This window comes from Burkholderiales bacterium (assembly GCA_015075645.1).
In the GTDB taxonomy this organism is placed as follows: Bacteria; Pseudomonadota; Gammaproteobacteria; order Burkholderiales; family Casimicrobiaceae; genus VBCG01.
In genome coordinates this window covers 169,576-225,477 of record JABTUF010000003.1, presented here as the reverse complement: position 1 = coordinate 225,477, position 55,902 = coordinate 169,576, and the positions used below count along the sequence as shown (strand labels likewise).

Annotated in this window: 57 protein-coding genes (2 of these 57 cut by a window edge); 25 read left to right on the top strand and 32 right to left on the bottom strand. The window is 70.0% G+C overall.

What is annotated here, in order from left to right:
• The 6 genes in view from HS109_07960 to HS109_07935 are tightly spaced (at most 6 nt apart) and all read left to right on the top strand, a layout consistent with a single transcriptional unit that may run on beyond the window.
• Positions 1–542 carry the 3' end of an iron ABC transporter permease gene (locus HS109_07960; protein MBE7522306.1) on the top strand. Its footprint begins 1,165 nt before the window's first position, so the window shows 542 of its 1,707 coding nt (coding positions 1,166–1,707); the start codon falls outside the window, past its left edge; the stop codon is at positions 540–542.
• A complete protein-coding gene (locus tag HS109_07955) occupies positions 530–1,597 on the top strand; it encodes an ABC transporter ATP-binding protein (GenBank protein MBE7522305.1) in 1,068 nt (355 codons plus the stop codon). The genes HS109_07960 and HS109_07955 overlap by 13 nt, the downstream gene beginning before the upstream one ends.
• Positions 1,598–1,600: 3 nt before the next feature.
• Positions 1,601–2,755, top strand: coding sequence for an MBL fold metallo-hydrolase (locus HS109_07950; GenBank protein MBE7522304.1), 1,155 nt, complete (start codon positions 1,601–1,603; stop codon positions 2,753–2,755).
• A complete protein-coding gene (locus HS109_07945) occupies positions 2,755–3,549 on the top strand; it encodes a 5'/3'-nucleotidase SurE (GenBank protein MBE7522303.1) in 795 nt (264 codons plus the stop codon). Before HS109_07950 ends, HS109_07945 begins: the two co-directional genes overlap by 1 nt.
• A 1-nt stretch (position 3,550) precedes the next feature.
• A complete protein-coding gene (gene ispG, locus HS109_07940) occupies positions 3,551–4,954 on the top strand; it encodes a flavodoxin-dependent (E)-4-hydroxy-3-methylbut-2-enyl-diphosphate synthase (protein ID MBE7522302.1) in 1,404 nt (467 codons plus the stop codon).
• Between the two features lie 6 nt (positions 4,955–4,960).
• Positions 4,961–5,659, top strand: a complete 699-nt coding sequence (locus HS109_07935; protein ID MBE7522301.1) for a 2-C-methyl-D-erythritol 4-phosphate cytidylyltransferase — start codon at positions 4,961–4,963, stop codon at positions 5,657–5,659.
• A gap of 21 nt (positions 5,660–5,680) precedes the next feature.
• Here HS109_07935 and HS109_07930 read toward each other — a convergent pair whose 3' ends face one another.
• Positions 5,681–6,406 carry a 16S rRNA (uracil(1498)-N(3))-methyltransferase gene (locus HS109_07930; GenBank protein ID MBE7522300.1) on the bottom strand — a complete coding sequence of 242 codons (726 nt, stop codon included), beginning with the start codon at positions 6,404–6,406 and terminating at the stop codon, positions 5,681–5,683.
• A 96-nt stretch (positions 6,407–6,502) separates the two neighbouring features.
• On the opposite strand from HS109_07930, the gene HS109_07925 reads away from it, so the two are divergent.
• Positions 6,503–7,054, top strand: a complete 552-nt coding sequence (locus HS109_07925) for a thioredoxin family protein (protein MBE7522299.1) — start codon at positions 6,503–6,505, stop codon at positions 7,052–7,054.
• Positions 7,055–7,058: 4 nt separating this feature from the next.
• Here the strand turns inward: HS109_07925 and HS109_07920 are convergent, their stop codons facing one another.
• The 4 genes from HS109_07920 to HS109_07905 are packed head-to-tail and all read right to left on the bottom strand — an operon-like array spanning position 7,059 to position 11,002.
• Positions 7,059–7,841, bottom strand: a complete 783-nt coding sequence (locus tag HS109_07920) for a DUF2189 domain-containing protein (protein MBE7522298.1) — start codon at positions 7,839–7,841, stop codon at positions 7,059–7,061.
• Complete coding sequence (locus tag HS109_07915) at positions 7,838–8,626, bottom strand: alpha/beta hydrolase (GenBank protein ID MBE7522297.1); 789 nt, start codon at positions 8,624–8,626, stop codon at positions 7,838–7,840. Before HS109_07915 ends, HS109_07920 begins: the two co-directional genes overlap by 4 nt.
• Positions 8,623–9,669 carry a 2-hydroxyacid dehydrogenase gene (locus HS109_07910; GenBank protein MBE7522296.1) on the bottom strand — a complete coding sequence of 349 codons (1,047 nt, stop codon included), beginning with the start codon at positions 9,667–9,669 and terminating at the stop codon, positions 8,623–8,625. The genes HS109_07915 and HS109_07910 overlap by 4 nt, the downstream gene beginning before the upstream one ends.
• A 10-nt stretch (positions 9,670–9,679) precedes the next feature.
• On the bottom strand, positions 9,680–11,002 hold the full coding sequence (locus HS109_07905; protein MBE7522295.1) for an O-acetylhomoserine aminocarboxypropyltransferase: 1,323 nt from the start codon (positions 11,000–11,002) through the stop codon (positions 9,680–9,682).
• Between the two features lie 207 nt (positions 11,003–11,209).
• Here HS109_07905 and HS109_07900 point away from each other — a divergent pair, with 207 nt between their 5' ends.
• Positions 11,210–12,328 carry a PA0069 family radical SAM protein gene (locus HS109_07900; protein MBE7522294.1) on the top strand — a complete coding sequence of 373 codons (1,119 nt, stop codon included), beginning with the start codon at positions 11,210–11,212 and terminating at the stop codon, positions 12,326–12,328.
• 166 nt (positions 12,329–12,494) lie between these two features.
• Here the strand turns inward: HS109_07900 and HS109_07895 are convergent, their stop codons facing one another.
• From HS109_07895 to HS109_07855, 9 genes are all read right to left on the bottom strand, one after another.
• Positions 12,495–14,222 (bottom strand): acetolactate synthase catalytic subunit, encoded by a 1,728-nt coding sequence (locus HS109_07895; protein MBE7522293.1) that lies wholly within the window; start codon positions 14,220–14,222, stop codon positions 12,495–12,497.
• 88 nt (positions 14,223–14,310) lie between these two features.
• Positions 14,311–15,087, bottom strand: a complete 777-nt coding sequence (locus HS109_07890; protein ID MBE7522292.1) for an enoyl-CoA hydratase/isomerase family protein — start codon at positions 15,085–15,087, stop codon at positions 14,311–14,313.
• 199 nt (positions 15,088–15,286) lie between these two features.
• On the bottom strand, positions 15,287–16,063 hold the full coding sequence (locus HS109_07885; protein MBE7522291.1) for an enoyl-CoA hydratase/isomerase family protein: 777 nt from the start codon (positions 16,061–16,063) through the stop codon (positions 15,287–15,289).
• Positions 16,064–16,131: 68 nt separating this feature from the next.
• Positions 16,132–16,920, bottom strand: a complete 789-nt coding sequence (locus tag HS109_07880; protein MBE7522290.1) for a 3-hydroxybutyrate dehydrogenase — start codon at positions 16,918–16,920, stop codon at positions 16,132–16,134.
• A gap of 352 nt (positions 16,921–17,272) precedes the next feature.
• Entirely contained in the window at positions 17,273–18,187 is a 915-nt protein-coding gene (locus HS109_07875; GenBank protein MBE7522289.1) for a LysR family transcriptional regulator, read from the bottom strand.
• Positions 18,188–18,616: 429 nt separating this feature from the next.
• Entirely contained in the window at positions 18,617–19,705 is a 1,089-nt protein-coding gene (locus HS109_07870) for a substrate-binding domain-containing protein (GenBank protein ID MBE7522288.1), read from the bottom strand.
• Between the two features lie 37 nt (positions 19,706–19,742).
• Complete coding sequence (locus HS109_07865) at positions 19,743–20,879, bottom strand: ABC transporter ATP-binding protein (GenBank protein MBE7522287.1); 1,137 nt, start codon at positions 20,877–20,879, stop codon at positions 19,743–19,745.
• Positions 20,880–20,883: 4 nt separating this feature from the next.
• The gene (locus HS109_07860; protein MBE7522286.1) at positions 20,884–22,581 is read right to left on the bottom strand and encodes an iron ABC transporter permease; all 1,698 of its coding nucleotides are present in this window, start codon (positions 22,579–22,581) and stop codon (positions 20,884–20,886) included.
• Positions 22,582–22,821: 240 nt separating this feature from the next.
• Positions 22,822–22,959: a hypothetical protein gene (locus HS109_07855; GenBank protein MBE7522285.1), complete on the bottom strand. Its 138-nt coding sequence runs from the start codon at positions 22,957–22,959 to the stop codon at positions 22,822–22,824.
• 190 nt (positions 22,960–23,149) lie between these two features.
• On the opposite strand from HS109_07855, the gene HS109_07850 reads away from it, so the two are divergent.
• From HS109_07850 to HS109_07840, 3 genes are all read left to right on the top strand, one after another.
• Positions 23,150–24,139 (top strand): Fic family protein, encoded by a 990-nt coding sequence (locus HS109_07850; protein MBE7522284.1) that lies wholly within the window; start codon positions 23,150–23,152, stop codon positions 24,137–24,139.
• Between the two features lie 264 nt (positions 24,140–24,403).
• Positions 24,404–25,081, top strand: coding sequence for an MBL fold metallo-hydrolase (locus HS109_07845; GenBank protein ID MBE7522283.1), 678 nt, complete (start codon positions 24,404–24,406; stop codon positions 25,079–25,081).
• 41 nt (positions 25,082–25,122) lie between these two features.
• Complete coding sequence (locus HS109_07840; GenBank protein MBE7522282.1) at positions 25,123–25,602, top strand: GNAT family N-acetyltransferase; 480 nt, start codon at positions 25,123–25,125, stop codon at positions 25,600–25,602.
• Between the two features lie 14 nt (positions 25,603–25,616).
• Here the strand turns inward: HS109_07840 and HS109_07835 are convergent, their stop codons facing one another.
• From HS109_07835 to HS109_07785, 11 genes are all read right to left on the bottom strand, one after another.
• Positions 25,617–26,960 (bottom strand): tetratricopeptide repeat protein, encoded by a 1,344-nt coding sequence (locus HS109_07835; protein MBE7522281.1) that lies wholly within the window; start codon positions 26,958–26,960, stop codon positions 25,617–25,619.
• A 325-nt stretch (positions 26,961–27,285) separates the two neighbouring features.
• On the bottom strand, positions 27,286–27,495 hold the full coding sequence (locus tag HS109_07830; protein MBE7522280.1) for a DUF2788 domain-containing protein: 210 nt from the start codon (positions 27,493–27,495) through the stop codon (positions 27,286–27,288).
• A gap of 9 nt (positions 27,496–27,504) precedes the next feature.
• Positions 27,505–28,302: a DUF2189 domain-containing protein gene (locus HS109_07825; protein ID MBE7522279.1), complete on the bottom strand. Its 798-nt coding sequence runs from the start codon at positions 28,300–28,302 to the stop codon at positions 27,505–27,507.
• Positions 28,303–28,432: 130 nt separating this feature from the next.
• Positions 28,433–30,166, bottom strand: coding sequence for a dihydroxy-acid dehydratase (locus HS109_07820; GenBank protein ID MBE7522278.1), 1,734 nt, complete (start codon positions 30,164–30,166; stop codon positions 28,433–28,435).
• Positions 30,167–30,246: 80 nt separating this feature from the next.
• The gene (locus tag HS109_07815) at positions 30,247–31,782 is read right to left on the bottom strand and encodes an altronate dehydratase (GenBank protein ID MBE7522277.1); all 1,536 of its coding nucleotides are present in this window, start codon (positions 31,780–31,782) and stop codon (positions 30,247–30,249) included.
• 11 nt (positions 31,783–31,793) lie between these two features.
• Entirely contained in the window at positions 31,794–32,900 is a 1,107-nt protein-coding gene (locus HS109_07810; GenBank protein ID MBE7522276.1) for a mandelate racemase/muconate lactonizing enzyme family protein, read from the bottom strand.
• 9 nt (positions 32,901–32,909) lie between these two features.
• Entirely contained in the window at positions 32,910–34,310 is a 1,401-nt protein-coding gene (locus HS109_07805; protein ID MBE7522275.1) for a TRAP transporter large permease, read from the bottom strand.
• 109 nt (positions 34,311–34,419) lie between these two features.
• Positions 34,420–35,004, bottom strand: coding sequence for a TRAP transporter small permease (locus HS109_07800; protein MBE7522274.1), 585 nt, complete (start codon positions 35,002–35,004; stop codon positions 34,420–34,422).
• Positions 35,005–35,079: 75 nt separating this feature from the next.
• Positions 35,080–36,057 (bottom strand): sialic acid TRAP transporter substrate-binding protein SiaP, encoded by a 978-nt coding sequence (locus HS109_07795; GenBank protein ID MBE7522273.1) that lies wholly within the window; start codon positions 36,055–36,057, stop codon positions 35,080–35,082.
• A 74-nt stretch (positions 36,058–36,131) separates the two neighbouring features.
• Complete coding sequence (locus tag HS109_07790) at positions 36,132–37,157, bottom strand: L-idonate 5-dehydrogenase (GenBank protein ID MBE7522272.1); 1,026 nt, start codon at positions 37,155–37,157, stop codon at positions 36,132–36,134.
• A 34-nt stretch (positions 37,158–37,191) separates the two neighbouring features.
• Positions 37,192–37,896, bottom strand: a complete 705-nt coding sequence (locus HS109_07785) for a FadR family transcriptional regulator (GenBank protein ID MBE7522271.1) — start codon at positions 37,894–37,896, stop codon at positions 37,192–37,194.
• Positions 37,897–38,055: 159 nt separating this feature from the next.
• Between HS109_07785 and HS109_07780 the strand changes: the two genes are divergently transcribed.
• The 7 genes from HS109_07780 (at position 38,056) to dacB (ending at position 45,342) form a co-directional block, all read left to right on the top strand.
• Positions 38,056–39,309, top strand: coding sequence for a mandelate racemase (locus HS109_07780; GenBank protein MBE7522270.1), 1,254 nt, complete (start codon positions 38,056–38,058; stop codon positions 39,307–39,309).
• A 32-nt stretch (positions 39,310–39,341) separates the two neighbouring features.
• Positions 39,342–40,097: an SDR family oxidoreductase gene (locus HS109_07775; protein MBE7522269.1), complete on the top strand. Its 756-nt coding sequence runs from the start codon at positions 39,342–39,344 to the stop codon at positions 40,095–40,097.
• Between the two features lie 58 nt (positions 40,098–40,155).
• Positions 40,156–41,013: a fumarylacetoacetate hydrolase family protein gene (locus HS109_07770; GenBank protein ID MBE7522268.1), complete on the top strand. Its 858-nt coding sequence runs from the start codon at positions 40,156–40,158 to the stop codon at positions 41,011–41,013.
• A gap of 135 nt (positions 41,014–41,148) precedes the next feature.
• A complete protein-coding gene (locus HS109_07765; GenBank protein ID MBE7522267.1) occupies positions 41,149–41,553 on the top strand; it encodes a carboxymuconolactone decarboxylase family protein in 405 nt (134 codons plus the stop codon).
• 18 nt (positions 41,554–41,571) lie between these two features.
• Positions 41,572–42,558: a prolyl aminopeptidase gene (pip, locus tag HS109_07760; protein MBE7522266.1), complete on the top strand. Its 987-nt coding sequence runs from the start codon at positions 41,572–41,574 to the stop codon at positions 42,556–42,558.
• Positions 42,473–43,909: an adenosylmethionine--8-amino-7-oxononanoate transaminase gene (locus HS109_07755; protein MBE7522265.1), complete on the top strand. Its 1,437-nt coding sequence runs from the start codon at positions 42,473–42,475 to the stop codon at positions 43,907–43,909. Before pip ends, HS109_07755 begins: the two co-directional genes overlap by 86 nt.
• Positions 43,906–45,342, top strand: a complete 1,437-nt coding sequence (dacB, locus tag HS109_07750; protein ID MBE7522264.1) for a D-alanyl-D-alanine carboxypeptidase/D-alanyl-D-alanine-endopeptidase — start codon at positions 43,906–43,908, stop codon at positions 45,340–45,342. Before HS109_07755 ends, dacB begins: the two co-directional genes overlap by 4 nt.
• A gap of 109 nt (positions 45,343–45,451) precedes the next feature.
• On the opposite strand, the gene HS109_07745 is transcribed toward dacB, so the two are convergent.
• Positions 45,452–45,865 (bottom strand): hypothetical protein, encoded by a 414-nt coding sequence (locus tag HS109_07745; protein ID MBE7522263.1) that lies wholly within the window; start codon positions 45,863–45,865, stop codon positions 45,452–45,454.
• Between the two features lie 93 nt (positions 45,866–45,958).
• A complete protein-coding gene (locus tag HS109_07740) occupies positions 45,959–46,438 on the bottom strand; it encodes a cupin domain-containing protein (GenBank protein ID MBE7522262.1) in 480 nt (159 codons plus the stop codon).
• Between the two features lie 116 nt (positions 46,439–46,554).
• Here HS109_07740 and HS109_07735 point away from each other — a divergent pair, with 116 nt between their 5' ends.
• From HS109_07735 to HS109_07710, 6 genes are read left to right on the top strand one after another with little or no spacing between them, the layout of a single operon-like run.
• Positions 46,555–46,860, top strand: a complete 306-nt coding sequence (locus HS109_07735; protein MBE7522261.1) for a DUF883 domain-containing protein — start codon at positions 46,555–46,557, stop codon at positions 46,858–46,860.
• Positions 46,861–46,874: 14 nt separating this feature from the next.
• Positions 46,875–47,282: a phage holin family protein gene (locus tag HS109_07730; protein MBE7522260.1), complete on the top strand. Its 408-nt coding sequence runs from the start codon at positions 46,875–46,877 to the stop codon at positions 47,280–47,282.
• On the top strand, positions 47,279–47,548 hold the full coding sequence (locus HS109_07725; GenBank protein MBE7522259.1) for a hypothetical protein: 270 nt from the start codon (positions 47,279–47,281) through the stop codon (positions 47,546–47,548). The genes HS109_07730 and HS109_07725 overlap by 4 nt, the downstream gene beginning before the upstream one ends.
• An 11-nt stretch (positions 47,549–47,559) precedes the next feature.
• The gene (locus tag HS109_07720) at positions 47,560–48,507 is read left to right on the top strand and encodes a glycosyltransferase family 2 protein (protein MBE7522258.1); all 948 of its coding nucleotides are present in this window, start codon (positions 47,560–47,562) and stop codon (positions 48,505–48,507) included.
• A 38-nt stretch (positions 48,508–48,545) separates the two neighbouring features.
• On the top strand, positions 48,546–49,523 hold the full coding sequence (locus tag HS109_07715) for a glycosyltransferase family 2 protein (GenBank protein ID MBE7522257.1): 978 nt from the start codon (positions 48,546–48,548) through the stop codon (positions 49,521–49,523).
• Positions 49,520–50,500, top strand: coding sequence for a glycosyltransferase family 2 protein (locus tag HS109_07710; GenBank protein MBE7522256.1), 981 nt, complete (start codon positions 49,520–49,522; stop codon positions 50,498–50,500). The genes HS109_07715 and HS109_07710 overlap by 4 nt, the downstream gene beginning before the upstream one ends.
• A gap of 15 nt (positions 50,501–50,515) precedes the next feature.
• Here HS109_07710 and ubiD read toward each other — a convergent pair whose 3' ends face one another.
• Positions 50,516–52,033 carry a 4-hydroxy-3-polyprenylbenzoate decarboxylase gene (gene ubiD / locus HS109_07705; GenBank protein MBE7522255.1) on the bottom strand — a complete coding sequence of 506 codons (1,518 nt, stop codon included), beginning with the start codon at positions 52,031–52,033 and terminating at the stop codon, positions 50,516–50,518.
• Between the two features lie 163 nt (positions 52,034–52,196).
• Between ubiD and HS109_07700 the strand changes: the two genes are divergently transcribed.
• Entirely contained in the window at positions 52,197–53,483 is a 1,287-nt protein-coding gene (locus HS109_07700; protein MBE7522254.1) for an MFS transporter, read from the top strand.
• On the opposite strand, the gene HS109_07695 is transcribed toward HS109_07700, so the two are convergent.
• The 4 genes in view from HS109_07695 to HS109_07680 are tightly spaced (at most 32 nt apart) and all read right to left on the bottom strand, a layout consistent with a single transcriptional unit that may run on beyond the window.
• Positions 53,434–54,219 carry an SDR family oxidoreductase gene (locus HS109_07695; GenBank protein ID MBE7522253.1) on the bottom strand — a complete coding sequence of 262 codons (786 nt, stop codon included), beginning with the start codon at positions 54,217–54,219 and terminating at the stop codon, positions 53,434–53,436. The genes HS109_07700 and HS109_07695 overlap by 50 nt on opposite strands.
• Position 54,220: 1 nt before the next feature.
• Positions 54,221–54,766, bottom strand: coding sequence for a DNA-deoxyinosine glycosylase (locus HS109_07690; protein MBE7522252.1), 546 nt, complete (start codon positions 54,764–54,766; stop codon positions 54,221–54,223).
• A 32-nt stretch (positions 54,767–54,798) separates the two neighbouring features.
• Positions 54,799–55,716: a 4-hydroxybenzoate octaprenyltransferase gene (gene ubiA, locus HS109_07685; GenBank protein ID MBE7522251.1), complete on the bottom strand. Its 918-nt coding sequence runs from the start codon at positions 55,714–55,716 to the stop codon at positions 54,799–54,801.
• Positions 55,717–55,726: 10 nt separating this feature from the next.
• Positions 55,727–55,902 carry the 3' end of an SDR family oxidoreductase gene (locus HS109_07680; GenBank protein ID MBE7522250.1) on the bottom strand. The gene runs 727 nt beyond the window's last position, so the window shows 176 of its 903 coding nt (coding positions 728–903); the start codon falls outside the window, past its right edge; it ends in the stop codon at positions 55,727–55,729.

The window sequence follows — 55,902 nt, the reverse complement described above, 5'->3', positions numbered from 1 at the left end:
CGGCGCTGCGGGTGCTCGGATTCCTCACCGAGATTCCCTACGCGCTGCCCGGCGTCGTGCTGGCGATCGCCGCGATCCTCGTGTTCCTGAAGCCGCTGCCGATCGTCGGCCTCTCGCTCTACAACACGATCTGGATCATCTTCTTCTGCTACCTCGGCCGCTTCCTCGCGCTGGGCCTGCGGCCGGTGGCGAGCGGCTACCACCACCTCGACCGCACGCTCGAGGAGGCGGCGCAGATCACCGGCGCGCGCTTCCTCCGGCGACTGCGGACGGTCATCGCGCCGCTCGTCGCGCCGACCGCCGCCGCGGGAGCACTGCTCATCTTCCTCACCGCGTTCAACGAACTCACCGTCTCCGCGCTCCTGTGGTCGACCGGCGCGGAGACGCTCGGCGTCGTGTTCTTCTCGTTCCAGCAGGGCGGAGACTCGACCTACGCGTCCGCGCTCGGGACGCTCACGATCCTCCTGAGCTTCACGCTCATGCTCTCGACGCTCCTCTTCGCGCGCAGGCTGCCGCGCGGCGTGCTGCCATGGCAAGACTGACCGTCGAACGGCTGACCAAGTCGTTCGGAACCACGCGCGTCCTCGACGACGTGACGCTCGCGGTGAACGACGGCGAACTCGTCGCGATCCTCGGTCCGTCGGGCTGCGGCAAGACGACGCTGCTGCGCCAGGTCGCGGGCTTCGACAAGCCCGATGCCGGCCGCATCCTGATCGGCGAGGCGGAGGTCTCCGGCCCCGGCGGCCACCTGCCGCCCGAGCGCCGGCGCATCGGCATCGTGTTCCAGTCCTACGCGCTGTGGCCGCACATGAGCGTCGCCGGGAACGTCGCCTACGGCCTCGCGGTCGCCGGCGTCCGCGAGCCGGAGCGGACGCGCCGCGTGAAGGCCGCGCTCGCGCTGGTCGGCCTCGAAGGCTTCGACGATCGCCCTCCCGCGATGCTGTCGGGCGGCCAGCGCCAGCGCGTCGCGCTCGCGCGCTGCCTCGTCACCGAGCCCTCGCTCGTGCTCCTCGACGAGCCGCTCGCGAACCTCGACGTCCACCTCCGCGCGACGATGGAGCGCGAGTTCGCGCGCTTCCACGAGCGGACCGGCACCACGATGCTCTACATCACGCACGACCAGGCGGAGGCGATGGCGCTCGCGAACCGGATCGCGGTGATGGATCGCGGCCGCGTGCTCCAGTTCGCGACGCCCTCCGAGCTCTACCGTTCTCCCTGCGACGAAACGGTCGCGCGCTTCGTCGGCGAGGGCATGGTCGTTCCGGTCGAGGTACGCGAGGCCGCGGCGGGCGCCTGCGCGGCGACCCTCTACGGCACGACTCTGCGCCTTCGTTGCGCCCCGACGCAACGCGCGGGCGCGGCGAAGGCGTGCCTGCGTGCCGAGAGCCTGCGCGTCACGACCGATCCCGCGCGGGGCTTCCCTGCGCTCGTGCGGACGGTCACCTACGAAGGCGGGCGCTTCCGCGTGGAGGCCGAAGTCCAGGGCGCGGGCGAGATGCTCCACTTCCACGCGATCGAGCCGTGCGCGCTCGCCCCGGGCGCGTCCATCCGTCTCGAGGCGGACGACGGCTGGGTCATCGCGGCGCGTGACGGCTGACCGATGCGGCTCGCGCTGCACGGCGGGTTCGGCGAGAAGGGACGCACGTCGCTCGGCGTCGACGCGCGCGGCGGTCGCGTGCTGCTCGACGCCGGCGTCATGACCAGCGCGCGCGGCACGCCGGACTACTGGCCCGCGATCCCGCCCGAGGCCTTGCGCGCGCTCGACGCGATCGTCGTCACGCATGCGCACGAGGACCACGCGGGCGCGCTCGGCTGGTGCCTCGCCAACGGCTTCGCGGGCCGCATCCTGATGAGCGGGGCGGCGCGCGCCGGGTGCGAGGACATCGTCGCCGCCTACGACAGCCCGGACGCCGCGCGGAAACTGCGCGCGGCGAGGATCGAGGAGCTCCCGGTCGGAGCCGACGCCGCGGAGGTCGGCGCGCTGCGTCTGTCGACCGGACGCTCGGGCCACATCAGCGGCGGCCTCTGGTGCCTCGTCGACGACGGGAGCACGCGGCTCCTCTATTGCGGCGACGTGGTCCCGGCGAGCCCGGTCTTCGCGATGGATCCGCTGCCCGACGGCGATGCGCTGATCCTCGACGCCTCCTACGGCGACGACGCGACGAGCGCGCCCGCGCGGGCCGCGGAGATCGCGGGATGGGTGCGCGCGCATCCGCAGGGATCGATCCTCCCGACGCCGCTCTTCGGCCGCTCGCTCGAGCTCTTCGCGCTGCTGCGCGAGCACCTGGCGCTCGCTCCCGGGATGCGCGAGGCGCTCGCCGCGCAGATCGACGCGGCCGAGTGGCTCGCCCGGGGAGTCGCCGACCGGCTGCGGAGCGCGCTTGCACGGACGCCGTCGTGCGGCACGAACGAACCGCTGCCGCGTGCCGCGATACTCTGCGACGATGGCATGGGCATGAGCGGTCCTTCGCGCGAACTGCTCGAGGTCGCGGCGCGCAACGGCCACCCGGTGCTCCTCACCGGCCACGTGCCCGACGCGAGCCCCGCGCATCGATTGCTCGAATCGGGAGCGGCGCAGTGGATCCGCCTGCCCACCCACCCGACGCTCGCGCAGAACCTCGCGATCGCCGCGGCGTCGCGCGCGCGCCTCGTGCTCGGCCACTCGTGCGAGCGCGACGCGCTCGCGCGTCTCGCGCGCCATCTCCCGCGCCTCGACGCCGATGCGATGACCGGCGCCGTGCTCGAGCTCGACTGATGCGCGTCCTCGTCTGCAACGACGATGGCGTCGACGCTCCGGGGATCGCGCGCGCCGCGGCCGCGGCGCGCACGCTGGCCGACGACGTCTGGATCGTCGCGCCGGAGGTGAAGTGGACCGCGGCGAGCCATCGCGTTTCGTTCGACCGCGACCTCGTGCTGACGCGCCGCGCGCCGCGGACCTGGTCGTGCTCGGGAACGCCCGCGGATTGCGTCGTCGCGGCGATGTCCGCGATCGAAGGCGGCCTCGCCCCCGACCTCGTGGTCGCCGGCATCAACGACAAGCGCAACGTCGGCGAGGATCTCGCCTATTCGGGCACGCTCGCGATCGCGCGCGAGGCGACGATGCGCGGCGTGCCGGCGATCGCGCTGTCGCGCGACGATTGGCCCGCCGACGCGAGCGCCGACGAAGCAGAGGTCGGGACACTTCTCCGCCTCCTGTGGTCGGAACGTGCCACCTGGCTCGCTCCGGGCGCGTGGCTCTCGGTCAACCTGCCCGCGCGGCTTCCCGCCCCCCTCCGGCAGGCGACGCTCGCCCGCGACAAGATCGCCTCCGCCGCGGACGTCACCGAGCGCACGCACGAGCGGATCGTGTTCCGCCTGCGCCGCGGGCGGCCGGGCGGTGCCCGCGAAGGGGACGAGAACGCGCTCCTCGCGCTCGGCGCCGTCGTCGTGGTACGCCACCGATGGGACGCGGCGGCGCCGCTGCCGGAGGCGCTCGTCGGAGCGTGGTCCGCGACGTTCGCGTCGGGTGCGGCTCCCCCGGGTTTGGAAGCCCCGGGCGAATCGACGTAGAATGACGGGTTCCCGTCGGCTGGACCCGGGTTTCCCCGGGTCCCGGTGTCGGCGCCCCACGCTCCCGTTATCCGAACGCGCTCCGCCGCCACCCGTTCCGAGGTCAAGCCAATTGACGGGCCCCATCAGCCGCTCCCCGATCGCCCGACGTCGCACCCGGATCGCCCGCGTGGGAGGCATTCCCATCGGCGGCGGCCATCCGATCGTCGTGCAGTCGATGACCAACACCGAGACGACGAACGTCGCGGTGACGGTCGCGCAGGTGAAGGCGCTGGCGGAGGCGGGCTCCGAGCTGGTGCGCATCGCCGTGAACACGCCGGAGGCCGCGGCCGCGGTGCCGGCGATCTACGAGCGGCTCGAGGCGCAGGGCTGCCACGTCCCGCTGATCGGCGACTTCCACTTCAACGGCCACAAGCTCCTGTCGAACTATCCGGAATGCGCCCAGGCGCTCGCGAAGTACCGGATCAATCCGGGCAACGTCGGCAAAGGCAGCCGGCACGACCCGCAGTTCGCGGTGATGGTCGAGCGCGCGATCGACTACGGGAAGCCGGTGCGCATCGGCGTCAACTGGGGCAGCCTCGACCAGGACCTGCTGGCGAGCCTGATGGACGAGAACGCGCGCTCGCCGACGCCCCTCGACGCCGCGCACGTGCTGCGCGAGGCGCTCGTGGTCTCGGCGCTGCGCAGCGCGCAGTTCGCGGAAGCGCTGGGACTCCCCGGCGATCGCATCGTGCTCGCCTGCAAGGTGTCGAACGTGCAGGACCTGATCGCCGTCTACACCGAACTCGCCGCGCGCTGCGACTATCCGCTGCACCTCGGCCTCACCGAGGCAGGCATGGGCAGCAAGGGCATCGTCGCCTCGACGGCGGCGCTCGCCGTGCTGCTGCAGCAAGGCATCGGCGACACGATCCGCATCTCGCTCACCCCGGAGGTCGACGGCGTCCGCACGCGCGAGGTGATCGTCGCGCAGGAGATCCTGCAGACGATGGGCCTGCGCTCGTTCACGCCGATGGTGAGCGCGTGCCCCGGCTGCGGGCGCACGTCGAGCCACTATTTCCAGACGCTGGCCGACCGGATCCAGCGCTGGCTGCGTGAACAGATGCCGGTCTGGAAGACCCAGTACCCGGGCGTCGAGAAGATGTCGGTCGCGGTGATGGGCTGCGTGGTCAACGGCCCGGGCGAATCGAAGATGGCCAACATCGGCATCAGCCTGCCGGGCAGCGGCGAGTCGCCGGTCGCCCCGGTGTTCGTCGACGGGCACAAGACGGTGACGCTCAAGGGCGAGCGCATCGCCGAGGAGTTCGCCGAGGTCATCCTCGACTACGTGCGGGCGACCTACGGCGGGCAGACGCCCGCGGCGCACCTCCTGCCCAGGAAGAAGACGATCCCGATCCGCTCGGAGTAGGCAGCGGTGGTCCGGATCTTCGCGCTCGTCCCCGCGGCGGGCAACGGAGCGCGCTTCGGAGGCGGCAAGCCCAAGCAGTACGCGACGATCGAGGACAAGCCGATCCTCCAGCACGCGATCGAGCGCCTCGCCGCCGCGCTGCCGATCGCGCGCACCTACGTCGCGCTCTCGCCCCACGATGCCTGGTTCGCCCAGGACGTGACCGTCGGCGCCGGCGTCGTCGCGCTGCGCTGCGGCGGCGCCACGCGCGCGGAGAGCGTCGCGCACGCGCTCGAGCGCATCGAGGACATCCGCAACGACGACTGGGTCCTCGTGCACGACGCGGTGCGGCCGTGCATCGACGCCGAATCGCTGCAGCGCCTGGTGCGCGAGATCGGAGAGGACGAGGTCGGCGGGCTCCTCGCCGTGCCTTCCGCCGCGACGCTCAAGCGCGCCGACGGCGAAGGGCGTTGCCTGCGCACCGAGTCGCGCGAGGGCATCTGGCACGCGCAGACGCCGCAGATGTTCCGCTACGCGGTGCTGCGCGAGGCGCTGTCGCGGCCGGACGCCTCGAAGGTCACCGACGAGGCGCAGGCGGTCGAGGCCCTGGGCTTGCGCCCGCGCCTCGTCGAGGGCAGCCGCACCAACGTGAAGGTCACGTTCGCCGACGACCTCGTGCTCGCGAAGGCGATCTTCATCGCGCAGCGCGAGCGCGGTTCCGCCTGACGCCTGGGGACCCGCGCACGCTCAGCGCAGGTCGCCACTGCCCGCCTGCAGCACCGAGAGCGCCGCGACGCATGCCGTCTCGGCCTTGAGGACGCGCGGTCCGAGCGCGGCCGCGCGCAGGCCCGAGCGGAGCGCGGCGTCGACCTCGCGCGCATCGAATCCTCCTTCGGGCCCCACGAGGAGATCGAGAACGCCTGCGGGGGCGATCGTAGCGAGCGAAACGTTCGCCTCCGGCACGAGGACGACGCCCGGCGTCGCGCGACCCCGCGCGGCCAGCCAGTCGTCGAGCGGCCGCGGCGCCTCGATCGGCGGTATCCGGTTGCGGCCGCACTGTTCGCAGGCGGCGAGGACGATGCGCCGCCAGTGCTCGCCGCGGTTCGAGCGCGAGGCTCCCTGCGAGCGCGCGGCGACGACCGGCTCGATCGCCGCGGCGCCGAGTTCGACCGCCTTGCGCACCGCGTAGTCCATCGCGTCGGTCGCGAGCACGGCGAGCGCGAGCCGGATCGCGAGCGGCGACTCGCGCTCGATCGCGCGGTGCTCCGCCACGCGCACGCTCGCTTCCCGCCGAAGCGCCGATGCGATCGCGGCGCGCCACTCGCCGCCGGTTCCGTCGAACAGCGTGACCGCGTCGCCCGCGCGGAGCCGCAGCACGCGCAGGGCGTGGTGCGCCGCGCCCGCCGGGAGGACGATCTCCGCGCCTTCCGAGAGCGCGCCGAGGGCGGGATCGAGGTAAAGTCTCGGGGTCACGATCGTGCCGGTCGCGCGGATCGGGAAGCACCCGATGGATCGGCGTCGCGGCCGACGCGCGGATTGTGCCACGTGGGTCGACCCAAGGAGCACGGCATGGCAACCCTCGAAAGCCCCGCGAGCGCGCTCGGTTCCATCGCACCGCCATTCGATCTTCCCGGCGTCGACGGAGGGCGGCACACGCTCGAGAGCGTGCGCGGCCCCAACGGCCTCGTCGTGCTGTTCCTCTGCAACCACTGCCCCTACGTCAAGGCGGTGATCGACAAGATCCCGCGCGATCTCCGCGAGCTTGCCGAACTGGGTGTCGGGGGCGTCGCGATCATGAGCAACGACGTCACGGCGTTTCCCGAGGACTCGTTCGAGAACATGCGCGCGGTCGCCGCGCGCCACGGCTTCGGCTTCCCCTACCTCTACGACGAGTCGCAGGACGTCGCCCGCGCCTACGGCGCCGTGTGCACGCCGGACCTCTTCGGCTACGACCGCGACCTCCGGCTCGTCTACCGCGGGCGGCTCGACGACTCGGGGCGCCATCCGCGCGAGGGCAACCGGCGCGACCTGGTCGAAGCGATGAAGGCCGTGGTCCGGGGCGAAGGCGCCCCCGCCCTCCAGCCGGTCGCGATCGGATGCTCGATCAAGTGGCGCGACTGAAGGGTCAGCCGACGAGGTCCCGGTACGCGTGCCAGGTCGCGTGGCCGATCAGCGGCGCGGCGACGACGAGCCCGACGAACACGAGCGCGAAGCCCGCGGCGATCACCACGACGATGATCGCGCCCCAAAGCGCCATCGCCGGCAGATTCGCGCCGAACGCGCGCAGGCTGGTGAGTACGGCGACGACGCCGTCGATGTCGCGGTCGAGCATCATCGGCACCGACACCACGCTTATCGCGAACACCAGCGTCGCGAAGAACCCGCCGACGCAGGCGTAGGCGAGCAGGAACTCGAGGTTGTCGACGCCCGCGAGCTGCCCGAGGAAGCCCTCGACCGTCGGCATGCCGCTCGTGTAGAACAGCGCGAACACGACGAGCGAGGCGCGCGCCCACACGAGCAGGATCACGGCGAGCACGAGCGCGAACACGCCGATGGCGCCCACGTTCGGCCGCCACGCGTCGAGCGTCGGGGCGAGCCACGGAGGCTCGCCGCGTTCGCGCCGGCGCGACAGCGCGTACAGGCCGGTCGCGAGGAACGGCCCGGCCAGGAAGAAGCCGGTCACGAGCGCCGAGAGGTACGCGGTCGCGTACTCGAAGGTCTCGTAGACGAGCCAGCCCATCAGCGCGAAGCAGGCGCCGTAGAACGCGCTCGGCAGCGGATGCGCGCGGAAGTCGGCGGCGCCGCGCGCGAGCCAGCGGAACGGCGCGGTCGCGGCGACCGTGCGCACCGTCACGGCGGTCTTCGACCCCCGGTCGGGCTCCGCGCCGGGCGAGGGCTCGTCGCTCACAGGAACGCGCGCAGCCGGTCGAGCACGGCGTCGGGCTCTTCGGCCATCATCGAGTGGCCGGTCTCCGGCAGCGTCACCGTGCGCACGTCGGACAGCGTGTCGATCAGCGCCTTCGCGGTGCGCGGCGGGGCCATCAGGTCGCGCGCGCCGAGGATCACCAGCGCGGGGCAGCGCACCGCGGCGGCGGCCTCGAGCCCGCCGGTCCAGGCGTGGCATGCGGCGAGGTCGGCGTGGAACACGCCCGGCGGCGTGCGCTCGAGGAGCCGCATCGAGAGTCCGAGCAGCCACTGCCCGGGCACCGTGTTGCCGCCGATCTGCTTGCCGGGACTCGTCGACCAGCCGTTCACGAGTTCGTAGGCGACGTGGTCGTTCGCCTTCGCGGCGTCGAGCAGCGCGTCGCTCACCGCCATCGGCACGGCGGGACCGAGCAGCGCGATCTTCGCGACCCGCGACGGATGGCGCGCCGCACACGCGAGCGCGGCGAGCGAACCGAGCGAGTGCCCGACGATCGACGCCGTCGCGATTGCCGCGGCGTCGAGTACGGCGACGAGCCAGTCGGCGATGGCCTCGACCGAGGCGAGCGCGGGCCCCGCACTGCGACCGTGTCCGGGCAGGTCGAGCGCGAGCACGTTCATCCCGTGGTGCGCGAAGTAGCGCGATTGCAGGACCCACACCGAATGGTCGTTGCCCGCGCCGTGCACGAACAGCACCGACGGCCGCGAGGCGTCGAACGGCCGCGTGCCGGTATAGACGTAGGCCTCCCGCCCGCCGACGGTGAGCTTCACGCGGCCACCTCTGCGGGCATCCCCGGAACCGGCGAGGGCAGCGGCCGGCCGGCGAGGAACGCGTCGAGGTTCGCGACCACCGCGTCGTGCATCGCGCGCTGCGCCTCGTCGGTGTTGCCGCCGATGTGCGGCGTCATCACCACGTTCGGCAGCGCGCGCAGCGCCGCAGGCACCTGCGGTTCGCGCTCGAAGACGTCGAGTCCGGCGCCGGCGATCGTGCCGTTCGCGAGCGCGGCGACGAGCGCCGTCTCGTCGACCACCGAGCCGCGCGTGATGTTGACGACGTGTCCGTCGCGGCCGAGCGCGGCGAGCACCTGCGCGTCGACCGCGTGGTGCGTTTCCGGCCCGGCGCGCACGGCGATCATCAGCACGTCGGCCCAGTCCGCGAGCGCGAGGAGCGTCGCGTGGAACCGATGGCGGACGCCGGGGCGCGGCGCGCGTCCGTGGTAGGCGACTTCCATCTCGAAGGCCTCGCAGCGCGACGCGATCTTCGCGCCGATCGCGCCCAGGCCGTAAATGCCCGCGCGGCGCCCGGTGAGACCGCGCACCTGCACGTCGCGCCGCGACTCGAGCCCGTTCCAGTCGCCGCGGCGCACGTAGGCGTCGCGCTCCGCGATCCGCCGGACGCTCGCGATCAGGAGCCCCATCGCCATGTCGGCGACCGAGGCAGCGTTGGCGCCGGGACTGTGCGTGACCGAGGCGCCGCGCGCACGTGCCGCGTCGAGGTCGATGCCGTCGTAGCCGCTGCCGATGGACAGGATGAGCCGCAGCGACGGCAGCCCGGCGATGGCCGCGGCCGACACGTCCATGCCGCCGTACACCAGCGCGACCTGCACGCGTTCCGCATCGCTTCGAGACAGACGCTTCACCGCTGCGGGAAAGGCGACGTCGTACGGACCGATCGCGTCGAGCCGCGTCGCGAGGCGGTCGCGGAACTCGTCCGCGATTCGCGCGCCGATCAGGATGGCGGGTGGCGCGCTCACCGCCGGCTCCCGCGCACGGCGCGCCCGCCCCGCGCTCGCGCGGGCCGCGCGCGTAGCCATGCGGTGACGTTCACGCCTTGCCCGCCGCGTAGAGCGCGCGCGACAGATCCTCGACGAGGTCGTCGGGATCCTCGAGGCCGATCGACAGCCGAATCGTGCCTTCGCCGACGCCCGCGCGCGCGAGGTCCTCCGCCGACATCCGGAAGTGCGTCGTCGACGCCGGGTGGATGACGAGCGACTTCGCGTCGCCGACGTTCGCGAGGTGCGAGAAGAGCCGCAGCGCCTCGATGAACCGGCGCCCCTGGTCGCGCGTCGCCTTGAGGCCGACCGCGAAGATCGCGCCGCAGCCGCGCGGGAGCAGGCGCTTCGCGAGTTCGTGGTCCGGGTGGCCCGGCAGTTCCGGGTAGGCGATCGACTCGACCATCGGATGCTCGCGCAGGAACGCGACGATGCGCCGCGCGTTGTCGACGTGCTTCGCCATGCGCACCGGCAGCGTCTCGATCCCCTGCAGGATCTGCCACGCGGTCATCGGCGCCATGCACGCGCCGAAATCGCGGATGCCTTCGCGCCGCGCGCGCAGCAGGAACGCCGCCGTCGTCGACTCCTCGCTGAACGTCATGTCGTGGAAGCCGGCGTAGGGCTCGGTCAGTGTCGGAAATTTGTCCTTCGCTTTCGGCATCGCACCGCGGCCCTCCCAATCGAAGGTGCCGGCGTCGACGAGGAGGCCGCCGACGACCACGCCGTGCCCCGACAGGAACTTGGTCGCCGAGTGGTAGACGAGGTCGGCGCCGTGGTCGAACGGACGCATCAGCCACGGCGTCGTGAAAGTCGAGTCGACGAGGAGCGGCAGACCGTGGTCGTGCGCGAGCGCGGCCACGCGCGGCACGTCGAGCACGTCGAGGTTCGGGTTGCCGAGCGTCTCGCCGAACAGGAGCCGCGTCTGCGGCCGGATCGCCGCGCGCCAGGCGTCGAGGTCGCGCGGATCGACGAAGGTCGTCGTGATCCCGAAGCGCGGCAGCGTGTAGTCGAGCAGGTTGTGCGAGCCGCCGTAGAGCGCGCGCGAGGCGACGATGTGCGCACCCGCGCCCATCAGCGTCGCGATCGCGAGGTGCAAGGCGGCCTGCCCGCTCGCCGTCGCGATCGCGCCGACGCCGCCTTCGAGCGCGGCGATCCGTTCCTCCAGAACCGCGCAGGTCGGATTGCTGATGCGCGAGTAGACGTGCCCCGCGCGCTCCATGTTGAAGAGCGCCGCGGCGTGGTCGCTGTCGGGAAAGACGAACGACGTCGACTGGTAGATCGGCGTCGCGCGTGCGCCGGTCGCCGGGTCCGGGCGCGCGCCGGCGTGCAGCGACAGCGTGTCGAAGCCGTGGGTCCTGGGTTTGGGCGTGGACATGGAGAGGCGAAGGTGCCGCCGCGCGCGCGGCGCCGCCATCTTAGCCGATGGCTCCCTGGCCGGCGGCGCGCAGGCAAGGGTCAGTGACCGCCCACACTGGAGCCCGAGCCTCCGGCTCCGCAGGATGACTCGGAGCCTCCGCCGCAGGCGATGGATACCCGACAACGGCGACACGCGGGGCCCGACAGGTGAGCGTACAATCGTTCGATGGACCGCGCTCCCTCGTCGCCCTCGAGCCCGGGCAACCCCAGGCACGGTCGCGGCGCGACCTTCGATCCGGCGAACCGGTTCCACGACGCCACCCGCGAGTCGGTGGACGACGGCTGGGCGCCGCCGCCACCCGATCCCGCGGACGAGACGCCTTCGCGCCAGGTCCGCACGACCGTGACGATCCAGTTGGCGCGCTCGATCGTCACGCGCAACGACTCGCCCGACATCCCGTTCGACCGGTCGATCAATCCCTACCAGGGCTGCGAGCACGGCTGCATCTACTGCTATGCGCGCCCGTCGCACGCGTACCTCGACCACTCCCCGGGCATCGACTTCGAGACGAAGCTCTACGCGAAGCCCGACGCCGCGCGGCTCCTGCGCGAGGAACTCTCACGTCCGGGCTACGACGTCGCGCCGATCGCGCTCGGCACGAATACCGACCCCTACCAGCCGGTCGAGCGCGAGTGGAAGATCACGCGTTCGCTCCTCGAGGTGTTCGCGCAGGCGAAGCATCCGTTCACGATCGTCACCAAGAACGCGCTGGTCGAGCGCGACCTCGACCTGATCGCGCCGATGGCCGCGCAGGGGCTCGCGCGCGTCTACCTGTCGATCACCACGCTCGACGCCGGCCTCGCGCGCAAGCTCGAACCGCGCGCGAGCGCGCCGGCCCGACGGGTCGCGGCGCTGCGCGCGCTCTCCGCCGCGGGCGTGCCCTCCGGCGTGATGGTCGCGCCGGTGATCCCGCAACTCACCGACCGCGACCTCGAGGCGATCCTCGAGGCGGCGGCGGACGCCGGGGCGACGAGCGCCGGCTGGATCATGCTGCGCCTGCCGCGCGAAGTCGCGCCGCTCTTCCGCGACTGGCTCGCGACGCACTTCCCCGATCGCGCCGCGCACGTGATGAGCCTCGTGCAGGACATCCGCGGCGGCCGCGACTACGATGCGCGCTTCGGTGCGCGCATGAAGGGCAGCGGCGCGTTCGCCGATCTCATCGCAACACGCTTCCGCCTCGCCTGTCGCCGGCTCGGCCTCGACACCGGGCGCGACCGGTCGCCGCTCGACTGCACGAAGTTCGTGGCGCCTGCGCGTGACGAGCGGCAGCGGAGCCTGCTCTAGTGTACCGGGCCGGAAGTTCGCTTGACCGCGCGCTGGCCGGCGCGCAACGATCCGGCGAATAGTCCCCTCGCGTGGCCCCGCGCCATTGTTTGAATGCGATTCGACCCCTGGTCGTGGCCGACGGGCGGCGCCGTCGTCGAGACCATGGTCGCGCTCTGTTTGCGGATCAGGTCGATTCGACCGAGAACGACGTAATCGGCGGAAAGGCGGCTTCGTCGCAAAGCACGTCGATCACCGTGGTAACGTCGGAATTGCTCGCTTCGCGCAGCGCGGCGGCAATGTCCGCTGGACGTTCGACGCGAATTCCCGCGCAGCCCGTAGCGCGAGCGATCATCGCGTGGTCGACCGGGGAGAAATGCACCGCACTCGTATGGGCTCCGAACTTCAGGTTCTCCGCATGCTTCTGATAACCGAGGATGCCGTTGTTGAGCACCACGAGCACCACCTTGATGCGCATCCGTCGCGCGGTTTCGAGTTCGCTCCACACGTGAGCGAAGCCACCGTCACCAACGACGCAGTAGACGGCGGCATCGGGCTGGGCGACTTTCGCCCCGATGGCCATGGGAAATCCCCAACCCAACCCGGCGAGCCCCCTCGGTGTCAGGAAGCGAGCACCGGCTCTGCGCGATCGGAGGTAGTTGGCGGTCCAGATCGACGCATAGCTCGCGTCGGATACGACGATCGTGCGCTCGTCCATCGACCGATCAAGCTCGGCCATGACACGTTCGGGTCGAATCGGCAAATCGTCGCAAGCGCGCAGCGGAGCCGACTCCCGCCATGACCGCTCCTTGCCGTCCGCGATTCGGCGCTCCAGCGCTGCGCGCGCCCCGCGTCGACGCGAAAGGTCCCGGCCGCGAAGGGCCGCGACGAGCGCGAGAATGGTTTCCCTCGCGTCACCGACCAGTCGCAGCGCCTCGTAGTTGCGTCCGATCTCGCTGCCGTCCACGTCGATGTGGACGTACTTGGCGTTGCGGGGATAGAGCTGCCACGAATCGGTCGCGTTCTGGTTGGTTCTCGTGCCGACGAGGATCACCAGGCTCGCGTCCTCGACGACGTCGCGCAAATACCGCGTCGCGCTGTTCCGGCCCATGAAATAGCCCACGACTCCGACCGAGAGCGGATGACGCTCGTCGACCGCGCCCTTGCCCATCACCGTGGTGGCAACCGGGACATGAGCGGTCTCCTGCAACTCCGCGAGCGCCTGCTGTGCGCGCGACGAATGCACGCCGCCACCCGCGATGATGACCGGTCGTTCGGCCGCCGCTATCGAGTCGGCCGCCTCCGCGATGCGATCCGCGGCCGCAACGCTTCGGTCGAGCGGGTAGGCCCCCAGATTCAGCTGCCGCGTCGGTGGTGGCCCGGGCTGCAACAGCACATCGGCAGGCAGGAGCAAAGCCACCGGTCCCGGCCTGCCCCCGCATGCGTTCGCGAACGCCTGGTCGACGTAATCGTCGACACGCGACCCCGCGACCACACGCCTCGTCCACTTGGTGCACGACGCGAAGAGTGCGACGTGGTCGAGTTCCTGAAAGGCGTTGCGGTCGGCCTGGTCACGATTCACGTCCTGGACCAGCGCGACCAGCGGGATCGACGCCTTCAGCGCTTCGGCCAGAGGAGGAACCAGCAGCGTTGCCGCCGGTCCGTTCTGGGCCGTCACGACTCCAACGCGCCCGGAAACGCGCGCGTATCCGTCCGCCATGCAACCGCCCGCATTCTCGGTCCGATACGCGACCTGTACGATCCCGAGCTCCTCGCATGCCAGGTGCAGCATGCTGGGCAGACTCTGGCCGAACACGTGGCTCACGCCGTGTCGCAGCAGGCTTCTCGCGATCGAATGCGCAACGGTGTCCCTGAACTTCAAACCCGGTGCGCCAAGTGGGGATGGAGCCGACATGTCGCCTGCCTCTCGCTGCATTCAGTGAAGTTCCGTTCCGCCGCGGCGCGTCGGACCGATCACGCGCCGTCTCGAGCGCGGATTCGACTCAGCCCGCACCGACCAGGGCCAGGCCTTCGAGCGCGAGTCCATACGGAAGCAGGTCGCGCATCTGGCGACGCAACAACTCCGTCAGCAGAACCCTTGCGTATCGACGGTTCAGCTCAGGCTGGCGCGCAAGCTGACGAGCGAGCTCCCAGGCGCGCGGCAACAGCTTTTCCCGGGGGAGGATCTCGTTGACGAGCCCTGCCTCCTTCGCCTCCACGGCATTCAGTATCTGGCCGGTGAGCAGAAAATACCGGGCCCGGTTGTATCCCATGGCGAGCTGGAATGCGACGTGCACGCCATCGCCCGGTACCAGTCCTCCAGCGTAGTGACCCGAGTCCTGAAACGTCGCCTCCTCCGCCGCCAGCACGATGTCGCACATGATCGGCAGTTCGGCATGCCGCACCGCCGGACCGTTGACGGCGCTGATCATCGGCACGTCGATCGCCAGCATGTTCATCAGGAAGTTGACCGACTCCCAACCCTGCTCGCCCCACTCGTCCGGCGTCATGCGATGGTGCCGTCTGTGGATCGCGGGAACCGCCGTCGGTCCGGAGAACTCGCTTCCCGTCCCCGTCACGATCACGATCTTGTTCTCGCGATCACGGGCGATGTTGAGAAAGGCGTCCTCGATCTCGGCGTGCGGGTCGAAGCCCCAGCGCAGCGGGCCCCCTTGCGTGTGAAAGGCGACCTCCAGGATCCCCTCCTCTCGCCGCATCTTGATGTGGCCGTACTTGGTGCGATAGTCGTCGAACTGCGCCCTCAGATGCTTGAGATCCATCTTTTCCATGTTGACCCCCATCGACACCGCAAGGCGGGAGCGAGTTCGATGACATCGCGCCTCCTTGCTGCGAACGGCGACCGCCACTTGACTTGAAGACAAGCGATGAGCTCGCGCCAGTCCAGCCGACCGTCCTTCCGCCAACTCCGCCCCGCGGCAGTGCCGGGCGCGATCGGTCCGCGCGCGGATCGAATTGCTCTCACTTGCCACCGACCGCCGCCAGGCCCTCCAACGCGAGACCATAGGGAACCAGATCGTTGATCTGGCGACGCATCAACTCAGTCAGCAGCGTCCGCGCATAGCGGCGGTTCAGTTCAGGCTGTCGGACCAGCTGGCGTGCAATCTCCCACGCCCGGGGCATCAGCTGTTCTCTGGGAAGGACCTCGTTCACCAGTCCCACCTCTCTTGCCTCGCGGGCTCCGATGATCTGCCCGGTCAGCAGGAAGTACCGCGCCCGGTTGTATCCCATGATCAGTTGATAGACCACGTGCACGCCGTCACCCGGCACGAGACCGCCCACATAGTGGGCCGAGTCCTGGAACGCCGCGCCCTCGGCGGCGAGCACTACGTCGCACATGATCGGCAGCTCGGCGTGCCGGACGGCGGGACCATTGACCGCGCTGATCATCGGCACATCGATCGCGAGCAGATGCGTCAGGATGTTTCTCATCTCCCACGCAATGACCTCCCACTCGTCCGGGGACATCCGGTGGTCTTGCGGGTTGGTGTTCGGATTCGCTGTCGGGCCCGAGAACGCGTCCCCGGTCCCGGTCATGATCACGGCCTTGTTCTCCCGATCGCGAGCGATATTGAGAAAGGCCTCCTCGATCTCGGCATGCGGAACTCTTCCCCATCGCAGCGAATCGCCCCCTGAGTGGAGCGTGATCTCGAGAATGCCGTCTTCCCGCCGCATGCGAATGGTCTCGTACTTGTTGGCGTAGTCATTGAAGTTCGCCCTGAGGTGCCTGAGGTCCATCTTCTCCATACTTGCCTCTTCAGACGGTATCGATTCCGAGAATGACGTAGGCCAGCCGCCGAACGTGCTCAGGCGGCGGTGGTGGCTCCGTCGATGGTCCAAGCCACTCCGCGCACCTCCTCAGCGGCATCGGAGCACATGAACAGCGTCAATGCGGCGATCTGCTCGATCGTCACGAATCGCCCGGAAGGCTGTCGCGCCCCGATCAGCGCCTTGACCGCCGCCTCGTCGTCCAGGCCCTCCCGAGAGGCCAAGGCATCGATCTGCCGCTGTACGAGCGGAGTGCGAACCCAGCCTGGACATATCGCGTTGCAGGTAACACCTGTCCTGGCGGTTTCCAGCGCGACGGCCTTGGTCAGACCGATGAGCCCGTGTTTCGTTGCGTTGTAGCCGCTCTTCATCGCGCGACCGCGCAGGCCGCTGATGCTCGCCATATTGATGATGCGCCCCCAATTGCGCAGTCGCATGGACGGAAGCGCCAGTCGGATGGTGTGGAAGCTCGCCGACAGGTTCACCGCGACCATTCGATCCCACACGGCGGGCGGAAACTCCTCGATGGGGCTGACATGCTGAATGCCTGCGTTGTTCACCAGAATGTCGAGCGATCCACGGCTGGAAAGTACCGTGGAGATCATTTCCTCGATCTGCCTCGGATCACTCACGTCTGCTGCGACGAAGCTGACGTCGGCTCCCGCCTCCGCTCCAACCCGGCGACACAGTTCCCTTGCCTGGTCGTCCGTTTCCAGACCGTTCATGACCACGGCTGCGCCGTTGCAGGCCAACGCGCGCGCCAATGCAAGGCCTATTCCGCTCGTGGACCCCGTTACCAGCGCAGTCCGTCCTGACAGTTGCTTCATCCGATGCCGCTCGCCTGTCGACCGGGGCGAAGATCGGCGCGCCGATCATCGGCCCCCTTCACCATCGCAATCGGCCCGCCGGACCTCACTCTGTCGCGGCGGATGTCGTCGATGCGTCCGCCAGCGTGCCGGAAGGTCGTCTGCCGACGCTCGACTCCCGAACCGATGGCGACGCACTGTCCACGCGCTGCATTCTGGCGCGCGAACATGCCGCTGTCGATTGGCTTCTGTTCATGCGCCTATTCCCGTCTGGAATACGCAAAAGCGCGGCCCCTTCCACATCCTGAACGCGTGCGGCGCGGCAGCACTCCGACGCGGCGCGCACTTCTCGTCGCTCTGCCCGTCCGATGAGTCATGGATGCTCGACGCCTTCGTTCTCGGCACGGAGAGCTCGTTCAAACTGCTCGATCAACGCCGGATCGCGCGGATTGACGCGATGAACGATCCCGGTTTCGAATTTCCAGAAGGTTCCCCGTATCGGGATCTTCACGAGGCCCAGCGGCTCGCCGCGTTTCAGCCATTGCCGGGCGAGGCTCGCCACGAACTCCCCCGTGGCAAGCAGCGACAGAATCATCTCGATCGACGTTGCCTCTGCGCGAACCACCGGAGGTTGATGTCCGCGCAACGCGAAGAAGCGCTGCATGCGTTCCATCCCGTGATAGTCGCCGACCAGTCCCACGAATCTATGCTCGGCCAGCTGGGCAAGGCTGACGGACTTCAACTGCGCGAGCGGGTGCCGGCGATGCGCAAGCAGGATGTGGTCGCTCGTCAGGATCGGCTTGCGAACGATCTCAGCCTGCGCGGGGAAGTCCAACGCGGTGCAAACCACGTCGAGATCGCCCTTCAGCAGCGGAGGAATGAGCGTTGAGAGAACACCCGAGACGATCCTGACTTGCAGTTGCGCCCTCTGCTTGACCAGTCTGGCCACCGCGGTCGGCAGACCATAGACTGTCCAAAGCGGTGCAATGCCGATCGCCAGCGTGCCGCTTCCGCCCCCTCGGAGTATTCCCAGCTCCGCGCGGGCCGCGTCGGACTCCGCCCTGATGACGTACGCATGGCGAGCGAGCGTCAACGCGTACTTCGTCGGCGCCATGCCGTCCTGGCGACGATCGAACAGCTGAACCTCCAGCTTCTCCTCGAGGCGCTGGATGCTCTTCGACAGCGCGGGCTGAGTAATGCACAGTTCATCCGCCGCCACGGTCAATCGCCTGTGCTTCATGACCGCGAGAAAGCAGCTGAGCAGGTTCGAGTTGATGAGATCTTCCATAGTGCGGCGCGCGACCTCCAGCTCATGAACCCGCGGGATGGGCAGCGATCCCGGGGTCCGTCACGGCATCACCCCAACGGAGCTGACGCGTTTCCCACGACAGAAACCCCGCCGGGGCGCGGCGCCTCGCCCCAGGGTCGGCATCCGCAGCAGCGCCCCCGAGCCCCCGTCTCCGTGCTTCTGATCCACTTGGCTCTGGAGCGAACGGTATCGACCGAGCGCGGGCCAATCGACACAACGCCGCAACTCGCCATCGCGGCGCCCCATTGATGCGGACTCCGGTGGGCAGGATCTCGCCAGCCGTCGCTGACCGCCGGGATCGTCGCAACGACACGGGCGCGGACCCCGGAGGTCGGCGCGCTGCGTCGCGCGCCGGCCCGGGGTCCGCCGATCCCATGGGATCGCGCGGAATGACTCGCCTTGACCCGGCTACTTCTTGAAGATACCGACCCACTCCTCGCGCGCGCGCTTCAGATCGTCTTCGCTCAGCTTGTCCCAGTTCATGGGAACCGCCTTCACGCCGTCCAGCGTGAGGTTGTATCCAGCGAGAGCCGTTCCTGCACCTTCTCGCCCGGAAACGAGGGCTTCGCGGTCCACGATGATCGCCTGTCCTTCCTTGGAGAGCATGAAATCGAGCCAAAGCTTGGCCGCGTTCGGATGCGGAGCGCCCGCCAATATGAACGAGAGCTGCGGCAGCAGCACGAGCCCCTCCTCCGGGATCATCAACTTGAGTTGTGCGCCCCGTGAGTTGCGCAACTTGACGTGCGTAGCCTGGCCCCACAGACTCATCAGATCCTGGCCGGTCACCACCCTGTCGTGCGCAAGCTCTCCCTGCGAGACGATGGCCGGCTTCATGCCGGCGAGCGACTTGAAGAACTCGACGCCGACCAGGTTCCGGACGCCGACATACGTGGCGAGAACCGACAGCGACGTCTCCGCGTTTCCGACCGCGAGACGGCCGTTTGGAACCGCGCCGACCACGTCCTTCCACGATTTGCCGTTGAAGTTGAGCCTCGTCGTATCCCAGACCGGCACGAAGAAGTATCCGCCGTTCATCATGAAGAAGCCCTCTTTGCCGAGCTTCAGCTCGAATGCTCGCCGATAGAACTTGTACTCCGGCGAATGGTATTCCATGATGTTGCCGGCCTTCGCGTGCGCGAACACCCATGTGGGAACGGAGATGGATGCGACGTCGGTCCTGACACGTTTGGCCGCAATCTCCTGGTCGATGCGCGTGACCGCCGCCGTCGTGCCGGCATGCGTGTAGTTGACCACGAACGAACTGTCGAGCCCGTAGTGCTTTCGGAATGCGACCGTAAGCGCCTGCGCGGTCTCCGCCGCCATCACGACTTCCGTGTAGTCCACGCGCCCTTCCCTGGCCGCAGCCGCGATGGTCTTCTCCATCTCCTGTTTCGCCGGCCCGCTCAGCGCCTGCAGCGCAGGTGCGTCGGCGGTGGCCTTCCCGCTCCCGAAGCCCACCGCCGCCGCGATCGTCACAATCGTCAAGATTCTCTTCATGGCACCCTCCTCACGTTTTTGCCAACCTGGTTCCGCTTCACGCCCGCTGAGCGAAGATGAAGCAATCCTCCGGATCGATGGACAATCGCGCCGACTTCGCCCCCCTGGGCGGTACCGGACTGAAGGCTCTCAACTCCGTCCCGTCCACCGCCAGGAGAAACTCGTGATGCACACCCAGGTACGATGTCGCGAGTATCGTCGCATCGAGCGGCGAGCCGCCGCCGTCGATCGAATCGCCCCCTTGGAGCAGACGCGTCCGTTCACGACGAAAGCAGGCGATACACCGCGCTCCTTCGCGCAAGGACTCATCGGCGACCGCTACCCCTCGCAGGTGGCGCTCCGCGCCGAATGTCATCTCGACCTGCATCGCCGCGCCCGCCTCGCTCTCCCGCGGTGCGATGCGCGTGATCACGCCCTCGACGACGTTGAAGCCCAGGAACCTCGCCACGAATGCGGTCGGCGGCCGCTCGAAGATCTCCTCGGGTCGGCCGGCGGCCTCGATTCGGCCATGGCTCATGATCACGACTTGCTTGGCCAACGCGGCGGCCTCCAACTGGTCGTGCGTGACGTAGATGGCGGTGAAGTTCAACCGTTCCTGCAGCAGCTTGAGCTCCAGCCGCATCTGCTCGCGCAACTGGGCGTCGAGGTTGGATAACGGCTCGTCGAAGAGCACGAGACGTGGCCCGTGGATGACGGCGCGCGCAAGCGCCACCCGCTGCTGCTGGCCTCCGCTGAGACGGGTTGAAGGGGAGTCGCGCCACTGCCGCAGGCCCACCACGTCGAGCGCGCGATCCACCCGCGCCTTCCTCTCGCTATGGCTCACGCCTCTCAGCCTCAGCGGAAACCCGACGTTCTCCGCCACCGACATGTGCGGCCAGATGGCGTACGACTGGAACACGACGCCCAGGTCGCGCTGCTCGGACTTCATGTTGATGCGACGCTCCGAGTCGAACACGACTCGCCCGCCGATCGTGATCCTTCCCTCCTCGGCCTCCTCCAGCCCGGCGATGCATCGCAGCATGGTCGTCTTGCCGCATCCACTTGGACCAAGCAACGCAATCGTGCTCCCGTCTGTCGCGTCGAAGGATACGGATTTCAGCGCCTCGAAGTCGCCGAACGACTTCCGGATGTTCTCGACGCTTATCGACTTCTGATCGCCTGACACCTGGGCCACTCCATCACATCTCGATTGTCGTGACGCGGAACCATCTCAGGAGCGCGAACGCACCCCCCAGAAGAAGCACCTGAATGACCGCCAGCGCAGCGACATAGCCGGTACTTCGATCCGCGAGAAGAAGCAGCGCGACGCTCAGTGTCTCGGTTCCCCGCGTGTACAGCAGGATCGTGGCGCCGAGTTCGCGAACGAAAATGATGGCGAGCATGATCCATGCGGCGACGAGTCCTGGCTTGAGCAGCGGCAGGGCGACGTATCGCGCGCTCTGCAGGAAGTTCGCGCCGCAGCAGCGAGCGCTTTCCTCCAGTTCCGGATTGATGGAAAGCATCGTCGCCGAGATGCTCCGCGTCGCGTAGGCGAAGAATCGCGCGACGTACGCGATCAGAATCAAGGTCAGTGTCCCGAGCAGCGGAGTCCGCACCGCGATGATCAAGAAGGCGACGCCGATGATGATCGGCGGTATGCCGAGAGGAAAGGACAGGATCGTATCGGCGGTCGCTCTCGCCTTGCGAGAGCCGACCCGCAGATAGTGGGCTTGCAGGAGTCCGAGCAGAACGCAGATGCTTGCCCCACCCACCGCGAGCACGAGGCTGTTGATGATCGCGTCACGCGCAAGCACGCTCTCGAAGAGGACGAAGTCGTAGTTGCGCAAGGTGGCCCGGGCAGGCTCGAAGACTCCCGTCCAGATGGGTGACAGCGACACCAGGACAAGAGTGAGCATGGGCAGCACGATTGCGGTTCCCACGTACCCCAGCTCGAGGCCGAGGGCCGCGAACTTGGCCCAACCCCTGAGTTTCGCGGGGCGCGGGCGATAGCCCTTGCCCGAGACGGTGTCGAACCGGCGCCGGTCGACGTATCGACGCTGCAGCAGCGTCAGGACGACGGTTACGAAGACGATGGCGATACCGAAGGAGGACGCGCGACCGAAGTCGGTTGGATACTGGACGAACTTGTAGATCTCGGTGGGTACGGTCGGGATCCCGCTCGGGAGAGACAGCGCGAGCGGAACGTCGAACAGACCTGCGCTCGTGACGAAGACGATGAGAGCTCCCGACATCAGCGCTGGCGCCATCAACGGCAGGGTCACGCGCCAGAGGGTATGGAGGAACGATGATCCGTGAACCCGCGCTGCATCCTCCAAGGCGCCGTCCATCTGCCTCAGAGGCCCGATGACGAACAGATAGACGTATGGCGCGTAGAAGAGCGTCAACACCCATATGACGCCACCGAGCCCATAAATGCTCGGCAATTGGACATCCAGTCCGAAGTATCGCTCGATGGAGTTGTGAATCAGACCGCCATACGGCGCGGCGAGATAGATCCAGCTGATCGCGCCGACGTACGGCGACAGGAAGAACGGGACGAGATTCAGCGTCTCGAAGATGTGACGACCCGGCAGATCAGTGCGCGTAACGACCCACGCCAGCGCGAAGCCCAGAATCGTGCTGAACAACGTGACAGCGACCCCTATGACGAGCGTGTTGAGAATCGCATCGTAGATGCCTCTCGTTCCGAGGATGGCGGCGAAGCTCGCGACCGAAACGAGACCTTCGCTCGATTCGGCAGGAGTCAGGCTCTGCACGAGCATTGCGACGAGGGGCCCTGCGATCAGCGCGATCCCCAGGATGACCGAAAACCCCGGGAGCAGGGCCTCGCTCGAGCGCGAAAGCAGTGAGGACCTAGACGGCATGAACACGCGCACTTCCGCGGTCGCGGGACTTCTCGCGCGAGAGCATGGGCCGCCCATGCCTGTCACGCCTACTCGACCCTGCCGGACGACTTTCGCCGTCGCGACTCGCGGCGGGGCCCCGACGTGCCAGTTGTCGTGGTGCCGACGCGACCGTACCGGCACACGGACCCTTCGGTCGTTCGGTCGTGCGCGCAACCCACTGGCATTCGAATGGCCACCGAACGCCGCGCGAGGGCACCGGCAGCATGACCGTCAGGCGCGCCAGGCGTGATTGACGATCCGGCGAATGCCCGGACCGCGTACAGCGCGCGCGTCGGGCGATCCACGGGCGTGCGACGCCGACCGCACCGCGAGCGCCAGCCCATCAACCGGACCTTCGATGGTATCCATCGGTCGCTCCATTTCTTCCGCGACGACAGTTGCGTCAGGACGAGACGATGATAGGAGTCCTCCCCAGGACCGTCTATTGAGGAGATGTTATGGAAGTATTCCCGCAGGGCATAGTCAGCCTCACGCTGAAGGTTCTTCGGACGCAACCCACGGCTACACCCGTCGACACGACCCGCGCCGAGCGCTCGACATGCGGTTCGGAGAGGGAAGTAGCGGCTGGGTGATGGTTGGGAACGCAGGAGGTTCCGCACGCGGCATCGGATTCCCGCCCGACACTGGCGGCCTCGAGTCCTCTCAGTACCCACCCGTCCTGACACCGATCCTCACGAAGGGTACGACGAACGCGATTTCGGGGATGTACTTCGCGTGCTCGCAGTCCAGTTGGCACCCCAGGCGCGGCGCAGCGGCGCGCCTGTTCCGCTGGCATGCCGCGTTGTTTCCGACCGGGCGCAGCGGCATGGAAACCATTCGCGTCGGCAAGTGGCGCGACGACGCGCAGGGACCGATGCAGGTGGTGTCCGGTCCGGTCCATCGACGCAACGTCCGCTACGAGGCGCCGCCCGCGGCGCGACTGAAGGTCGAAACGAAGCGGTTCATCGAGTGGGCCAATGGCGCGACCGGCGAGCCGGCGCTCATCAAGTCGGGGATCGCTCACCTCTGGTTCGCGACGCTGCATCCGTTCGACGACGGCAACGGCCGCATCGCGTGCGCGGTCGGCGACCTGTTCCTCGCGCGGGCCGACGGGAGCGCGCAGCGCTTCTACAGCGTGTCGGGCGAGATCGCGCGCGCTCGGGCCGCCTGCTGCGACGTCCTGGAGCGCACGCAGAAGGGAACGCTCGATGCCACCGAATGGCTCGCCTGGTTCCTCGAAACGCTGCGCCACGCGATCGAACGCGCGCAGTCGTCGCTCGACGTCGTGCTCTCGAGGGCGCGATTCTGGCAACGTTGGGCCGGCACGCCGATGAACGAGCGCCAGGCGAAGCTCGTCAACCGCCTCCTCGACGGTTTCGACGGACGGCTCACCAGCAGCAGGTGGGCAACGATCGCCGGATGCTCGGCCGACACCGCGCTGCGCGACATCACCGAACTGATCGGGCACGGCCTCCTGCGCAGGATGCCGGGAGGAGGACGGAGCACCGCCTGCGAAGTCGTCGACCTGCGCACGTCCGGCGAAACCTGAGTGCGTTGTCGATCCGGTCGAGCCGGAGCGTCGTTGTCGCAGGCCGGCGGGATGCTCCGCGTCGCATGTGCGCGCCGCCGACCGGCGGGGTTCGCTCTTTCGATGCAGATCGCGCCCCGGGTTCCGCGCCCGAGGGTCGAACGGTATCATCGCCGGGATTCGTCGATCACGGAGCCCCGCGATGCATCGTTCCAGCGCCATCCACCGGACCACCACGCGCGCAGTCGCGTGCCACCGCGCGCCGGCGCCACGTCGGGTTCACGCGTGAAGCTCACGATCGTCCCGGTCACGCCGTACCAGCAGAACTGTTCTCTCGTCGTGTGCACGCGGACGCTTCGCGCCGCGCTCGTCGATCCGGGCGGCGAGGTCGACCGCCTGCTCGCGGCGGTCACGCAAAGCGGCGCGACGCTCGAGAAAGTCCTCGTCACGCACGGCCACGTCGACCATTGCGGCGGCGCCGCCGAGGTCGCGGAGCGCACCGGCGTGCCGATCGAAGGCCCGCAACGCGAGGACGCGTTCTGGATCGACCGCCTGGACGAACAGGGCGCGAGCTTCGGGGTCCCGGGGGCGCGCTCGTTCACGCCCGACCGCTGGCTCGATGGGGGCGACGTCGCCACGGTCGGCGAGATTGCGTTCGACGTGCTCCACTGCCCCGGACACACGCCCGGACACGTCGTGTTCGCGTCGCGCGCCCATCGCATCGCACTGGTGGGCGACGTGCTGTTCGCGGGTTCGATCGGCCGCACCGACTTCCCGCGCGGCGACCACGACACGCTGATCCGCTCGATCACGACGCGCCTGTGGCCGCTCGGCGACGACATGCGCTTCGTGCCCGGCCACGGCCCGATGTCCACCTTCGGCGACGAGCGGCGCGACAATCCGTTCGTGGGCGACGATGCGCTCGCGCGCCCGCGCCGGGGTGCGATGGCCGCAGGCGGCTGAGCCTCGCCCGCGCGCATTCGACCCGTCGAATCGAGGTCGCCATGACCGACATGCTGGTGAAGCTCCGCGACCTGCCGCCGCTCGAGCCCGCGCTCGCGCAGGCGGCGTCGCGCGGCGTCGTGATCCGCCGCGCCCTCGCCCCCGAGAAGCCAATCGTGCTCGACTGGATGCGCGCGCACTTCGCGAGCTGGACCGCGGAGGTCGAGGTCACGTTCGCGCGCCTTCCGGTCGCGTGTTTCATCGCGCTGCGCGCAAATGAGATCCTCGGGTTCGCGTGCCACGACGCGATCGCGCCCGACTACTTCGGGCCGACCGGCGTCGCCGAATCCGCGCGCGGACAGGGATTGGGACGCGCGCTCGCCCTCGCCGCGATGCACGCGCTCGCGGCTCAGGGCTACGTCTACGCGATCGTCGGCGGCGTCGGTCCGGCCGCGTTCTACGAGAAGGCGTTCGGCGCGATCGCGATCCCCGGCTCCTCGCCGGGGATCTACGCGGGGATGCTGCGACCGACGCCTCCCTGACGCCTCGGAGCGGATCAGTGCACGGCCGGCGGCGGCGCGCCGATCCGCGCGAGGATCCTCCGCCCCCACCGTCCGTCGGGCTTCGCGACGAGCCGCTCGGCGAGGACGTGGCGTGCGAGCGACGTGCGCCTGGCACGCCACGCCGCGTCGATCAGCGTCAGCGTGATCACGTCGCGCTGCGCATGGCTCCCGCCGAAGCGATGCGCGATGTCGCGCACCGGCAGCATGAGGTCGACGGCCTCGTCGTGGCGTCCTCGGCCGTACGCCGCCACGGCGCGCGCGAGCGGCAGGCCGACGTCGCGCGTCATCGCCGCGTTCGTGTCCTGGCCTTCGGCGGCCTTCACCATGCGGCTGACGAGGCGATCGAGCGCGCCCGCGCGGCCGGCCGCGGAGAACGCGAGCGCGGCGTGCAGGTCGTTGAACGCGTAGAACCCGCCCTCGCCGTCGAGCTTCGCCTCCCACTCGTCGGCGACACCCTCGAAGCGGCCCCCGACGTCCGCGCCTTCGAGCTTCAGGCGCCACAGGAGCGCGGTGGCGTCGACGAGCGCGAGCAGCATCGGTGCCGGGCCGGGATGGATCGAACCGTCGTAGAGCGCGAGCACCTCGGCGTGCGCGCCCGCGTCGAGGTGGAAGAGCGCGAGGTGCCAGTAGTTGTGGAACGCGAAGCCGTTGTCCGGCGCCCAGTCGCGCTCGCGCGACCGGAGCCAGTCGACGCCGTCGTCGATGCGCCCCTGCATCTCCATCACGTGCGTCGCTGCGTGCACCGCCCAGCCGTCCGCGGGCTCGATCGCGAGCGCGGCGCGCGCGACGTCCTCGGCCTCGGGATACTGGTTCATCTCCTCGAGCCCGAACGCGTGCATGCCGAGCACGTACGAGTAGCCGGGAACCTCGCGCGACCAGTGCGGCAGCACGCGCGCGACACGGTTGCGCAGGTTCAGCGCGTCGCCGCGATAGAAGTCGAACAGGTGGCCGACCTGCAGGGCCACGGCGTCGCGCGGGAAGTCGGCGAGCACCGCGTCGATCGTGCGGCACCCTTCGTGCCACGAACCGCCCGCGAACTGCCGGGCCGCGGAGATGAGGCCCTGCTCCCGCGCGTTCGCATGCGACGCGTGCTTCTGCGCCTGGTCGATCGACTGCTCGATCGCGGGCGCGAACTGGCGCTCGGCGAAGGTGGCGAGCGCGAGCGCCTTCGTCGCATGACCCGCGACGAAGTCGGGCGACGCGGCGACCGCGAGGTCGAGCGTGGCGATCGGGTCGCCGACATAGCTCTGCAACTGGCGAACCGCGGTCTCGTAGTGGGCGAGCGCCTCCGGCGAGCCTTGGCTCACCGGGACGCCGCGCGCGTCGTGATGCTTCATGGTCGTTGCCTCTTGGAATCGGGTCTGTGTGGATCGGCCCTGCCCGGCGCCGGTGGCGCGTGCGGTGGCCGTCGGGGCATCGTCCGGACGCGGCGATCGCGCATCCGGACCGCGCGCTCGTGGCTGGCGTCCTTGCAGCCCTGCCGGTGACATGATGCGGCAAGCCGACCCGACCAGGGCGGCTCTCGCGCACGAATCCTCGCTCACCGGAGGGCGAATATTCGGCCGCGTTGTCGTACTCGCGGCGATCCCTCGAACCTGTCACGAGGACGCGCGCCCGCGCACGATCCCGCGCCGTAGCTCGGGCGCCGCGGGGAGCGCCCGGTCAGATGCCGAGGATCCTGGCGATGATCGACTTGGCGACGAACCCGATCATCCCGAACGCGAGCACGAAGAGCAGCACGAAGGTGCCGAGCTTCCCGGCCTTCGATTTCCGCGCGAGGTCGATGATGATGAACAGCATGTAGAGCATCAACGCCCCGACGCCGAACGTCATCCCGAACTCGGTGATCTGCTCCTCGGTGAGGCCGAACACGGCGTCGACTCACTCGCGCGGCGGCGCGCCGTCGGAGTCGACGGTGGCGCGGTACGCGCGCCAGCTCGCGTGCCCGATCACCGGGATCGTGATCGTGAATCCCGCGAAGAGCGTCGCGATCGACAGCGCGGTGAGGACCATGATGATCGCGGCCCACAGCGCCATCGCGACCGGGTTCGCGCCCACCGCGCGCAGGCTGGTGAGAAGCGCGGCAGAGAGATCGATGCGACGGTCGAGGAGCAACGGAACCGACACGACGGTGAGCGCGAACACCGCCGCGGCGCCGAGGCCGCCGGCGAGGATCCACAGCCAGAACAGGTTCGAGCTCTCGGAGAGCACGACGTGGCGCAGGAAGCCGTCGAGACCGACGATCGGCTGCTTCACGAAGATCGCGACGAAGACCGCCGACACGAGCACCCAGGCGGTCGCCGCCGACGCGAGTCCCACGCCCATCCAGACGAGCGGACGAGTGCCGCGCTTCCATGCGTCGATCGCCTGCGCGAGGTTGGGCCGTTCGCCGCGGTCGAGCCGCCGCGAGATTTCGTAGAGGCCGGTCGCGAGGATCGGGGCGATCAGCACGAACCCCGAGAACGCGCCGGGCAGGATCGGCCAGAATCGCAGCGCGATCGCCGCGATCGCGAGGCCGGCGAAGGTGACGACGAGTCCGTGGAAGAGGCTCGGGCCGAACGCGCGCGTGAAGTCGCTCCAGCCCTCCGCGAGCCAGCGGAACGGCGCGCCGACCGGCACCGCGCGAACCGGCAGGGCATCGTCGTCGTGGACGGAATCCAGGTGGCTGGGTGGGGGCATCGTCGGCAAATCGCTCAATGGGGTCAGACTCCATTGAAACCCGAGAGATCTGGCACCCGATCAATGGAGTCTGACCCCATTGATGCGTGACCCCATTGATGAACAACGGGGCCAAGCCCCGCTGGCGCGGTCAGTGACTCGGACGGCCCACCGGGGCTCCCGACCCGCCTACGAGGAAGTCGAGATCGACGCCCTGATCGGCCTGCTGCACGGTGTCGCAGTAGAGGCGGACCCAGCCGCGCTCGGTGTGCGGCTTCGGTGCCTTCCACTTCGCGCGGCGCTTGGCGAGCTCGGCATCGGACACGTGCAGCACCAGCTTGCGCTTGGCGACGTCGAGTTCGATCGTGTCTCCGGTCTGCACCAGCGCGAGCGGGCCGCCGACGGCGGCCTCGGGCGAGGTGTGCAACACGACGGTGCCGTACGCGGTGCCCGACATGCGCGCGTCCGAGATGCGCACCATGTCGGTCACGCCTTGCTTGAGGAGCTTCGCCGGCAGCGCGAAGTTGCCGACCTCGGGGAAGCCGGGGTAGCCCTTCGGCCCGCAGTTCTGCAGCACCAGGATGTCGTCGGCCTTCACGTCGAGCTTCGGGTCGTCGATGCGGCGGTGCAGATCGTCGATGTCGCTGAACACGACGGCGCGGCCCTTGTGCCGCATGAGCTTCGGGGTCGCGGCGGAGGGCTTCAGCACCGCGCCGGTCGGCGCGAGATTGCCGCGCAGCACCGCGATGCCGCCTTGCGGCTTGAACGGCTTGCCGATCGGCGTGATGACGGCCTCGTTGTAGTTCTTCGCCTCGCGGCAGTTGTCCCAGATCGACCGGCCGTTGACGGTGAGCGCCTTCTTGTGGATGTACCGCTCCAGTTCGCGGATCACGACCGGCAGTCCGCCCGCGTAGTAGAAATCCTCCATCAGGTAGCGGCCCGACGGCATCAGGTTGACGAGGCAGGGGATCTCGCGGCCGAGCCTATCCCAGTCGTCGAGCGTCATCTTCACGCCGATGCGGCCCGCGATCGCCAAGAGGTGCACGACGGCGTTGGTCGATCCACCGATCGCGCCGTTCACCATGATCGCGTTCTCGAACGCCTCGCGCGTGAGGATCTTCGACATGCGCAGGTCCTCGCGCACCATCTCGACGATGCGCCTCCCGGTCAGGCGACAGAGCACCTTGCGTCGCGAATCGACCGCGGGAATCGCGGCATTGGTCGGCAGCGCCATGCCGAGCGACTCGACCATCGACGCCATCGTCGACGCGGTCCCCATCGTCATGCAATGGCCGGCCGAGCGCGATTGGCAGGCTTCGGCCTCCGGCATGTCCTCCTCCTTGAACTCGCCGGTCTTCAGCATCGCCGTCAACTGCCAGGTCAGGGTGCCGGACCCGACGTCCTGCCCGCGGAACTTGCCGTTCAGCATCGGACCGCCGGAGATCCCGATCGTCGGCAGGTCGCAGGACGCCGCACCCATCAGGAGCGACGGCGTCGTCTTGTCGCAGCCCATCATCAGCACGACGCCGTCGAACGGGTTCGCGCGGATCGACTCCTCGACGTCCATCGACGCCTGGTTGCGGTAGAGCATCGCGGTCGGACGCATCACCGGCTCGCCCAGGCTCATCACCGGGAATTCGAGCGGGAACCCGCCGGCCTCGAGCACGCCGTACTTGATGTGCTCGGCCAGTTCGCGGAAATGCGCGTTGCACGGCGTCACCTCGGACCAGGTGTTGCAGATGCCGACCACCGGCCTGCCGATGAAGAGGTCGTGCGGGAAGCCCTGGTTCTTCATCCACGAGCGGTGGACGAAATCGTCGCGGTCGCCGCTGTTGAACCAGCCTTCGGAACGGAGCTTCCGTGGGGACGTCTTCGGCTTCTTCATCGGATCGGATTCCCTGGTTGGATTCGCCGGATGCGCGCCGCGCCGGCGCACCGCCGCGGTCGGGGCCGCGGCGCAGGCAACTACATGACCGCACCCACGTACCACGGCACGAACTCGTTCTGCCCGTAGCCGTGGATCTCGCTCTTCGTCCGCTGGCCGGAGCAGGTCGCGAGCATCAGCTCGAAGAGCTTCTCGCCCACGCCTTCGATCGTCGCGTTGCCGTCGGCGATCTCGCCGGCGTTGAGATCCATGTCCTCTTCCTGCTTCACCCACAGCGGGGTGTTGGTCGAGATCTTGAGCGAAGGCGACGGCGCGCAGCCGTAGGCCGAGCCGCGCCCGGTCGTGAAGCAGATGAGGTTCGCGCCGCCAGCGACTTGTCCGGTCGCGGACACCGGGTCGTAGCCCGGCGTGTCCATGTAGACGAAGCCCTTCGCGGTCACCGGCTCCGCGTACTCGTAGACGTCGACGAGATTGGTCGTGCCGCCCTTCGCGACCGCGCCCAGGCTCTTCTCGAGGATCGTGGTGAGTCCGCCGGCCTTGTTGCCCGGCGACGGGTTGTTGTTCATCTCGCCTTCCTCGCGCGCGGTGTACGCCTCCCACCAGCGGATGCGCCCGACGAGCTTCTCGCCGACCGCGCGCGACACCGCGCGCCGGGTCAGCAGATGCTCGGCGCCGTAGATCTCGGGCGTCTCGGACAGGATCGCGGTGCCGCCGTGGCGCACCAGAAGATCGACCGCGGCGCCCAACGCCGGGTTGGCGGTGATGCCCGAGTAGCCGTCCGAACCGCCGCATTGGAGCCCGACGACGATGTTCGACGCGGCGACGGTCTCCCGCTTGACCGCGTTCGCGTGCGGCAGCATCTCCTCGATCATCGCGACGCCGCGCGCCACCGTCTTCGCGGTGCCGCCGGTGTCCTGGATGCTGAACGTGCGCATCAGCGGGCCTTCCGCGAGCCCGGTCGCGCCGAGGAGCGAGCTGATCTGGTTCGCCTCGCAGCCGAGCCCGACGATCAGCACGCCGGCGAAGTTGGCGTGGCGGGCGTAACCCGCGAGCGTGCGCCGCAGGAGCTTCATGCCATCGCCGTGCGTGTCCATCCCGCAGCCCGAGCCGTGGGTCAGCGCGACGACGCCGTCGACGTTCGCGAATCGGCCATCGCCGTTCGCGAGCGCGCCGCGCGTGACGGTGTCCGCGATCGCCCGCGCGACGGTCGCCGAGCAATTCACCGTGGACAGGATGCCGAGGTAGTTGCGCGTCGCGACCCGCCCGTCGGCGCGGACGATGCCCTGGTACGTCGCCGGGCGGTCGACGTAGCGCGTCGGCGTCGCGTCGGCCCCGAACGCGTAGTCGCGGTCGAAGCTCCCCATCGCGAGATTGTGGAGATGCACGTGCTCGCCCGGCGCGATGTCGCGCGAGGCGAAGCCGATCACCTGGTTGTAGCGCCGGACCGGCGCGCCTTTCGCCAGCGCGCGCGTGGCGACCTTGTGCGCGGGGGGCACGAGGCCCGCGACCGTCACGTTCTCGTCGATCAGGCGCGTGCCGCCGACGAGCTGCTGGCGCGCGATGACGACGTCGTCGTCCGGATGCAACCGGATCGTGAGCGAGGCTTGCTCGAGCATCGCAGACTCCTCTACGAGCGCACGGACGCGCGCGCGACCGCGAGGCGGTCGATCGCGGCGCCGTCCCACTCGATGCCGAGGCCCGGCGCCGACGGCGCCAGCGCGTGGCCGTCGCGCACCTGCATGCGCGAGGACGTGATCGCGTCGAGCTGGGGAATGTACTCGACCCACGCGCCGTTGGGCACCGCGGCGACCAGCGAGACGTGGAGCTCCATCAGGAAGTGCGGGCACACCGCCACGTTGAACGCCTCCGCGAGGTGCGCGACCTTGAGCCAGGGCGTGATGCCGCCGATGCGCGCGCAGTCGACCTGCACGATCGAGCAGGCGCCGCGCTCCAGATATTCGCGGAAGTGCGACGGATGGTAGATCGACTCGCCGACCGCGATGGGCATCGGCGCCTTCGCCGCGAGTTCGACGTGTCCGCCGAGGTCCTCCGCCGGCAGCGGCTCCTCGAACCAGGCGAGGCCGAGCGGTGCGTACGCGTGCGCGCGGCGCAGCGCCTCGGACACGGTGAACGCTTGGTTCGCGTCGACCATGACCTCGAAGGCGTCGCCCACCGCCTCGCGCACCGCCGCGAGCCGGCGGACGTCCTCGGCGATCGACGGCTTGCCGACCTTGAACTTGGCGCCGAGGAAGCCCTGCGCCTTGGCCTCGCGCGCCTCGTCGACGATCTGCGCCTGAGAGTGGTGCAGCCATCCGCCCTCGGTCGTGTAGACCGGGATCGCGTCCTTCGCGCCGCCGGCGCATTTCCACAGCGGCTCGTTCGCCCGGCGGCACTTCAGGTCCCAGAGCGCGGTGTCGATCGCGGCGAGCGCGAGCGCGGTGATCGCTCCCACCGCGGTCGCATGGGTGTGGAAGAAGAGGTCCTTCCACAGCCGTTCGACCTCCGCCGGGTCGCGACCGAGGAGCCGCGGCGCCAGGTGGTCGCGCAGCAGCGCGACGACCGACGATCCGCCGGTGCCGATCGTGTAGGAGTAGCCGGTGCCGACCGCGCCGTCGTCGCAGGTGATGCGCACGATCGGCGTCTCCTGTTTGACGAACGACTGGATCGCGTCGGTGCGCACCACCTTCGGCGGCAGGTCGACCTGCAGGATCTCGACGTGCTCGATGGTCGCCATCGCGGGATCCTATCGATAGAACAGCGTCGGCAACCACAGCGAGATGGCCGGCACGTAGGTGAGCAGCAGCAGGCACAGGAGCAGCGGCACGAGCCACGGCAGGATCGCCACCGTCGTGCGTTCGAGCGACATTCGCGCCACGCGCGCCAGGACGAACAGGACGATGCCCATCGGCGGGTGCAGCAGGCCGATCATCAGGTTCAGCACGACGATGAGGCCGAAATGCACCGGGTCGATGCCGAGCTGCTGGACCACCGGCATCAGCACCGGGACCGCGATCAGGATCGCCGCGGTCGGCTCGAGGAAGCAGCCGATGAAGAGCAGCAGCAGATTGACGAGCAGCAGGAACACCCACGGCGTGTGCGTGAACGACAGCGTCCAGGCGGTGACGGCGTCGGTGACGCGCGTGGCCGTCAGGAGCCAGCCGAAGATCGACGCGGCGGCGACGATGAAGAGCACGGTCGCCGTGGTCTCGACGGTGTCCATCGAGACCTTGATCAGGAGCTTGAACGGCAGCGTGCGGTACCAGACGAGACCGAGGAAGAGCGCCCACAGCGACGCGGCCACCGCGCCCTCGGTCGGCGTGAAGATGCCGGTCACCATTCCGCCGATCAGGAGGATCGGCGTGATGATCGGCAGCACCGCCTCGAACTTCCACTTCCAGTCGGCGGCGAACAGCGCGACCATCGACACCGCGACCGCGAGCGCCGGATTGAGGCCCGCCTTGATGAGGAGCCAGATCGACACCGGCCAGGCGACCACGACGACGAGTTCGACCGCCGCCTTGCCGACGCGCGGCCAGTGGAACTTGATGTCGGCGCCCCAGTTGTTCTTGTGGGCGAAGTACGCCACCGTTGCCATCATCGCGGCCGTCATCACCAGGCCGGGAACGATGCCCGCCAGGAAGAGCTGGCCGATCGACACGTTGGCGACCATCCCGTAGATCACGAACGGCAGCGACGGCGGAATGATCGGCCCGAGCGTCGCCGACGCCGCGGTGACGCCGACCGCGAACTCCTTCGAGTAGCCGTGGTCGCGCATCGCCTTGATCTCGATCGTGCCGAGACCGGCGGCGTCGGCGATCGCGGTGCCCGACATGCCGGCGAAGATCACCGAGCCCAGGATGTTGACGTGGCCCAGGCCACCCTTCATCCAGCCGACCAGCGCGAGCGCGAAGTTGTAGATGCGGTTGGTGATGCCGGCGTTGTTCATCAGGTTGCCGGCGAGGATGAAGAACGGCACCGCCAGCAGCGGAAAGCTGTCGATCCCGCTGATCATCCGGTGCACGACGACCATCGACGGCGTGTTGCCGGTGATCCAGATGTAGACGAGCGCGGAGCCCGCCATCGCGATGGCGACCGGGATTCCGCTCACCATCAGCGCGAGGAACGACGTCAACAGCGCGCTCATCGCCTGCCCCGCGTGTCGCAACGAAGGCGGACCAGCGCGCCGACGGGCCGCCCCGAGGCGCGCGCCCCCCGTGGGGGGGAGGCGCGCGAAGCACGTGTCGGGGGGGACGTCATTCTATGGTCTCCTCGATCAGCATCTCCGGCCGCTCGAGCACCGACCATCCGCGCCGCCAGTTCTCGATCATGACCTGGACCGCGCGGATCGCGGCAGCCGCGAACGCGACGACGCAGACGCCGTAGATGATGTTCATCGGGAGGTCGATGATCGTCATCTGCAGGCTGCCCATCCGACCCATCATCTCGATGGTCAGCACGACGCAGATCGCGAAGAACGCGACCCGCAGGACGTCGATGGTCGTGGACAGGATGCGCCCGAGCTTCGCCGGGATGAGGCGGTAGACGAAGTCGACGTGGATGTGCCGCGTGCGCCGCGTCGCGGCGGCGATGCCGATGAACACCGTGCAGATGAGGAGGTAGCGCGAGATCTCCTCGGTCCAGGACGCGGAATCGTTGAGCGCGTACCGGGTGAAGAACTGGTAGAACACGCACAGGCCGAGCAGCCAGAAGAAGGCGAGCGACACCCAGTCCTCGATCACGTAGTGGCCGAGGTCGATCGGGGCGTCGGTCGCGTGGAAGTGGCCCTCGTCGTCGAGGACGGGCGTTCCCGTCGTCGACGCGGGCGTCGGGTCGTTCATCGCATGTTCCTCCCGCGCAGTGCCGGCGGCGACGCGGGGCGCGCCGGTGCGCGTCCCACGCCGCCGCCGCGATGCCTACTTGATGGCGACGATCTTGTCGTAGTCGGAGCGCGAGAAGCCCATCGACTCCGGCGTCGAGGTCTTCAGCACCGCATCGACGAAGCTCTGCCGGTTCACCGGAGTGACGGCGAGACCCTTCTTCTTGAACTCGTCGACCAGCTGCCCTTCACGCTTCTTGATCTGCGCGGTGGCCCGGGCGGCGGCTTCGCGGGTGACCTCGGTGAAGATCTGCTTCTCCTGCGGAGTGAGCTTGTTCCAGACGTGGGGCGCGATCTGCGTGGTGAGCCCGTCGACGATGTGGCCGGTCAGCATGATCGCCTTCTGGACCTCGTAGAACTTCTTCGCCTCGATCGTCGTCAGCGGGTTCTCCTGTGCGTCCACCGTGCCGGTCTGCAGCGCGAGGTAGACCTCCGCGAACGCGATCGGCGTCGGGTTCGCGCCGCAGGCCTTCGGCGTCGCCATGTAGCTCGGGACGTCGGGCACGCGGATCTTCAGTCCCTTCATGCCGGCGCAGTCGGTGAACGGCTTCTGCGCGGTCACGTGGCGCGCGCCGTAGTACGTGTACGCGGTCATCTGGATGCCGGTCTTCTTGCGGAACTCCTCGACCATCTCGGCGAACACCGGGCTCTTCGAGTAGGCGAGCAGGTGGTCGGCGTCGCGGAAGATGAACGGGTAGTAGGCGATGCCCAGGCGCGGGTAGCTGCGCGCGGCGAACGACGGGCCGCTGATGATCATGTCGACCGTGCCGAGCGCCAGCCCCTGGTTGATGTCGGTCTCCTTGCCGAGCGACGACGCGGGGAACACCTCGATGTCGAACTTGCCGTTGGTGCGCTTCTTGATCTCGGCCGCCGCCCACACCGATTCGGTGTGATACGGCTCCGAGGTCTCGTAGACGTGCGCCCACTTGAGTTTCTGCTGCGCGGCCGCCGGGCCGCTCGCGACGATCGCCGCCACGGCGATGAGCGCCAACTTCGACCTGAACTGGAATGACATGCTTCCTCCTGACGATGGGTCGGTCGCGCGTGCCCGCGCGCCGGTGTTGGACGACGCTACGGTGCTTCGTTCGATCAGGCGCAGACCACCTGCACCTTGGTGCTGCGATGCTTGTCCGCCGCGGCCGCGAACGCGGCCACCGCGTCCTTCAGAGGGTACTGCCCCGAAAGCAGCGGGCCGACGTCGACCCGGCGCGAGGACAGCGTCTCGACGGCCCAGTCGAACTCGATGCCCCAGCGGAACGCGCCGCGCAGGTCGATCTCCTTCGCCATCACCTCGTTGACGACGAACGGCAGCGGCTCGTGCGGCAGCGTGCCGACCTGCACGACGGCGCCGCCGCGCTTCACCGCGCCGACGCAGGTGACGAGCGCCCGGAAGTTGCCGGACACCTCGAAGCAGACGTCGAACTGCGGCGCGGCGAGCCTCGCGCCCTCGCGATCCGCGCGAACGGCGACGTCGGCGCCCACGCGGAGCGCCTGCGCGAGCGGGCGGTCGAGGACGTCGCTCACCGTGACCTTGCTCGCCCCGGCGAGCCGCGCCGCCATCACGGTCAGGCATCCGATCGTCCCCGCGCCGGTGACGAGCACCGACTTGCCCAGGAGCGGTCCGCCGCGGTTCACCGCGTGGAGGCCGACGGCGAGCGGCTCCGCGAACGCGAGTTCGCCCAGCGTCACGTCACCCGCCACCGGGTAGCACTGGCGCTCGCCCAGCACGAACCGCTCGCGGAACATCCCCTGCGCATGCGGAAACACGCTCGCGCTGCCGAGGAAGCGCATCGCGGAGCAGAGCTGCTCGCGGCCCTCGCGGCAGCCTTCGCAGCGTCCGCAGGCGTGCGACGGCGAGACCGCGACCTTGTCGCCCGGCTTGACGCGCGTGACGCCCTCCCCGACCGCCTCGACGATCGCGGACGCCTCGTGCCCGGGAATCAGCGGTTCGCGCACCACGAAGCTGCCGTTGCGCCCGTCCTGGTAGTAGTGGAGGTCCGACCCGCAGATGCCGCCTGCGCCGAGCCGGAGCAGCACTTCGCCCGGCCCCGGCGACGGCTCGGGCATCGCGTCGATGCGCAGGTCTTCTTTCGCGTGGATGCGGGCGGCGAGCATCGTTCGTCCTCCGGGTTCGCGGCGGCGGATCGCGCTACTGCAGCGCGTCCCAGCCCTTGCTGAACCGCTTGTAGGCCTGGTTCAAGTGCCGCTGCATGGCGGCACGCGCGCCGGCCGGGTCGCGCGTCGCGATCGCCTTCAGCACCGTCCGGTGCTCGGCCATCGCCGCGACCCACAGTTCCGGCGAGTCGTAGTGGTGCTCCAGTTGCTGGTAGAGCGGGCCGGTGCGCTCGTCCCACAGGAGCTTCACGACCTGGACCAGCGCGCCGTTGCCGGTGGCCTCGGCGATGCGGAGGTGGAACACGCGGTCGGACGCCAACGGCTGACGGCCCTCGCGCCGCTCGCGCTCCATCTCGTCGATCGAGTCCTCGATCGCCGCGACCTGCGCCTTGCGCGCGGACTTCGCCGCGAGCGCAGCGCACTCGCCTTCGATCACGTAGCGCGCGCGCAACAGTTCGAACGGTCCCGCGGTCGCGTCGTTCGCCGCCGGCACGTCGCCCGCGCCGCCCGGTGCGAGCACGTAGATGCCCGAGCCGATGCGCACCTCGACCAGGCCCTCGACCTCGAGTGCGATCAGCGCCTCGCGCACCGACGGCCGCGACACGCCGAGCTGCTTCGCAAGGTCGCGTTCGGGCGGCAGCCGCGAGCCCGGCGGAAACTCGCCCGACCGGATGAGGCCGCGAATCTGGTCGGCGATCTGCCGGTACAGCCGGCGGGGCTCGATACTCTGGAAAGGCATGCGAAGGCGGTTCGGGGCGACCGGCCCGGTGGCCGAGCGGTCGGTCGTGAAGGCTAGACCGTCCCCGCAAACTGGTCAACCGGTATTACCAATTCGGCCTGACGCGGGCTACAATGCGCACCCCGGACCGCTCACGGCGGCCCGCGTCCGCGACACCTCATGTCCGCCACGACGATCGCCCGCATCCGCGCCACGCCGGTCACGGTCCCGCTCGAGGCCCCGCTGCGCCACAGCAACGGCGCGCACTGGGGCCGCTTCGTGCGCACGATCGTCGAGGTCGAGACCGCCGACGGCTACGTGGGCCTGGGCGAGATGGGCGGAGGCGGCGAGGACGCGACGCGCGCGTTCGCCGCGCTCGAGGGCACGCTCGCCGGCCACGACGCGTTCGCGCTCGAGGCGCTGCGCCTCAAGATCTGCAATCCGACCGCCTCCCTCTACAACAACCGCACGCAACTGCACGCGGCGATCGAGTTCGCCTGCCTCGACATCATCGGGAAGAAGCTCGGCATCCCGGTGTGCGATTTCCTCGGTGGACGGCTCCACGACCGCGTCGCCTTCGCGAGCTACCTCTTCTTCCGCTACGCGAACCCGGCCACCGGCCGCGGCGAGGTGCGAACGCCGGAGCAACTCGTCGCGCACGCGCGCGAACTGAAGGCGAAGCACGGCTTCACCTCGCACAAGCTCAAGGGCGGCGTGTTCGCGCCCGCGCACGAGCTCGCCTGCTACCGCGCGGTCGCGCAGGCGCTGCCCGGCGAAGGGCTGCGCTACGACCCGAACGGCGCGCTGTCGTTCGACGACGCCGTGCACTTCGGCCGGGCGATCGAGGAACTCCGCAACGACTACTACGAGGATCCGGTCTACGGCATCGCGCCGATGCGCGCGCTGCGCGACTTCGTGCGCATTCCGCTCGCGACGAACACGATCGTCGTCAACTTCGAGCAGCTCGCGGCCAACGCGATGACGCGGGCGGTCGACGTGATCCTGCTCGACACGACCTTCTGGGGCGGCATCCGGCCCTGCATCAGGGCCGCGGGGGTGTGCGAGACGCTCGGCATGCAGGTCGCGGTGCACAGCTCGGGCGAACTCGGCATCCAGCTCGCGACGATGCTGCACCTGGGCGCCGTGCTGCCGAACCTGGGCTACGCGGCGGACGCCCACTACCACCACCTCGCCGACGACGTGATCGTCGGCGGACCGATGCGTTACGCAGGCGGAGCGATCCGCGTGCCGGAAGGCCCCGGCCTCGGCGTCGAGCTCGACCGCGACAAGCTCGCGCGCTACCACGAGCTCTTCCGCGAGCTGGGCGGCTACCCCTACGACCGCGACCCCGGAAGGCCCGGCTGGTTCGCGCACGTGCCGAACCGCGACTTCGCCGATCCCGCCGACGCGAGCATTCCCTCGCTCGGCCATTGACCCGCCTTCCCCCCACGAGGAACCCGAACACCATGAATGGACGACTCGCCGGCAAGACGGCGTTCGTGACCGCCGCCGGACAGGGCATCGGTCACGCCTCCGCGATCGCGATGGCGCGCGAAGGCGCGAAGGTGATCGCCACCGACGTGAACCCGAAACTCGTCGCCGCGATGGCGGGCATGCCGGGCATCGACGCCCGCGTGCTCGACGTGCTCGACGACGCCGCGGTGCGGCGGATGCTGGGCGAGCTGCCGCCGCTCGACGTGATGTTCAACTGCGCCGGGTGGGTCCACCACGGCAGCGTGCTCGATTGCACGCCGAAGGACTGGGACGCGAGCTTCGCGCTCAACGTGCGCTCGATGTACATCGCGATCCAGGCGGCGTTGCCGAAGATGCTCGAGCACCACCGGACCACCGGGCGCTGGGTCAGCATCATCAACATGGCGAGCGTCGCCGGGTCGATCAAGGGCATTCCCAACCGCTTCGCCTACGGCGCGTCGAAGGCCGCGGTGATCGGGCTGACCAAGGCGGTCGCCGCCGACTTCGTGCAGAAGGGCATCCGCTGCAACTCGATCGCGCCGGGCACGGTGGACACGCCCTCGCTCGGCGAGCGCATCGGCGCGTTCGCCGATCCGGTGGAGGCGCGCAGGATGTTCGTCGCGCGCCAGCCGGTGGGCCGCCTCGCGACGGCCGAGGAGATCGCGCCGGTCGTCGTGTTCCTCGCCTCCGACGAAAGCGCGTTCGCGACCGGCAACTGCTACTCGGTCGACGGCGGCATGACGATCTGACCCACGAAGCGGGGCGGCGTGGACGCCCCGCACCTGTACGGTTACCAAAGGAGACGGCATGAAGCTCGTACGCTATGGTCCCGCCGGGAAGGAGAAGCCCGGACTCGTCGACGCCGACGGCAAGCTGCGCGACCTGTCGCGCAAGGTGGCCGACATCAACCCCGACGCGCTGTCGGACGCCTCGCTCGCGAAGCTCCGCAAGCTCGATCCGAAGAAGCTGCCGCTCGTGAAGGGCAAGCCGCGGATCGGCGCGTGCGTCGCCGGTTCCGGCAAGTTCATCGCGATCGGGCTCAACTTCATCGACCACGCGAAGGAAACCGGCTCGCCGATTCCCGAGCATCCGATCGTGTTCTTCAAGACGACCGACTGCATCGTCGGCCCGAACGACCCGGTGATGCAGCCGAGGGATTCGACCCAGCTCGACTACGAGGTCGAACTCGGCATCGTCATCGGCCGGCGCGCGCGCTACGTCGAGGAGAAGGACGCGCTGCGCCACGTGGCCGGCTACTGCGTGATGAACGACGTCTCGGAGCGCGACTTCCAGATCCGCAAGGGCGGAGGCCAGTGGAGCAAGGGCAAGGGCTGCGACACCTTCGGCCCGATCGGCCCCTGGCTCGTGACCCGCGACGAGATCCGCGACGTGCAGAACCTCGGGATGTGGCTCGACGTGAACGGCGAGCGGCGGCAGACCGGCAACACGCGCACGATGATCTTCGGTGTCGCGAAGCTCGTCGCCGATGTCTCGAAGTACATGACGCTGCAGCCGGGCGACCTCATCACCACCGGCACGCCGCCGGGCGTCGCGCTCGGCATGAAGCCGCCGGTGTGGCTGAAGCCGGGGGACACGGTCACGCTGGGGATCGACGGGCTGGGGACGCAGTCCCAGCGGATCGTGCCGTTCAAGCTGCGGCGGTAGCGGGGCCACCGTCGAACGGACGGGAGCGTCGCGCCCGTCCGTCTCGCGCCAGCGCGCTCCGAGCGTCGCCCGCGACCGGCCATCGACGCGGCGAGGCACCCGAGGACCACGGCACGGGCTCGCTATACTTGCGCCATGGCACTCCTCCCGCCCCTCGACGACGCCGCGCTGGGCCCCGAGGCCCGCGCCGTGTTCGCCGACATCCGGGCGACGCGCGCCACCGACTTCGTCGGCGACTTCTGGCGCGTGCTCGCGAACGACCCGCCGACGCTCGCGCGCGTGTGGTCGTCGGTGAAGGAGGCGATGGCGCCGGGCGCGCTCGACCCGCTCGTCAAGGAACTCGTCTACATCGCGGTGTCGGCGACCAACAACTGCAGCTACTGCATGCACTCGCACACCGCGGCGGCGCGCGCGAAGGGCATGAGCGAAGCCCAGTTCCGCGAGCTGATGGCGGTGGTCGCGCTGGCGAATCAGACCAACGCGCTCGCGAACGGCTACCGCATCGATGTCGACGACCGCTTCCGCGCACCGCTGCGCTGACCCGACGATGATTCGCCGATGACGCCCGATGGTACGGCGGTGGAGGTCGAGCGCGCGGACCCGCTCTTCCCCGAGATCGAGCCCTTCGCGTCCGGGCGACTCTCGGTCGATCCGCGGCACACGCTCTACTGGGAGGAGTGCGGCAATCCGGACGGTGTGCCGATCGTCTTCCTGCACGGCGGGCCGGGCGGCGGGTGCCTGCCGCATCACCGCCGGTTCTTCGACCCGGCGTTCTGGCGCATCGTGCTCGTCGACCAGCGCGGCGCGGGGCGCTCGACGCCGGTGGCGGAGATCGCCGACAACACGACCTGGCACCTCGTCGCCGATCTCGAACGCCTCCGCTCGCAACGCCGCATCGAGCAATGGGCGCTGTTCGGCGGCTCGTGGGGATCGACGCTCGCGCTCGCCTACGCCGAGGCGTTCCCCGAACGTTCGACCGGCCTCGTGCTGCGCGGGGTGTTCCTCGCGTCGGCGGACGAGATCGACTGGTTCATCCGCGGCATGGGACGGTTCTTCCCCGAGGCGCACATGCGCTTCGCGTCGTTCCTGCCCGCCGGCGAGCGTTCCGACCTGCTCGCCAGCTACCATCGGCGGCTCGTCGATCCCGACCCCGCGGTCCACGGTCCCGCGGCCGCGGCGTGGGACGCCTACGAGAGCGACTGCTCGACGCTGCTGCCGCGCACCGACGCCCCCCCCGCGCTGGAGAGCGACACGGTCGCGCTCGCCATCGCGCGCATCGAGGCGCACTACTTCGTGCACCAGGGCTTCCTCGCCGGAGGCGAACTCCTCGGCAACCTGCACCGAATCGCGCACCTCCCCTGCACGATCGTGCAGGGACGCTACGACGTCGTCTGCCCGCCGTCGACCGCGCACGCGCTCGCGCGCGCCTGGCCGTCGGCCGAACTCGTGATGGTGGCCGATGCGGGACACTCGGTGCGCGAGCCCGGCATCGCGCGGGAACTCGTCGCCGCCGTCGAGCGGCTGCGGCGGCGGCTGTCGCCCTGACCTTCGCTTCGTGACCGCGCGCCCGCAACCCGCCGCGCCGTCTTCCAACGACCGCTGGGTCGCGCGGAGCTTGGCCGCCGTCTGGCACCCCTGCACGCAGATGAAGGCGCACGAGTCGCTGCCGCTCGTGCCCCTCGCGCGCGCGCGCGGCGTCTGGCTCGAGGACTTCGACGGCAGGCGCATCCTCGACGCGGTGTCGTCGTGGTGGGTGAACCTGTTCGGCCACGGCGAGCCGCGCATCCGTGCCGCGATCGAGGCGCAACTCGGCGAACTCGAGCACGCGATGCTCGCGGGTTTCACCCACCGTCCGGCGGTCGAACTGGCGGAGCGGCTCGCCGCCCTCGCCCCGGGCACGCTGGGCCACGCGTTCTTCGCCTCCGACGGCGCGTCCGCCACCGAGATCGCGCTCAAGATGAGCGCGCACTCCTGGCGCAACGCGGGGCGGCCGGGCAAGTGCCGCTTCGCGTGCCTTCGGGGCAGCTACCACGGCGAAACGCTCGGTGCGCTGTCGGTCACCGACGTCGCGATCTTCCGCGACGCCTACGCGCCGCTCTTGCGCGAGCCGATCATCGTGCCGACGCCGGACAGCCGCCTGGCGCGCGACGGGCGCACGGCTGCCGATGTCGCGCGCGAGGCCGGCGACGCGCTCGAGGCCTGTCTCGCCGCGAACCACGAATCGCTCGCGGCGCTGATCGTCGAGCCGCTGGTGCAGGGCGCCGCCGGGATGGTGATGTACGACGCGAGCTACCTCGCTCGCGCGCGTGAGCTTTGCACCCGCTACGGCGTCCACCTGATCGCCGACGAGATCATGACCGGCTTCGGCCGCACCGGTACGATGTTCGCCTGCGAGGCGGGGGGCATCATGCCCGACCTCATGCTGCTGTCGAAGGGCATCACCGGCGGCTTCCTGCCGCTCGCCTGCGTGCTGGCGAGCGACGCGATCTACGAGGCGTTCTACGACGACGATGTCGCGCGCGCCTTCCTGCACTCGCACTCCTACACCGGCAACCCGCTCGCCTGTCGCGCCGCGCTCGCGGTGCTCGACGTCTTCCGCGACGACTACGTGATCGAGGCCAACCGCGCGAAGGCGTCGCGCTGGGACGCGCTGGCGGCGCCGCTCGCCGCGCACCCGAAGGTCCGCGATTTCAGGCGCCGAGGCATGATCATTGCATTCGAAGTCGATGCCGACAGACCCGACGCCGCCCGCCGCGCGCTCACGGCGGGACTCGAGCGCGGCATCCTGCTGCGCCCGATCGGCCGGACCGTGTACTTCATGCCCCCCTACGTCATCGCCGACGACGAGTTCGCGCTGCTGGTCGAGCGGACCGGCGAGGTCGTCCACGCCTTGTGAGGTCGCGCGCCTGCCTGCTGGCGGCGCTCCTGCTCCCGCTCGCGACGTGGGCGGCGCCGCCGCGCGAGATCGCGCGCGCGTTCACCGAGCGCGGCGTGCCGATGCCGGGCGTGGCGATCGTCGTGCAGGAAGCCGGCGCGTTGAAGCCGCTGTTCACCCACCAGCCCGACGTGGCGATGAGCCCCGGCTCGGTGATGAAGCTCGTCACCACGTTCGCCGCGCTCGAAGTGCTCGGCCGCGACCATCGCTGGCGCACCGACGCCTACCTCGACGGGACCCTCGCGGACGGCACGCTCGACGGCAACCTCGTCCTCGTCGGGGGCGGCGACCCGAAGATCACGCTCGAGCAATGGGACGCGTTCGTCGCGTCGCTGCGCGACGCCGGGCTCGCGGAGATCACCGGCGACCTCGTGCTCGACCGCAGCCTGTTCGGGCTGCCGCCGCACGATCCCGGAGCGTTCGACGGCGAGCCGCTCCTGCCCTACAACGTCGGCCCCGACGCGCTGCTCGTGAACTTCAAGGCGATCCGGTTCCGCTTCGAACCCGGCGTCGAGGGCGCGTCGGTGAGCGTCGCGGCCGACCCGGCGCTGCCGCAGGTCGCGATCGGCCAGTCGCCGACGCCGGTCGACGGGCCCTGCGGCAACTGGCGCGAGTCGGTGCAGGCCGCGTGGATCCTGCAATCGGGCGCGGCAGCGGCGTCGTTTCCCGGCCGCTACCCGCGCGACTGCGGCGCGCGCGACTGGTACGTCGCGCCGCTCGACCACCCGAACTACGTGCATGGCGCGTTCATGGCCGCGTTCGGCGCCACCGGCGGCCGGTTCGGCGGCGCCGTGCGCGAAGGTCATCCTCCGCCGGGCGCCACGCCGTTCGTGACGCTCCTCTCGCCGCCGCTCTACGAGATCGTGCGGGACATCAACAAGCTCTCGAACAACGTCATGGCGCAGCAGGTGTTCCTCACGCTCGCGGCCGCGACGATGCCGCCGCCCGCGACCTTCGAGAAGGCGCGCGAGGCGGTGCTCCGCTGGCTCGCGAAGCGGCGCCTGCCGCTGCGTTCACTCGTGATCGAGAACGGCTCGGGGCTGTCGCGCGCCGGGCGGCTGTCCGCGGGCGATCTCGCGCGGCTGCTCGCCGCCGCCGACGCGAGCCCGGTGCGCGACGAGTTCGCGAGTTCGCTCGCCGTGGCGGCGATCGACGGCACGGTGCAGCGCCGGTTCCAGAACGGCTCGGTGGCGGGAAACGCGCTGCTCAAGACCGGATCGCTCGAGGGTGTGCGCGCGATCGCCGGCTACGTGATCGACCCGGGCGGGCGGCGCTGGATCGTCGTCGCGATCGTCAATCATCCCAACGCCAACCGCGCCCAGAGTGCGCTCGACGCGCTCGTGCAATGGACCTATCGCCACGCGGCGGGCTACACGCGAGCGCCGCTCCGTTGAACTCGCCCGACGTCCCCGCCGATTCGATGTCCACCGCGACCCCGGCCGCGGGCGCGTCCGGCCGGCCTCACGTCGGCCACGCCGCGCTGCCCGGGCGGTTCACGCTCGATCAGGGCACCGGCTGGCTGTCCTTGAACGCGAGATAGCCCCGGACGACGCGGTAGATGACCCAGATCGAGGTCGCCGCGAGGATGACGATCGCGAGCAGGATGCCGAGCCCGAGGATCCAGAACGTCAGCACGCCGACGACGATCGCCACGACATCCCACAGGAGCGACCACCAGAACGTGCCGATCAGCCAGGTGAAGTGCGACTCGACCCAGGTGCCGCGCGCCTCGCCGCGCTTCACGTACGCGACGATGACACCGATGATGCCGGCCAGCGCGACGAGCGGCGCGAAGTGCACGAGCCCCGAGGACACGAGGCCGGTGATCGCGGCGATGCCGAAGAGCGCGTAGGCCACCAGCGCCGCGGTGATCGGCGGGCCGGACGTCGTGCCTGCGTTGGGGAGCGGATCGGTCATCGGAAGTCTCCGTCGTCGATTGCGGCACGCCGCGCGGCCGCGGTACGCAACATGGTGGCCTCCCGGCGCGGTGTCAAGGGGCCCGGAGCCGGGTCACTTCGGGTAGCGCCGGCCGTCCTTGTGCGCGTAGAACCAGCCGTTCTCGTCCTCGCCGATCATCAGATCGTCGTCGGGATAGAACGCGTTGTCGCCGTCGATCCGGCTGCCGACTTCGAGGTAGCGCGCGACCTCCGTGCCGCGATTGACGAAGTGGTGCGCGTCGCGCCGTCCCGCCGGGTAGCCGGCGCAATGTCCCGCCCTCAGCACCTGCTCGCCGGCGTCGGTCACGAGGACCACCTCGCCTTCGAGCATCCAGACGAATTCGTCCTCGAGCGAATGCCAGTGGCGCAGCGCCGACTGGCCGCCGGGCGGGAGTTCGACCAGGTTCACGCCGAAACGGGAGAGGCCCAGTTCGTCGCCGAGTCTCCGCTTGGCGCGGTCGCCCATCCGCGAGCGGAACGGCTCCGGATACCCGGATCCGCGCTGCCGCGGCACCTGTTCCGGATCGAGTGCGGGGAGGACCGGCGGCTTCATCGGACGAAGTATGACGCAGGCGGGGCGCGGAATCCTCTATGCCGGAGGACGGCGGCGACTATAATCGCAGATTCCGTCCCGGGCCGATCGCGGCCCGGCGCTCCAGGAGAACCGCCATGACGTTCGAACGCTCCCGCGACCAGCTCGTCGACGATTTCTCGGCCGTCCTGTCCGAGGCCGAGGACCTCCTCAAGAAGGCGTCCAGCGAAACCGGCGACCGCGCGCGCGACCTGCGCTCGCAGGTCGAGGCCAAGCTGCTCGCGGCCAAGCTTCGTCTCCAGGAGCTCGAGAGCGGCGCCGTCGACCGCGCGAAGGCCGCGGCACGGATGACCGACGACTACGTCCACGACAATCCCTGGCAAGTGATCGGCGCCGCGGCCGCCATCGGCTTCCTCGCCGGCCTGCTGATGAACCGGCGCTAGCCGGACCGGCGGCGATGGACGAGCCCGCGCACGAGCGAGCGGCCGAGGGCCTGCGGCCCGCGGCGTCGCGGCTTTTCGCGAGCGCGCTCGGGCTCGCGCGGACGCGGCTCGAACTCGTCGGCGTGGAGCTGGCGATCGAGCGGCGGCGCCTGCAGACGATGATCGTGCTCGCGGTGGCGGGCGCGATCCTCGCGACCTTCGCCGTCGGCACCGTCTCGATGCTCGTCGTCGCGTACTTCTGGGACAGCTACCGCTATCCCGCGATTCTCGGGCTCGCGCTCCTCTACGCGGTGCTCGCCGCCCTCGCGTTCGCGCGCATCCGCTCGGTCGTGCACGACGCGCCCGCGCCGTTCGCGGCGACGATCGCCGAGTTCGACAAGGATCGCGCGCGCCTCGCCGGCGGCACGCCGCCCGCTCCATGAACGGCACCGCCGACCTGGACGAGCGGCGGGAGCGCCTGGTGGCGGCCGCCGACCTCGAGCGCCTGAAGCTCGGGGTCGCCTGGCACGACGTGCGCGTCGCGATCGCTCCGAGCCCGGATTCGCGCCGGCTGCGCCCGTTCGTCCTGCGCACGATCGGCTTCGCGCTTCCGTTGCTCGGCTATCGCCGGATGGGCAAGACCCTGCGGGTGATCGCGGTCGGCGTCGCCGTGTGGCGCACGCTCACCGCGTGGCGGCGCATCCGGTAGGTCCGTTCCCGATGCGCATCGTCGGCGTGACGGTCGTCCGCGACGAGGAGGACGTCGTCGAGGCGTCGATCCGCTCGAACCTGCGCGCGCTCGACGCCCTCGTCGTCGTCGACCATGCCTCGACCGACGCGACGCCCGCGATCCTGGCCGCGCTCGTCGCCGAAGGTCTGCCGCTCGAGGTTTCGCGCGACGACTCGCTCGAGTACCGGCCGTCGGAGATGACCACGCGGCTCGTGCGTGCGGCGCTCGCGCGCGGCGCCGACCTGTGCATGCCCCTCGATGCCGACGAATTCCTGCTCGTGGCTTCGAGGACCGCGCTCGAGGCGGCGGCCGTCGCCGCGGACCCTTCGCGTCCGCTCTCGGTGTCCGAAACCATCTGGATCCCGGATTTCGACGCGCCCGGCGACATCCTCGCGCGATTGCACCGCGGGAAGCGTTTCGTCCGGCGTGACGCACCCCCGCGCAAGCTGATCGTGCGCCGCGCGTTCGCCGACCTGCCGTCGGGCGTCGTCGATGGCGGCCACCGGACGCTGCTGCCGCAGGCGGGCGCATCGCCCATGCCCGACGTTGCGCTCGATCCGGCCATCGCGTCGATCGCGCACGTCCCGGTGCGAAGTCCCGAGCAGTTCACGGCGAAGGTCTCGGTGGGCCATCTGTCGCGGCTCCTCGGCAACCCCGATCCCGGCGAAGCGGCGGCGGGCCGCTACCGCGAGGCGTTCGAGGCGATCGTCGCCGGGCGCGCGCCCGGCCGCGATGGACTCGCGTCGATCGCCGCGAGCTGGGGACTGCCGCCGGGCGAGCGTGGTGCGGCCGCGACCGGCGAGTGGATCGACGACCGCTTCCCCGTCGATCCTGCCCTGCGCTACTCGCCGTCGCGGCCGTCCGCGCCTCTCGCGCGGGTGCTGGCATTCGGCGAGCGCGTCGCGGCGGAGGTCGCGGCGACCACCGGCGGCCTATGACGCCCGGAGCGCCGCCGCCGGCCCCTCCGGCGCCGAAAGTGTGGTCGGTCTCGCTGGTGCGCAACGAAATCGACATCGTCGAGGCGTTCGTGCGTCACAACGCATCGCTCCTCGACGGCATGGCGATCGTCGACCACGGCTCGACCGACGGCACGCTCGACGTCCTCGCCGAGCTCGCCCGCGAGAAGCTGCCGATCCTCGTGATCCGCAGCGCCGCGCCCGGCTACCTGCAGGAGCGGATGACGACCGCCATCGCCCGCGACGTGTTCCGCCAGGCCCACGCCGACTTCGTGCTGCCGCTCGACGCCGACGAGTTCCTGAAGATGCGCTCGCGCGCGGCGTTCAACCGGGCGCTGCAGGCGTTCCCGCCGGACATGAACGGGCTCCTGCACTGGCTCACCTACGTGCCGGATTTCGACGCGCCCGCCGGGGACATCCTCGCGCTGCTGCGAGGCTCGAAGCGGATGGCGAAGGAGCGCCACGTTTTCCACAAGGCGCTGATGTCCCGCTACCTGATGACGCGCCCCGAGGCCTCGCTCGCGAACGGCAACCACTTCGTCGCGCGCAAGCCGCGCGGAACCTCGGAGGACGCCGAGCCGCACGCGCGCATCCGCGACGAGTTCGCGGCGATCGCGCACGTGCCGATCCGGAGCGCGGCCCAGTTCGTCACCAAGGTCGCGGTGAAGAAGATGGGGCGCCTTGCCGCGAACTACGACTGGAAGCCCGACGCCGCGTCGCAGGCGGCCTACGAGGCGGTGGTCGCGAACCGTGCGCTCGACGCCGCGGCGCTGCGCGAGTACGCGGTCAACTGGTCGGTGCAGCGGGGCAACTGGGTCGCGCCCTCGGAAGCGCCGCTCGTCGACGACCCGTTCCTCGCGCCGATCGTGCTGCGCTACACACCCCCACGCGCGGCCGAGCCGCTGCCGCTGGTGCTCGGGGCCGCCGAGCGGCTCGTCCGGCGCCTCGCCGAGGCGCGCGCCGCACGCGCGCGCGCGCGGGGAGAGGCGGTGCGGTGAAGTTCGTCGGCGTGTCGATGGTGCGCAACGAGTCCGACGTCGTCGAGGCGTTCGTGCGTCACAACCTGACGGTCCTCGACGGGCTGGTCGTCGTCGACCACGGTTCGGCCGACGCGACGCTCGACATCGTGAACGCGCTCTGCCGCGAGCGCCTGCCGCTCGTGCTGCTGCGGAACGAGACGGTCGGCTATCTGCAGCCGGCGATCATGACCCAGGTCGTGCGCCACGCGCTCGCGACGACCGGCGCCGACTTCGTGTTCCCGCTCGACGCCGACGAGTTCCTGCGCGTGCCCTCGCGCGACGCGCTCGAGCGCGCGCTCGCCGCGCTGCCGCCGAAGACACACGGCTGGCTCGAATGGCCGACCTACGTGCCGGACCTCCGCGCGGCTCCCCGCGACGGCCTCGCGGCACTGCGCGGCGCGCGGCGCGTGTCGGGCGACGCGAACGCGCTCACCAAGGTCGTGGTCGCCCGTTCGTTCCTGCGGGCGACCGACGACGTCCTGTCGGGCGGCAACCACTGGGTCACCGCGCACCCGGACGCGCGCGAGCGCGGGATGCGGGCGCACGCCCCGATCCCCGGGCGGATCGCGGCGGTCGCGCACGTGCCGATCCGCAGCGTCGAGCAGTTCGTCGCGAAGGTCGCGGTGAAGAAACTCGGCCGGGTCGCCGCGCGCATCGACTGGAAGCCGGACGCGGCCTCGCAGGCGTCCTGGGAGCGCTTGCGCGCCGGGGAATCCGTCGACATCGACGCGCTCGCGCTCGCGGCCTGCAACTGGTCGGTGCCGAAGGGCGAGTGGCGGGAAGCCGGCGCGACGACGTTGGTCGAGGATCCGTTCCTCGCGCCGATCGCACTGCGCCACACGCCTCCGCGCGCCGTCGAGTCGCTGCCGCTGGTGCTGTCCGCCGTCGAGCGGATGACCCGGCGGCTCGCCGACGCCCGCGGGAGCGGCGCCCGCCCGCCGGCGCGTCCGGCCTGACGACGCCTGATCGGATCAGATCGCGAGGTCGCGCAGCATCGCGTCGACGCGCTCGGTAACCGCCGCGTCCATCGCGATCGGGCGCCCAAAGGCGCGCGTGGTCTCGCCGGGCCACTTCGACGTCGCGTCGATGCCCATCTTGCTGCCGAGCCCCGACACCGGCGAGGCGAAGTCGAGGTAGTCGATCGGCGTCGACTCGACGATCAGCGTGTCGCGCGCCGGGTCGACGCGCGTGGTGAGCGCCCAGACGACCTCCTTCCAGTCGCGCACGTCGACGTCGTCGTCGGTCACGACGATCATCTTCGTGTACATGAACTGGCGCAGGAAGCTCCAGACGCCGAACATCACCCGCTTCGCGTGACCCGGGTACTGCTTCCGCATCGACACCACCGCGATCCGGTAGCTGCACCCTTCCGGCGGCAGGTGGAAGTCGACGATCTCGGGAAACTGCTTCCGCAGGAGCGGCACGAACACTTCGTTCAGCGCGAGGCCGAGCACCGCGGGCTCGTCGGGCGGCTTGCCGGTGTAGGTCGAGTGGTAGATCGGGTCGCGCCGCAGCGTCATGCGCTCGATCGTGAGGACCGGGAAGCGCTCGACCTCGTTGTAGTAGCCGGTGTGGTCGCCGAACGGGCCCTCGTCCGCGTGCTCGTACCCGGTCGGGTCGGATGGATCGGGACGCAGGAAGCCTTCGAGCACGATCTCGGCGGAGGCGGGGACCTGCAGCGCATGCGTGACGCAGCGGACGATCTCGGTGCGTCCGCCGCGCAGGAGTCCCGCGAACTGGTACTCGGACAGCGCATCGGGCACCGGCGTGACGGCGCCGAGCAAGGTCGCCGGATCCGCGCCGAGCGCGACCGCGACCGGGAACGGCGTGCCCGGATGCGCGCGCGCATGGTCGCGGAAGTCGAGCGCGCCGCCGCGATGGGCGAGCCAGCGCATGATCACCCGGTTGCGCCCGATCACCTGCTGCCGATAGATGCCGAGGTTCTGCCGCGCCTTCTGCGGCCCGCGCGTCACCGTGAGTCCCCAGGTGATGAGCGGCCCCGCGTCGCCCGGCCAGCAGGTCTGGATCGGCAATCGCGCGAGATCGACGTCGTCGCCTTCCCACACGACCTCCTGGCAAGGCCCGGTCGAGCGCTCCTTCGGCGCCATGTCGAGCACCTTCATGACGAGCGGCCGGGTGTTCTGCCACGCGTCCTTCAGGCCCTTCGGCGGCTCCGGCTCCTTCAGCAACGCGAGGAGCGCGCCGATCTCGCGCAGTCCCTCGCGCCAGTGCGCCGGATTCGCGCCCATCGCGCGGGCGACGCGGCCGGGCGTGCCGAACAGGTTGGCGAGCACCGGGATCGTCGCGCCCGACGGGCCGCGTCGTTCGCCCGCGGGTGACTCGAACAGGATCGCCGGCCCGCCGCGCCGGAGCACGCGGTCGCAGAACGCGGTCATCTCGAGACGCGGATCGACGCTCGCGCGCACGCGCACGAGTTCGCCGTCGCGCTCGAGCTGGTCCACGAAATCACGGAGATCACGGTAGGACATGGCGTGGCCGGTCGTCAGCCAACCCGATTCTAGTCGAGTCGGATTTCACGGCGATCAGCGCGCGGAGGAAGTCGGCCGTCGGGCGTGGCGCGCGTCCATCCTGTCGCCCGTCGGAGGGAGCGCTTCGGGGAGCGCTTCGGAGCTTACGTAGAATGGGCGACCGATGCCTCCCCACGCATTCCTCCGTACGCGCAGGCTGGTCTTCACGGTCGTCCTCGCGGGCTACGTGCTGTCGTTCTTCCACCGCACGGCGCCGGCGGCGATCGCGGACGAACTGCAGCGGGCGTTCGCGATCCCGGCGGCGCTGCTCGGCACGCTCGCTGCCACCTACTTCTACGTCTACACGCTGCTGCAGATCCCGGTCGGCGTGCTGGCCGACACCGCGGGGCCGCGGAAGCTCCTCGCCGGCGGGTCGATCGTCGCCGGCGTCGGGTCGCTCGCGTTCGCGCTCGCCCCGACCTGGGACGTCGCCGCCGTCGGCCGGACGCTCGTCGGCGTGGGCGTGTCGGTCGCGTTCATCTCGATCCTCAAGATCAGCGCGACCTGGTTCGAGGCGCGACGGTTCGCGACGTTGAACGGCGTCACGATGTTCGCCGGCAACCTGGGCGCGGTGGTGGCCGGAGCCCCGCTCGCGTGGGTCGTCACGCTGGCGTCGTGGCGCACCGTGTTCGTGGCGCTCGCGATCCTGTCGTTCACCATCGCCGCCGCGACCTGGTGGCGCGTGCGCGACCGCCCGGACCAGATGGGCTTCCCCGCCGTCGCGCCGGCCGCCCCGCCGGGCGCGCGTCTCGACTGGCGCGCCGCGCTCGCGACCGTCCTCGCGAACCGCGCCACCTGGCCCGCGTTCGTCGTCAACGTCGGCATCGGCGGCTGCTACCTCGCGTTCGCGGGATTGTGGGCGGTGCCCTGGCTCGAGCACGCCTACGGCTACCCGCGCGTCGTCGCCGCCGAGCACGCGAGCCTGCTGCTGCTCGGCGTGGCGGTGGGCGCCGTCGCGATCGGCGTCGTGTCGGACCGGATCGGCAACCGCCGCGTCGTGATGCGCGTGTGCACGTTCGCGTTCGCGCTCTCCTGGCTGCCCTGGCTCGCGCACGCGGCGTGGCCGCTCCCGGCGACGCTCGCGTGGTTCTTCGTGATGGGCCTCATCCTTCCGGGGTTCACGCTGTCGTGGACCGTCGCGAAGGAAGCGAACCGCCCGGAGCACTCCGGCATCGCGACGTCGGTCGTCAACACGGGCATCTTCCTCGGCACCGGGATCCTGCAGCCGCTCGTCGGCTGGGCGATCGACCGCGCCCGCGCGACGGGCGACGTCGCGGCTGCGTGGAACAGCGGCGTCGCGATCCTCGCCGGCTCGGCGGCGCTCGGCGCGCTCGCGTCGCTCCTCGTGCGCGAGCGGGCTGCTAGATCACCGGGTTCGCCGCACCGTCCATCGGGACGACCGCCCCGGTGACGTAGCTCGCCGCGTCCGACGCGAGGAACACCGCGACGTTCGCGACCTCCTCGGGAGTCGCGATCCTGCCGAGCGGTATGCGCTGCTGCATGCGCGCGAGGAGGTCGTCGGGCGACGCTCCGGTCATGCGCGCCTCGGCCGCGAGACCCTCCTCGACGCGGGTGGTGAGCGTCGCGCCCGGGTTGATGGCGTTGACGCGCACGCCCTTCGGGCCGTAGGCGGCGGCGAGACCCACGGTCGCGAGCATCAGCGCCGCGTTCGCCGCCCCGCCGGGCAGGTGCACCGGATTCGCGACCTTGCCGCCCTGTCCGACGACGTTGACGATCGCGCCGCGCCCGCGCGCGGCCATCGCGCGCACGACGAGGTCGACGACATGGACATAGCTGAAGAACTTCGCGTCCATCGCGTCGTGCCACGCCTGCGCGGAGAGTTCGTCGGGCGGGTAGCGCTTCGCCGCTCCGGCGCTGTTCACCAGCACGTCGATCGCGCCCAGCGCACGCGTCGCCTCGTCGACCGCGCGGCGCGCGTCCTCGGCGCGCGCGAGGTCGGCGGCGATCGTCACCGGCCGGTGCGCGAACGCGGACAACTCGCGCAGCGCCGAGTCGAGGTTCGCCTGCGAACGCGACACCATCGCGACACGAGCGCCTTCCGCCGCGAACGCTCGCACGCATGCGAGCCCGATACCCTTGCTGGCACCGGTCACGAGCACGCCACGGTCCTGCAATCCCGGTTCCATGTCATCCTTCCAGCGCGGCGCTGCGATCGCTTGCGGGCCCACCCGCCGCGAGCCAGCGCTCCAGCGTCCGCCACGCCGCGAGCTTCTCGTCGAACGGACGAGTGTACGCCGGGCTGGTCGACGGCAGCGCGATCGTCCGGTAGCCCGCGTCGCGCCAGCGAGGCGCTGCGCGCGCCGCCGTGCCGCCGTTGAACGCGACGAGCACGATGTCCGGCGACGAGCGCCGGACGCGCACGACTTCCGCGCGGGTCTCCCGGCGGATCGACGCGTCGCTCGATCCCAGGCGTTCGCAGGCCACGATCGTGTCCCACAGGGCGATGCCGTGCCGCGCGATGCGCTCGAGCCGGTCGGCGTAGGGCAGCGCCGCGAGCGGCTCGCCGACGAGCGCCCCCACGATCGGCCAGAAGTGGTTGCGCGGGTGCGCGTAGTACTGGCGCGCGGCGAGCGATGCCGCGCCGGGGAAGCTCCCGAGCACCAGGATGCGCGCACCGCGCGGCAGCACCGGCGGGAGTCCCCGCGCGAACGCCCGCGCCGGCGCGCGCCGCATCGCGCCCGCCTTCCGCGCGACGCTCGCTCGGCTCACTGCGCGCGCGGCCACGCGCCCGCGCGCAGCGCGTAGTCGGCGACGGTGCCGGCGAACACCGCGAACCCGAACCAGTGGTTGTGGCGGAACGCGCGGAAGCACCTGTCGCGGTCGCGCCCGCGAATCAGCCAGAGGTGCCAGGCCGCGCAGCCGAGCGCGGCGAGGAGGCCGAGGAAGTAGACCGGTCCGAGGTTCATCAGGCGGCCGACCCAGGTCATGCCCGCGATGTTCCCCGCGTAGCACAGCCCGACCGCGGCGACGTCGAAGCGCCCGAAGGTGATCGCCGAGGTGCGCATGCCGATCCGCAGGTCGTCGTCACGGTCGACCATCGCGTACTCGGTGTCGTAGGCGACCACCCACAGCAGGTTGATCGCGAGCATCGCGAAGGCCGGCGGTTCGGGACTCCCCCGCACGGCGGCGAACGCCATCGGAATGCCGAACGAGAACGCGATGCCGAGGAAGGCCTGCGGCAATGCGAAGAAGCGCTTGAAGAACGGATAGGCGAGCGTGATCGCGAGTCCGGCGAACGACAGGAGGATCGTCGCCGGATTGGTGAACAGCACGAGCACGAACGCGGCGGCCGCGAGCACGGCCCCGACGGCGAGCGCCTCGCGTCCGGACACCTCGCCGGTCACGAGCGGGCGGCCGCTGGTGCGCTTGACGTGCGCGTCGTAACGCCGGTCCGCCCAGTCGTTGAACGCGCAGCCGGCCGAGCGCATCAGCACCGTGCCCAGCGTGAAGATCAGCACCAGCGAGGCGTCCGGCTTTCCGCGCGCGGCGATCCACAGCGCCGTCAGCGTCGGCCACAGCAGGAGCAGGACGCCGATCGGCTTGTCGAGACGGACCAAGCGCTCCCAGGCGTCCAGACGCTCGACGAGCGTCCGGCGCGGCGCGGGGGCCGGTTCGTCGCTCATCGCTGCGCCTTCAGAAGGCGAGCGGCATCTGCCGCCTCGGTTCGCGCGCCGCGGAGGCGTCGAACATCGCCTGCGGCGTCGCGTAGACGAGCCGCACGCGCAGTTCGCGCTTCAGACGTTCGTTCGTGAGGCGCCGCGACTCGTTCATGAACGACAGCAGGACCGGCGCGATGCGCGCTTCGGCTT

What these genes read in the sequence shown, in the direction of transcription:
- HS109_07955 (MBE7522305.1), top strand. Translation starts at nt 530, where the DNA reads ATGGCAAGACTGACCGTCGAACGGCTGACCAAGTCGTTCGGAACCACG.
- HS109_07950 (MBE7522304.1), top strand. Translation starts at nt 1,601, where the DNA reads ATGCGGCTCGCGCTGCACGGCGGGTTCGGCGAGAAGGGACGCACGTCG.
- HS109_07945 (MBE7522303.1), top strand. Translation starts at nt 2,755, where the DNA reads ATGCGCGTCCTCGTCTGCAACGACGATGGCGTCGACGCTCCGGGGATC.
- ispG (MBE7522302.1), top strand. Translation starts at nt 3,551, where the DNA reads ATGACGGGTTCCCGTCGGCTGGACCCGGGTTTCCCCGGGTCCCGGTGT.
- HS109_07925 (MBE7522299.1), top strand. Translation starts at nt 6,503, where the DNA reads ATGGCAACCCTCGAAAGCCCCGCGAGCGCGCTCGGTTCCATCGCACCG.
- HS109_07910 (MBE7522296.1), bottom strand. Translation starts at nt 9,669, where the DNA reads ATGGCTACGCGCGCGGCCCGCGCGAGCGCGGGGCGGGCGCGCCGTGCG.
- HS109_07905 (MBE7522295.1), bottom strand. Translation starts at nt 11,002, where the DNA reads ATGTCCACGCCCAAACCCAGGACCCACGGCTTCGACACGCTGTCGCTG.
- HS109_07900 (MBE7522294.1), top strand. Translation starts at nt 11,210, where the DNA reads ATGGACCGCGCTCCCTCGTCGCCCTCGAGCCCGGGCAACCCCAGGCAC.
- HS109_07895 (MBE7522293.1), bottom strand. Translation starts at nt 14,222, where the DNA reads ATGTCGGCTCCATCCCCACTTGGCGCACCGGGTTTGAAGTTCAGGGAC.
- HS109_07890 (MBE7522292.1), bottom strand. Translation starts at nt 15,087, where the DNA reads ATGGATCTCAAGCATCTGAGGGCGCAGTTCGACGACTATCGCACCAAG.
- HS109_07885 (MBE7522291.1), bottom strand. Translation starts at nt 16,063, where the DNA reads ATGGACCTCAGGCACCTCAGGGCGAACTTCAATGACTACGCCAACAAG.
- HS109_07880 (MBE7522290.1), bottom strand. Translation starts at nt 16,920, where the DNA reads ATGAAGCAACTGTCAGGACGGACTGCGCTGGTAACGGGGTCCACGAGC.
- HS109_07875 (MBE7522289.1), bottom strand. Translation starts at nt 18,187, where the DNA reads ATGGAAGATCTCATCAACTCGAACCTGCTCAGCTGCTTTCTCGCGGTC.
- HS109_07870 (MBE7522288.1), bottom strand. Translation starts at nt 19,705, where the DNA reads ATGAAGAGAATCTTGACGATTGTGACGATCGCGGCGGCGGTGGGCTTC.
- HS109_07855 (MBE7522285.1), bottom strand. Translation starts at nt 22,959, where the DNA reads ATGGATACCATCGAAGGTCCGGTTGATGGGCTGGCGCTCGCGGTGCGG.
- HS109_07850 (MBE7522284.1), top strand. Translation starts at nt 23,150, where the DNA reads ATGCGGTTCGGAGAGGGAAGTAGCGGCTGGGTGATGGTTGGGAACGCA.
- HS109_07840 (MBE7522282.1), top strand. Translation starts at nt 25,123, where the DNA reads ATGACCGACATGCTGGTGAAGCTCCGCGACCTGCCGCCGCTCGAGCCC.
- HS109_07835 (MBE7522281.1), bottom strand. Translation starts at nt 26,960, where the DNA reads ATGAAGCATCACGACGCGCGCGGCGTCCCGGTGAGCCAAGGCTCGCCG.
- HS109_07825 (MBE7522279.1), bottom strand. Translation starts at nt 28,302, where the DNA reads ATGCCCCCACCCAGCCACCTGGATTCCGTCCACGACGACGATGCCCTG.
- HS109_07820 (MBE7522278.1), bottom strand. Translation starts at nt 30,166, where the DNA reads ATGAAGAAGCCGAAGACGTCCCCACGGAAGCTCCGTTCCGAAGGCTGG.
- HS109_07815 (MBE7522277.1), bottom strand. Translation starts at nt 31,782, where the DNA reads ATGCTCGAGCAAGCCTCGCTCACGATCCGGTTGCATCCGGACGACGAC.
- HS109_07810 (MBE7522276.1), bottom strand. Translation starts at nt 32,900, where the DNA reads ATGGCGACCATCGAGCACGTCGAGATCCTGCAGGTCGACCTGCCGCCG.
- HS109_07805 (MBE7522275.1), bottom strand. Translation starts at nt 34,310, where the DNA reads ATGAGCGCGCTGTTGACGTCGTTCCTCGCGCTGATGGTGAGCGGAATC.
- HS109_07800 (MBE7522274.1), bottom strand. Translation starts at nt 35,004, where the DNA reads ATGAACGACCCGACGCCCGCGTCGACGACGGGAACGCCCGTCCTCGAC.
- HS109_07795 (MBE7522273.1), bottom strand. Translation starts at nt 36,057, where the DNA reads ATGTCATTCCAGTTCAGGTCGAAGTTGGCGCTCATCGCCGTGGCGGCG.
- HS109_07790 (MBE7522272.1), bottom strand. Translation starts at nt 37,157, where the DNA reads ATGCTCGCCGCCCGCATCCACGCGAAAGAAGACCTGCGCATCGACGCG.
- HS109_07785 (MBE7522271.1), bottom strand. Translation starts at nt 37,896, where the DNA reads ATGCCTTTCCAGAGTATCGAGCCCCGCCGGCTGTACCGGCAGATCGCC.
- HS109_07780 (MBE7522270.1), top strand. Translation starts at nt 38,056, where the DNA reads ATGTCCGCCACGACGATCGCCCGCATCCGCGCCACGCCGGTCACGGTC.
- HS109_07775 (MBE7522269.1), top strand. Translation starts at nt 39,342, where the DNA reads ATGAATGGACGACTCGCCGGCAAGACGGCGTTCGTGACCGCCGCCGGA.
- HS109_07770 (MBE7522268.1), top strand. Translation starts at nt 40,156, where the DNA reads ATGAAGCTCGTACGCTATGGTCCCGCCGGGAAGGAGAAGCCCGGACTC.
- HS109_07765 (MBE7522267.1), top strand. Translation starts at nt 41,149, where the DNA reads ATGGCACTCCTCCCGCCCCTCGACGACGCCGCGCTGGGCCCCGAGGCC.
- pip (MBE7522266.1), top strand. Translation starts at nt 41,572, where the DNA reads ATGACGCCCGATGGTACGGCGGTGGAGGTCGAGCGCGCGGACCCGCTC.
- HS109_07755 (MBE7522265.1), top strand. Translation starts at nt 42,473, where the DNA reads ATGCGGGACACTCGGTGCGCGAGCCCGGCATCGCGCGGGAACTCGTCG.
- HS109_07745 (MBE7522263.1), bottom strand. Translation starts at nt 45,865, where the DNA reads ATGACCGATCCGCTCCCCAACGCAGGCACGACGTCCGGCCCGCCGATC.
- HS109_07740 (MBE7522262.1), bottom strand. Translation starts at nt 46,438, where the DNA reads ATGAAGCCGCCGGTCCTCCCCGCACTCGATCCGGAACAGGTGCCGCGG.
- HS109_07735 (MBE7522261.1), top strand. Translation starts at nt 46,555, where the DNA reads ATGACGTTCGAACGCTCCCGCGACCAGCTCGTCGACGATTTCTCGGCC.
- HS109_07730 (MBE7522260.1), top strand. Translation starts at nt 46,875, where the DNA reads ATGGACGAGCCCGCGCACGAGCGAGCGGCCGAGGGCCTGCGGCCCGCG.
- HS109_07725 (MBE7522259.1), top strand. Translation starts at nt 47,279, where the DNA reads ATGAACGGCACCGCCGACCTGGACGAGCGGCGGGAGCGCCTGGTGGCG.
- HS109_07720 (MBE7522258.1), top strand. Translation starts at nt 47,560, where the DNA reads ATGCGCATCGTCGGCGTGACGGTCGTCCGCGACGAGGAGGACGTCGTC.
- ubiD (MBE7522255.1), bottom strand. Translation starts at nt 52,033, where the DNA reads ATGTCCTACCGTGATCTCCGTGATTTCGTGGACCAGCTCGAGCGCGAC.
- HS109_07700 (MBE7522254.1), top strand. Translation starts at nt 52,197, where the DNA reads ATGCCTCCCCACGCATTCCTCCGTACGCGCAGGCTGGTCTTCACGGTC.
- HS109_07695 (MBE7522253.1), bottom strand. Translation starts at nt 54,219, where the DNA reads ATGGAACCGGGATTGCAGGACCGTGGCGTGCTCGTGACCGGTGCCAGC.
- HS109_07690 (MBE7522252.1), bottom strand. Translation starts at nt 54,766, where the DNA reads ATGCGGCGCGCGCCGGCGCGGGCGTTCGCGCGGGGACTCCCGCCGGTG.
- ubiA (MBE7522251.1), bottom strand. Translation starts at nt 55,716, where the DNA reads ATGAGCGACGAACCGGCCCCCGCGCCGCGCCGGACGCTCGTCGAGCGT.